Source organism: Rhodococcus sp. WB1, from assembly GCF_001700945.1.
Lineage (GTDB): Bacteria > Actinomycetota > Actinomycetes > Mycobacteriales > Mycobacteriaceae > Rhodococcus > Rhodococcus aetherivorans.
The window spans coordinates 3,496,638-3,554,308 of sequence record NZ_CP015529.1 but is presented as its reverse complement, the minus strand read 5'-3'; the positions used below and the strand labels follow the sequence as shown (position 1 = coordinate 3,554,308).

49 protein-coding genes and 1 pseudogene (2 of these 50 cut by a window edge) are annotated in these 57,671 nt (G+C 69.4%); 26 read left to right on the top strand and 24 right to left on the bottom strand.

Annotated elements, in window-relative coordinates:
• On the top strand, positions 1-1,129 hold the 3' portion of the coding sequence (locus tag A4U64_RS15635; protein WP_029542585.1) for an FAD-dependent monooxygenase. It extends 782 nt beyond the left edge of the window; only the last 1,129 of its 1,911 coding nucleotides appear in the window; the start codon falls outside the window, past its left edge; the stop codon is at positions 1,127-1,129.
• 64 nt (positions 1,130-1,193) lie between these two features.
• Here A4U64_RS15635 and A4U64_RS15630 read toward each other — a convergent pair whose 3' ends face one another.
• The 5 genes from A4U64_RS15630 to A4U64_RS15610 all read right to left on the bottom strand — a co-directional run bounded on the left by A4U64_RS15630 (position 1,194) and on the right by A4U64_RS15610 (position 5,301).
• Entirely contained in the window at positions 1,194-2,216 is a 1,023-nt protein-coding gene (locus A4U64_RS15630; protein WP_006939120.1) for an alpha/beta hydrolase, read from the bottom strand.
• Positions 2,217-2,622: 406 nt separating this feature from the next.
• On the bottom strand, positions 2,623-3,153 hold the full coding sequence (locus A4U64_RS15625; protein WP_006939119.1) for a flavodoxin domain-containing protein: 531 nt from the start codon (positions 3,151-3,153) through the stop codon (positions 2,623-2,625).
• Between the two features lie 39 nt (positions 3,154-3,192).
• Positions 3,193-4,041: an alpha/beta fold hydrolase gene (locus tag A4U64_RS15620; protein WP_006939118.1), complete on the bottom strand. Its 849-nt coding sequence runs from the start codon at positions 4,039-4,041 to the stop codon at positions 3,193-3,195.
• Positions 4,038-4,565, bottom strand: a complete 528-nt coding sequence (locus tag A4U64_RS15615; protein WP_006939117.1) for a flavodoxin domain-containing protein — start codon at positions 4,563-4,565, stop codon at positions 4,038-4,040. The genes A4U64_RS15620 and A4U64_RS15615 overlap by 4 nt, the downstream gene beginning before the upstream one ends.
• A gap of 82 nt (positions 4,566-4,647) precedes the next feature.
• Complete coding sequence (locus A4U64_RS15610; protein WP_006939115.1) at positions 4,648-5,301, bottom strand: NAD(P)-dependent oxidoreductase; 654 nt, start codon at positions 5,299-5,301, stop codon at positions 4,648-4,650.
• Between the two features lie 159 nt (positions 5,302-5,460).
• Here A4U64_RS15610 and A4U64_RS15605 point away from each other — a divergent pair, with 159 nt between their 5' ends.
• Positions 5,461-6,168: a type 1 glutamine amidotransferase gene (locus A4U64_RS15605; protein ID WP_006939113.1), complete on the top strand. Its 708-nt coding sequence runs from the start codon at positions 5,461-5,463 to the stop codon at positions 6,166-6,168.
• A gap of 4 nt (positions 6,169-6,172) precedes the next feature.
• Here the strand turns inward: A4U64_RS15605 and lhgO are convergent, their stop codons facing one another.
• The 3 genes from lhgO to A4U64_RS15590 form a co-directional block, all read right to left on the bottom strand.
• Positions 6,173-7,378: an L-2-hydroxyglutarate oxidase gene (gene lhgO, locus A4U64_RS15600; RefSeq protein ID WP_006939111.1), complete on the bottom strand. Its 1,206-nt coding sequence runs from the start codon at positions 7,376-7,378 to the stop codon at positions 6,173-6,175.
• Between the two features lie 87 nt (positions 7,379-7,465).
• On the bottom strand, positions 7,466-8,662 hold the full coding sequence (locus tag A4U64_RS15595) for an FAD-dependent monooxygenase (protein WP_065922798.1): 1,197 nt from the start codon (positions 8,660-8,662) through the stop codon (positions 7,466-7,468).
• A 39-nt stretch (positions 8,663-8,701) separates the two neighbouring features.
• Entirely contained in the window at positions 8,702-9,955 is a 1,254-nt protein-coding gene (locus A4U64_RS15590; RefSeq protein ID WP_006939104.1) for an MFS transporter, read from the bottom strand.
• Between the two features lie 47 nt (positions 9,956-10,002).
• Between A4U64_RS15590 and A4U64_RS15585 the strand changes: the two genes are divergently transcribed.
• From A4U64_RS15585 to A4U64_RS15570, 4 genes are all read left to right on the top strand, one after another.
• On the top strand, positions 10,003-10,845 hold the full coding sequence (locus tag A4U64_RS15585) for an IclR family transcriptional regulator (protein WP_006939102.1): 843 nt from the start codon (positions 10,003-10,005) through the stop codon (positions 10,843-10,845).
• Positions 10,846-10,970: 125 nt separating this feature from the next.
• Positions 10,971-12,041: a cupin domain-containing protein gene (locus A4U64_RS15580; protein ID WP_065922797.1), complete on the top strand. Its 1,071-nt coding sequence runs from the start codon at positions 10,971-10,973 to the stop codon at positions 12,039-12,041.
• Positions 12,042-12,047: 6 nt separating this feature from the next.
• On the top strand, positions 12,048-12,869 hold the full coding sequence (locus A4U64_RS15575; RefSeq protein ID WP_029542600.1) for a fumarylacetoacetate hydrolase family protein: 822 nt from the start codon (positions 12,048-12,050) through the stop codon (positions 12,867-12,869).
• 10 nt (positions 12,870-12,879) lie between these two features.
• Entirely contained in the window at positions 12,880-13,596 is a 717-nt protein-coding gene (locus A4U64_RS15570; RefSeq protein ID WP_050034912.1) for a maleylpyruvate isomerase family mycothiol-dependent enzyme, read from the top strand.
• Positions 13,597-13,663: 67 nt separating this feature from the next.
• Here A4U64_RS15570 and A4U64_RS15565 read toward each other — a convergent pair whose 3' ends face one another.
• The 4 genes from A4U64_RS15565 to A4U64_RS15550 all read right to left on the bottom strand — a co-directional run bounded on the left by A4U64_RS15565 (position 13,664) and on the right by A4U64_RS15550 (position 17,338).
• The gene (locus tag A4U64_RS15565; RefSeq protein WP_029542604.1) at positions 13,664-14,011 is read right to left on the bottom strand and encodes an excalibur calcium-binding domain-containing protein; all 348 of its coding nucleotides are present in this window, start codon (positions 14,009-14,011) and stop codon (positions 13,664-13,666) included.
• 391 nt (positions 14,012-14,402) lie between these two features.
• Positions 14,403-15,512, bottom strand: a complete 1,110-nt coding sequence (locus A4U64_RS15560) for an alcohol dehydrogenase catalytic domain-containing protein (RefSeq protein ID WP_006938963.1) — start codon at positions 15,510-15,512, stop codon at positions 14,403-14,405.
• 98 nt (positions 15,513-15,610) lie between these two features.
• Complete coding sequence (locus A4U64_RS15555) at positions 15,611-16,231, bottom strand: cysteine hydrolase family protein (RefSeq protein WP_006938964.1); 621 nt, start codon at positions 16,229-16,231, stop codon at positions 15,611-15,613.
• Between the two features lie 33 nt (positions 16,232-16,264).
• Positions 16,265-17,338, bottom strand: coding sequence for an LLM class flavin-dependent oxidoreductase (locus A4U64_RS15550; RefSeq protein WP_029542606.1), 1,074 nt, complete (start codon positions 17,336-17,338; stop codon positions 16,265-16,267).
• Positions 17,339-17,623: 285 nt separating this feature from the next.
• Here A4U64_RS15550 and A4U64_RS15545 point away from each other — a divergent pair, with 285 nt between their 5' ends.
• The 7 genes and pseudogenes from A4U64_RS15545 to A4U64_RS15520 all read left to right on the top strand — a co-directional run bounded on the left by A4U64_RS15545 (position 17,624) and on the right by A4U64_RS15520 (position 24,910).
• The gene (locus tag A4U64_RS15545) at positions 17,624-18,364 is read left to right on the top strand and encodes a GntR family transcriptional regulator (protein ID WP_006938967.1); all 741 of its coding nucleotides are present in this window, start codon (positions 17,624-17,626) and stop codon (positions 18,362-18,364) included.
• 414 nt (positions 18,365-18,778) lie between these two features.
• A complete protein-coding gene (locus A4U64_RS15540; protein ID WP_050034913.1) occupies positions 18,779-20,134 on the top strand; it encodes an MFS transporter in 1,356 nt (451 codons plus the stop codon).
• Between the two features lie 13 nt (positions 20,135-20,147).
• Positions 20,148-22,049, top strand: a complete 1,902-nt coding sequence (locus A4U64_RS15535) for an FAD-dependent monooxygenase (protein WP_442971928.1) — start codon at positions 20,148-20,150, stop codon at positions 22,047-22,049.
• Positions 22,046-22,915 carry an alpha/beta fold hydrolase gene (locus A4U64_RS15530; RefSeq protein WP_006938972.1) on the top strand — a complete coding sequence of 290 codons (870 nt, stop codon included), beginning with the start codon at positions 22,046-22,048 and terminating at the stop codon, positions 22,913-22,915. Before A4U64_RS15535 ends, A4U64_RS15530 begins: the two co-directional genes overlap by 4 nt.
• Before the next feature lie 134 nt (positions 22,916-23,049).
• Complete coding sequence (locus A4U64_RS15525) at positions 23,050-23,994, top strand: 3-carboxyethylcatechol 2,3-dioxygenase (protein WP_006938974.1); 945 nt, start codon at positions 23,050-23,052, stop codon at positions 23,992-23,994.
• A gap of 47 nt (positions 23,995-24,041) precedes the next feature.
• Positions 24,042-24,143: pseudogene (locus tag A4U64_RS27795) on the top strand (hypothetical protein); the annotation flags it as partial.
• A gap of 2 nt (positions 24,144-24,145) precedes the next feature.
• On the top strand, positions 24,146-24,910 hold the full coding sequence (locus tag A4U64_RS15520) for an SDR family oxidoreductase (protein WP_065922796.1): 765 nt from the start codon (positions 24,146-24,148) through the stop codon (positions 24,908-24,910).
• Between the two features lie 156 nt (positions 24,911-25,066).
• Here the strand turns inward: A4U64_RS15520 and A4U64_RS15515 are convergent, their stop codons facing one another.
• Genes A4U64_RS15515 through A4U64_RS15505 form a run of 3 tightly spaced genes read right to left on the bottom strand, consistent with a single transcriptional unit; the run spans position 25,067 to position 27,732 of the window.
• Positions 25,067-25,603 carry a flavin reductase family protein gene (locus A4U64_RS15515; protein WP_006938981.1) on the bottom strand — a complete coding sequence of 179 codons (537 nt, stop codon included), beginning with the start codon at positions 25,601-25,603 and terminating at the stop codon, positions 25,067-25,069.
• A 57-nt stretch (positions 25,604-25,660) separates the two neighbouring features.
• Positions 25,661-26,464, bottom strand: coding sequence for an alpha/beta fold hydrolase (locus A4U64_RS15510; protein ID WP_006938982.1), 804 nt, complete (start codon positions 26,462-26,464; stop codon positions 25,661-25,663).
• Positions 26,461-27,732, bottom strand: a complete 1,272-nt coding sequence (locus tag A4U64_RS15505; protein WP_006938984.1) for an LLM class flavin-dependent oxidoreductase — start codon at positions 27,730-27,732, stop codon at positions 26,461-26,463. The genes A4U64_RS15510 and A4U64_RS15505 overlap by 4 nt, the downstream gene beginning before the upstream one ends.
• Before the next feature lie 177 nt (positions 27,733-27,909).
• On the opposite strand from A4U64_RS15505, the gene A4U64_RS15500 reads away from it, so the two are divergent.
• The gene (locus A4U64_RS15500; RefSeq protein ID WP_080688475.1) at positions 27,910-28,866 is read left to right on the top strand and encodes a LysR family transcriptional regulator; all 957 of its coding nucleotides are present in this window, start codon (positions 27,910-27,912) and stop codon (positions 28,864-28,866) included.
• A 551-nt stretch (positions 28,867-29,417) separates the two neighbouring features.
• On the opposite strand, the gene A4U64_RS15495 is transcribed toward A4U64_RS15500, so the two are convergent.
• The gene (locus tag A4U64_RS15495) at positions 29,418-30,719 is read right to left on the bottom strand and encodes an MFS transporter (RefSeq protein ID WP_006938996.1); all 1,302 of its coding nucleotides are present in this window, start codon (positions 30,717-30,719) and stop codon (positions 29,418-29,420) included.
• Positions 30,720-31,067: 348 nt separating this feature from the next.
• On the bottom strand, positions 31,068-31,985 hold the full coding sequence (locus tag A4U64_RS15490) for a LysR family transcriptional regulator (protein WP_029542615.1): 918 nt from the start codon (positions 31,983-31,985) through the stop codon (positions 31,068-31,070).
• A gap of 228 nt (positions 31,986-32,213) precedes the next feature.
• On the opposite strand from A4U64_RS15490, the gene A4U64_RS15485 reads away from it, so the two are divergent.
• The gene (locus A4U64_RS15485; protein ID WP_006938998.1) at positions 32,214-32,990 is read left to right on the top strand and encodes an alpha/beta fold hydrolase; all 777 of its coding nucleotides are present in this window, start codon (positions 32,214-32,216) and stop codon (positions 32,988-32,990) included.
• Positions 32,991-33,071: 81 nt separating this feature from the next.
• Here the strand turns inward: A4U64_RS15485 and A4U64_RS15480 are convergent, their stop codons facing one another.
• From A4U64_RS15480 to A4U64_RS15470, 3 genes are all read right to left on the bottom strand, one after another.
• On the bottom strand, positions 33,072-35,018 hold the full coding sequence (locus tag A4U64_RS15480; RefSeq protein WP_029542617.1) for a 3-oxoacyl-ACP synthase III family protein: 1,947 nt from the start codon (positions 35,016-35,018) through the stop codon (positions 33,072-33,074).
• A 53-nt stretch (positions 35,019-35,071) separates the two neighbouring features.
• Positions 35,072-35,905: a 3-oxoacyl-ACP reductase family protein gene (locus A4U64_RS15475; protein ID WP_006946880.1), complete on the bottom strand. Its 834-nt coding sequence runs from the start codon at positions 35,903-35,905 to the stop codon at positions 35,072-35,074.
• A gap of 885 nt (positions 35,906-36,790) precedes the next feature.
• Positions 36,791-42,304 (bottom strand): ATP-binding protein, encoded by a 5,514-nt coding sequence (locus A4U64_RS15470; protein WP_029542619.1) that lies wholly within the window; start codon positions 42,302-42,304, stop codon positions 36,791-36,793.
• 844 nt (positions 42,305-43,148) lie between these two features.
• Between A4U64_RS15470 and A4U64_RS15465 the strand changes: the two genes are divergently transcribed.
• From A4U64_RS15465 to A4U64_RS15445, 5 genes are all read left to right on the top strand, one after another.
• Positions 43,149-43,601 (top strand): GyrI-like domain-containing protein, encoded by a 453-nt coding sequence (locus tag A4U64_RS15465; protein ID WP_043800051.1) that lies wholly within the window; start codon positions 43,149-43,151, stop codon positions 43,599-43,601.
• 53 nt (positions 43,602-43,654) lie between these two features.
• Positions 43,655-45,508 carry an acyl-CoA thioester hydrolase/BAAT C-terminal domain-containing protein gene (locus tag A4U64_RS15460; RefSeq protein WP_043800052.1) on the top strand — a complete coding sequence of 618 codons (1,854 nt, stop codon included), beginning with the start codon at positions 43,655-43,657 and terminating at the stop codon, positions 45,506-45,508.
• 70 nt (positions 45,509-45,578) lie between these two features.
• On the top strand, positions 45,579-46,757 hold the full coding sequence (locus A4U64_RS15455; RefSeq protein WP_043800134.1) for a hypothetical protein: 1,179 nt from the start codon (positions 45,579-45,581) through the stop codon (positions 46,755-46,757).
• 225 nt (positions 46,758-46,982) lie between these two features.
• On the top strand, positions 46,983-47,405 hold the full coding sequence (locus tag A4U64_RS15450) for a hypothetical protein (protein ID WP_051446069.1): 423 nt from the start codon (positions 46,983-46,985) through the stop codon (positions 47,403-47,405).
• 115 nt (positions 47,406-47,520) lie between these two features.
• A complete protein-coding gene (locus A4U64_RS15445; protein ID WP_043800057.1) occupies positions 47,521-48,567 on the top strand; it encodes a zinc-dependent alcohol dehydrogenase family protein in 1,047 nt (348 codons plus the stop codon).
• Positions 48,568-48,671: 104 nt separating this feature from the next.
• On the opposite strand, the gene A4U64_RS15440 is transcribed toward A4U64_RS15445, so the two are convergent.
• The gene (locus A4U64_RS15440) at positions 48,672-49,811 is read right to left on the bottom strand and encodes a patatin-like phospholipase family protein (protein ID WP_084648650.1); all 1,140 of its coding nucleotides are present in this window, start codon (positions 49,809-49,811) and stop codon (positions 48,672-48,674) included.
• A gap of 243 nt (positions 49,812-50,054) precedes the next feature.
• Here A4U64_RS15440 and A4U64_RS15435 point away from each other — a divergent pair, with 243 nt between their 5' ends.
• On the top strand, positions 50,055-50,723 hold the full coding sequence (locus A4U64_RS15435) for an HAD family hydrolase (RefSeq protein ID WP_006941379.1): 669 nt from the start codon (positions 50,055-50,057) through the stop codon (positions 50,721-50,723).
• Positions 50,724-50,767: 44 nt separating this feature from the next.
• Here A4U64_RS15435 and A4U64_RS15430 read toward each other — a convergent pair whose 3' ends face one another.
• Both A4U64_RS15430 and A4U64_RS15425 read right to left on the bottom strand, forming a co-directional pair.
• Positions 50,768-51,748, bottom strand: coding sequence for a hypothetical protein (locus tag A4U64_RS15430; RefSeq protein WP_065922795.1), 981 nt, complete (start codon positions 51,746-51,748; stop codon positions 50,768-50,770).
• Positions 51,749-51,902: 154 nt separating this feature from the next.
• On the bottom strand, positions 51,903-53,438 hold the full coding sequence (locus A4U64_RS15425) for a hypothetical protein (protein ID WP_065922794.1): 1,536 nt from the start codon (positions 53,436-53,438) through the stop codon (positions 51,903-51,905).
• A 123-nt stretch (positions 53,439-53,561) separates the two neighbouring features.
• Between A4U64_RS15425 and A4U64_RS15420 the strand changes: the two genes are divergently transcribed.
• Complete coding sequence (locus A4U64_RS15420) at positions 53,562-54,419, top strand: ParA family protein (RefSeq protein ID WP_065922793.1); 858 nt, start codon at positions 53,562-53,564, stop codon at positions 54,417-54,419.
• Positions 54,416-54,898, top strand: coding sequence for a hypothetical protein (locus A4U64_RS15415; protein ID WP_065922792.1), 483 nt, complete (start codon positions 54,416-54,418; stop codon positions 54,896-54,898). Before A4U64_RS15420 ends, A4U64_RS15415 begins: the two co-directional genes overlap by 4 nt.
• A gap of 30 nt (positions 54,899-54,928) precedes the next feature.
• Here the strand turns inward: A4U64_RS15415 and A4U64_RS28550 are convergent, their stop codons facing one another.
• Positions 54,929-55,087, bottom strand: coding sequence for a hypothetical protein (locus tag A4U64_RS28550; protein ID WP_006944786.1), 159 nt, complete (start codon positions 55,085-55,087; stop codon positions 54,929-54,931).
• Positions 55,088-55,293: 206 nt separating this feature from the next.
• Between A4U64_RS28550 and A4U64_RS15410 the strand changes: the two genes are divergently transcribed.
• The 3 genes from A4U64_RS15410 to A4U64_RS15400 form a co-directional block, all read left to right on the top strand.
• Positions 55,294-56,034, top strand: a complete 741-nt coding sequence (locus A4U64_RS15410) for a DUF429 domain-containing protein (protein WP_006944788.1) — start codon at positions 55,294-55,296, stop codon at positions 56,032-56,034.
• 64 nt (positions 56,035-56,098) lie between these two features.
• Positions 56,099-57,016: a pseudouridine-5'-phosphate glycosidase gene (locus tag A4U64_RS15405; protein ID WP_065922791.1), complete on the top strand. Its 918-nt coding sequence runs from the start codon at positions 56,099-56,101 to the stop codon at positions 57,014-57,016.
• A gap of 375 nt (positions 57,017-57,391) precedes the next feature.
• A protein-coding gene (locus A4U64_RS15400) for an aromatic ring-hydroxylating oxygenase subunit alpha (protein ID WP_006944801.1) crosses the window boundary here: on the top strand, positions 57,392-57,671 show its 5' end (the start). Its footprint extends 1,004 nt past the window's final position; only the first 280 of its 1,284 coding nucleotides appear in the window; its start codon is at positions 57,392-57,394; its stop codon lies beyond the right edge, outside the window.

Genomic DNA, 57,671 nt, shown 5'->3' with positions numbered 1-57,671 from the left:
GGAAGACGCCATCCGGGCCCGCATCGCCAAGCACCTCGACTGGCTGCAGAACGACCTGCCCTGGACGCTCGAGTGGCACGGGTTCTACAGCGCCCGCGCCCTCGCGCTGCGCGAGTTCACCCACGACCGCATCCTCTTCGCCGGCGACGCCGCGCACCTCGTGCCGATCTTCGGCGTGCGCGGCCTGAACTCCGGCATGGAGGACGCCGAGACGCTGGCCTGGCAGCTCGCCGCCGTCGTCCACGGCAACGCCGACGCCGCGCTGCTGCAGGCGTACTCGATCGAGCGGCACGACGCGTGGGAGCAGAACGTCGCGAACGCCGGCAAGTCCACGCTCATCATGTCCCCGGGAACCCACGGGTACCGCACCACCCGCGACGCGGTGCTGGCGCTCGCCGTGGGCCGCCCCGAGTTCGGTGAACTGATCAACCCGCGCCAGTCCAGCGCCACCCACGCTCGCCTGTCGCCGCTGACCTGGCCGGTCGCGGAGGGCCTGACCGGGGTGCTGCCCGGTGACCCCGTCGAGGACCGCCGCGTGCGGGTCGTCACCGCCGACGGCAGCACCGCGTCGTCGCTCAACGTGGTTCGCGGCACCGGCTTCGCCGTCGTGGGCTTCGGCCTCGACGCCGACGGCAGTGCCGCCCTCGCCGCGGCCACTTCCGACCTCGCCGCCGCTCTTGCGCCGGAGAGCGTGCGCGCTGTTGCCGTCGGCGGTACCGCCGCCGACGGGGTCACGGTGCTCGACGCGCCCGACCTGGCCGAGGCGCTCGGCGCGACCGCGGGCGAGGCCTTCGTCATCCGCCCCGACGGCCTGCTGCTGTGCCGGGTGCCGGTCGCCGAACTGTCCGGCGTCGCGGCCGCGCTCCGCGCCGGCACGGCACCCGAGGGGCCGGCCGTCCCCGCACGCCCCGCGCAGGTGCTCACCGACGACGAGCAGCGCCGCGAGAACGTGTGGCTGGGTTTGTCGGATGCGCTCGACCAGGTGGACCCGTCCGACCGGGAAGGCTTCCTGGTCCGCCTCGCCCTGCAGCTCGGCTCGCAGGCCGGCCACCGCGAGTTCGAAGAGGCCATCGCTGCGGCGACCGACACGTCGCCGGTGCGCACCGAGGAACTGGCCCCACAGGCCTGAGTCCGTCCGACGACGGCACCCCCGCCCGGCGATCCCGGACGGGGGTGCCGTCGCGCGTTGCGGGTCAGGCGCCGATGGCGGAGCCGAGCATCGGCCAGGCCCGGTGCAGGTCCTCCTGCCAGTAGCCCCAGGAATGGGTGCCCACGGGCCGGAAGTCGACGGTGGCCGGGATGCCGAGCTCGGCGAGCCGCCGGGCCAGCAGATGCGTGCATTCGTTGGTGGCGGCCTCGATGATGCCCCCGACGACGACCTGCTCGGCAAGGTTCGCCGGGTCGCCGGCGACGTTCGGATGATCGAGCCGGTCGTACGGACCGGGCAACCCGGTGCCGTTGGACAGGTAGATCTGCGTCCCGCGCAGCTTCTCGGCGTTGACGTAGGGGTCGTTGGCCACCCATGTGGGGTCGCCTTCGGGACCCCACATGTTGTCGGTGTCGCCGCCACCGCGCGCCTCGACGACGAGTTCGACGTAGGTCCGGCCGGGACGGGTGCTCGTCTGGGCACAGCCACTGAAGGCGCCGACACCGCGGTACAGGCCCGGTGCGGATTGCGCGAGACTCAGCACAGAAGTCCCCGACATCGACAGTCCCGCAATGGCATTAGCCCCGGTGGTGCCGAGAGCCGCGTTGACGATCGGCGGCAGCTCGCGGGTGAGGAAGGTCGTCCACCGGTTCCGGCCGAGGACCGGGTCGTCCTGCTTCCAGTCGGTGTAGTAGCTGAACGCGCCTTCGAGCGGCAGCACCACGTTGACGTCCTTGTCGGCGAAGAAGTCGGCCACGTCGGTGCGGTCGAGCCAGGTGAGGGTGCCGCCGTCGCCGCCGCCGGCGCCGGCGAGCAGGTACAGCACCGGGCGTGGGGTGCTCGTGTCGCGCGGCAGCAGCACAGCCACCGGAATCACGCGGCTCATCGACGCCGAGTACACGTGCAGGGTGCGCTGCCGAGGGCTGTTGTCCTCGCTGCGCTCGAGGTACGAACCGTCGGCGCTCGGGGCCGGCTGTGCCGCCGCGGGTGCGGCCACGGCGAGCGCGGCGGCCGTCAGCGTCGCCGCGACGACTGCCGTCACTCGACGGAACGGTCTCGGACGGCGCATGGGATCACCTTCAGTCGGGACGAGATCCTTCGATGCTACGACGCACAAGAGCCCGCACGGGGCATGTGCGGGCTCTTGTGCGTCGGACGGTCAGCTGAGCAGATCCAGGATAAGTTCGAGCAGGTCACCGAGCTCGATTGAACCGAGCAAATCTTGGAGGCTTGACATGAAAGCTCCTTCATTCTGTTTGTTCGGGCGGACTTTTCATGTGTAACACGAGTGTGGTTGAGTCGCAGGAAATTCGGGTACCGATTACCCTTTTTATTTGATATTCGGTATTTCTGCCGGTCAGGGCCGGGGAAATCTGCAGATATATGGGTGAGCATATTGTTCGGACCGCGGCCGGGTCGCGGGGATTCGGAATTATGTGCGATTCGCGCGGTCGGCCCGAAATGTGAATTCCCGGCTACGGCCGGTCGATATTCCGGACGATCCGGGCGGCGAAGGCGTCGATGTCGGCCCAGTCCCGGTGATCGCCGTACCGGCCGCCGGTCAGGCGGAACACCACCCGGCCCAGAGGCCCCGGCCACTGCTCCGGCTCGATCGCCCCGGCGAAGGCCCGGTACTCGCGCACGTTCGCCGTCGCCCGCAGCGCCGCCGCCACCTTCGGCTCCTTCAGCTTCGGCCGCACCCACCCGGCCAGCCGCGCGGAGATCATCGCGCTCGTCGCACCGATGGTCTGCACCGAGAACAGCCACGCGGGCTTCCCAGCGAGGAGCGCGCGGTGCAGATCCGCGAAACGAGCGGCGGGAGCGAGCCACTGCCCGTTGTGCACCGAGCTGCCGAGCACGATCGCGGCGTAGTCCGACGGATCGACCGGCTCGGCCAGATCCCGAAGGTCCGCGTCGTGCCCGGCCTCGGTGAGCCGCTGTGCGATCCGTTCGGCCACGCCGCGGGCCGCCCCGTATGCCGTCGTGTACGCCACCAGTACCTTCACGTGAGCTCCCTCCGCCGACCTGTCCCGATGACGCGACGATTATCCGGCTGTGCCGGAGGGTGCCCGCCAGTTCCCCGGAAAGTCCGGCGCGTCGGGAGTGTCGAGAAAGCTCGAAGCGTCCCTCACGCTCCGCTCACCCGTTATCACGCCCAGGTGGCCCACCCCGGGATGGACGAGCGCCCGGCCCCGCGGCACGGCCGCCGCAGCCTCCCGGAACAGCGCCGCGCCGTAGAAGCCGTCCCGGTCGCCGCCGACCACGAGCACCGGACACGACACCTCGGGGAGCCGGGCGGTCACGTCGAAGCGGTCCTCGGCCTCGGCCACGGCGAGGAAATCGTCGTACCCGTGCCGGGCACCCGACGGCTCGAGCAGCCATCCCAGCGTCCACAGCAGCCTGCGCGACCACCATCGCGCCCCCGTCGTCGCCGCGAGCTCCGCCATCGCCCGTCGCGGATGCCCCTCGCGCACGGCGGCCGCGGCCCGTCGCTGCACCTCGCGGCCCGGGCCGAGGCGGTGCGCCGACGCCACGAGCACCAACCTGCGCACCAGCGCCGGGTGGTCGAGAGCCAGCTGGAGCGCGACGCTGCCGCCGGTCGAGACACCGAGGACGTCGACCGGGCCGGGGAAGTGGTCGGGCATCGCCTCCGCGTAGTCGCGGGCGAGATCCGCCATGGTGGTCCCCGGCTGCAGGCCCGGCCGGCGGTTCACCCACCACACGCGCCGCGTCGTCGTCCAGGGCGCGATCTGTCCCAGCTGGGTGCGGCGGTCGAAGCCGCGGGGTGGCCGGTGGTGGTTCGACAGGCCGGGCATGAACAGCAGGGGCGGACCCGTACCGGCGCGCAGGTAGGGCATGCCCGAGTTCCAGGTGCCCTCCTGCGCTGCGATCACGCCGCGTCCAGCGTCCGTGCGATGCTCCTCGCCCAGTCCTCGATCTCCTGCCAGTCCCGGAAATCGCCTTCAGGCAAGAGCTTTCGTCCGGCGGGCAGCTTGCGCATCAACCGCGCTCCGACACCGAGCGTCTTCGGGTCGAGGGCGCCGAAGAACACGTGATGCTCCCGTGGCGCGACCGCGTCGGTCAGCTCCGAGAGTTCCTGCGGTACCGCGCTCTCCCGCACGTTCTGTCCCTGTTCGTCGACCTCGTCGGTGCCGAGCGGTCCGCTGGTGAACAGCCAGACCGGGCGGGCGACGAGTCCGTCGCGGTGCTCGCGGACGAACGCGCTCGCCGGCTTCTCCCAGTGCCCCAGGTAGGCGGAACTGCCGACGACGCACGCGTCGTAGTCGTCCACCGACGCCGGAGCCGGCAGTTCCAGAGTGTCCGCCACGTGCCCCTCGGTCCGGATCACCTCGGCGATCCGCTCCGCGATCCCGGCGGTGGCGCCGTGCCGGCTGGCGTATGCAACGAGAACCTTCATGGCGGATACCCCTGTCGTCGAGCTGTGCTCCTGCCGGCCCGTTCCACCATCGGCCCCGCCGGCGTCACCCGTCAAGCGCTGCTCAGCCGAGTGCGTCGAGGGCCTCCTCGATCGGGGTGTCCCCGTTGTTGAACTCGATGGTGCGCCGCACCGTCGCGGGCCGGTGCAGCACCGCCGCCGCGACCGCCGCCACGTCCGCCCGCGAGACCTGCCCCTTGCCGGCGTCCGGGCCGGTCTCGATCCGGCCCGTCGGCGGATCCAGGGTCAGCAGGCTCGGGCCCAGGATCGTCCAGTCCAGATCGGTGCCGCGCAGGTGCGCGTCCGCGGCCGCCTTCGCCTCGGCGTACGGATGGAAGCCGTTGTCCTCGGGCACGCCGTGGTCCGGGCCGGCCCCGAAGTACGACACCATGATGTAGCGGCGAACCCCCGCGCGCTCGGCCGCGGTCATCGAGGCGATCGCCGCGTCGCGGTCCACGGCGTACGTGCGCTGCGGATTGCCGCCGCCCGCGCCGGCCGACCACACCACGGCGTCGTGACCGGACAGCAGCGGCACGAGTTCGTCGACGCCGAGGTGCTCGACGTCGGCCACGACGGGGGTCGCGCCCGCGGCGCGCACGTCGTCGGCGTGGTCGGGGTTGCGGATCACCGCGGTCACCTCGTCGCCGGCGTCGGCGAGCAGCCGCTCGAGGTGCAGTGCCACCTTCCCGTGGCCGCCGATGATCACGATCCGTGCCATGTCGAATCCTTCCGTCGCCGGCCCGCCCGTCGGGCCGCCTCCCACCATCGCACCACGGCGGCGGTGGTCCGTGGGGGAGCACCGGTCGGCGACGTTCGCTCACCGAACGTTCACGCCCCGGGCACCCGAGGTGCAACGTACAGCGGGCATGCTGGGGCGATGAACCCTGTCGTCCTGGAACTCCGCCACGTCGAATGCGAGGGCCCCGCCGCGTATCTGCCGGTGCTCGAGCAGTACGCGCAGGTGCGCACCGTCCGGCTCGGGCGCGACCCGGTGCCCACGGCGCTCGACTACGCCGCCGTCGTCGTCATGGGCGGCCCGATGGGCGTCGCCGACGCCGCGACGCTGCCGTGGCTGGGGGAGGAGATCGCGTACCTGCGGTCCGCCGTCGCCGCCGGCATTCCGGTGTGGGGGGTGTGTCTCGGCGCGCAGCTGCTCGCCGCGGCCCTCGGCGCCGACGTCTACACCGGCCCCGTCCCGGAGGTCGGCGTGGGGGAGGTGGAACTCGCGCACGCCTCGGCCGCCGACCCGGTGTGGGGCGAGCTGCCGTCCACCTTCCCGGTGCTGCAGTGGCACGCCGACACCTTCGACCTGCCGCCGGGCGCCACCCTGCTCGCGTCGTCGCGGGCCTACCCGAACCAGGTGTTCCGGCACGGCAGCAGTTACGGCGTGCAGTTCCATCTCGAGGCCGACGCCGACCAGCTCGGTGGCTGGCTCGCGATCGACGAGTACCGGGCGTCGCTCGAGGCGGCCCTCGGGCCCGGGTCCGCCGACGCCGTCGCCGCCGAACTGCGCTCGGTACAGCCCGAGACCGTCGCGCACGCGGCGGCCGTGATGAAGCGGTGGCTCGAGACGTACGTCGTGTGAGCGCTCAGGCCTGCAGACCGGCCCGCTCGAGCGCCGCGCCGACGAGGTGCTCGGCGATCGCCATCGACGACGTCGCGCCGGGGGAGGGGGCGTTGCGCAGGTGGACCACGCGCCCGTGCCCGGTGATGACGAAGTCGTCGACGAGCGAGCCGTCGGCCTCCATGGCCTGCGCGCGGATCCCCCGGGGTCCGGGGAGCACGTCGGCGACGGTCAACCCGGGCACGTACTTCGCGGCCTCGGCGACGAACCGCCGGATGCTCACGGCCGTGCGCAGCTCGCGCGTCGCGGCCGGGACGTTGCGGACGGCGAAGCGGCGGAATCCGGGGAAGACGAGGGCGTCGCGCAGGTCCCGCAGCGACCCCGACCGGCGGCGGTACGCCTCGCGGCCCGGCGCCAGGAACGCGTTGGGCCCGACCATGATCGCGCCGTCGATCCGTTTGGTCAGGTGCACGCCGAGGAACGGGTACCGCGGATCGGGTACCGGATAGATCAGTCCGCGCACTCGCCCGGCCGCCTCGGGCCGCAGCAGGTGGTAGTCGCCGAGGAACGGCACGATCGCGGGTGTCGCGAGGTCCCCGGCGCCGTGGGCGAGCCGATCCGACTGCAGGCCCGCGCACGTGATCACCAGGTCGAAGCCGTCGGTGCCGGTGTCGGTGCCGACGAGCACCTCGTCACCGAGGGAGCGGATCGCCGTGACGGGCGTGGCGAGCCGGACGGTGCCGCCCGCCGCGGTGACATCGTCGGCGAGAGCGGTGGTCACCGCGACGTAGTCGACGATGGCGGTGTGCGGGGAGTGCAGGGCGGCGATGCCGCGCGCGTGCGGCTCGATGTCGGTGATCTCGTCGGGCCCGATCCGGCGGATTCCCGGCACCCCGTTGGCGACGGCGCGGTCGTGGATGGCGTCGAGACGGTCGAGTTCGCTGTCGTCGAGCGCGACGACGAGCTTGCCGCACTCCTCGTACGGCAGGCCGCGGGCGGCGGTGAACTCGGCGAGCAACTGCACCCCGCGCCGGCACAGGCGCGCCTTGAGGCTGCCGGGCGGGTAGTACAGCCCGGCGTGCACCACCCCGCTGTTGTGGCCGGTCTGGTGCGCGGCGAGCCGGGGTTCCTTCTCGAAGAGGGTGACGTCGGCCCCGTGCATCGCCAGCTTCCGCGCGGTGGCGGCGCCGATGATCCCCCCGCCCACGACGGCGGCCCGCAGCGAACCCATGCGCGCCAGCCTACGAGCCGGCGGCCGAATGTCACACGGGTTCGCTTGGATCGAACGCGTGTGACATTCGGCCACACGCCCGGTGGCTCAGCGGTTGCGGTCGGAGCTGTAGCCCCACAGCCAGTCGGTGTACTTGTAGCTCGACGTGTCGCGGATGCGGAACAGCTCGTTGCGGGCCTCGCGGCCGGCACCGTCGAGGTGCCAGAGGTCGCCCCACATGCGGCCGGTGGTGAGGATGCGGTTGCAGCGCGGTGCGCGCTCGGCGTTGACGTCGCGCAGGATCTTCGGCCAGTTGGCGTTGTCGCCCTGGTAGTCCTCGGCGGCGTAGTCGGCCAGGCACTTGGCGTCCTCGAGCGCCATGACGGCGCCGGAGGCGAGGTACTGCAGCGGCGGGTGCGCGGCGTCGCCGAGCAGGATCATGCGGCCGTCGACCCAGTTGTCGATCGGGTTGCGGTCGAACATCGGCCACCAGCGGTCGGTCCACAGGTACTTCAGCGCGGTCTGGACGCTCTCGTGGCAGTGGTCGTAGGCGTGCGCGAGTTCGTCCGGGCTGCCCCACTTCTCTTCACCGCGCAGGAATGCGGGCGACTGGAAGACGGCAACCTGGTTGAGCATCTCGCCCTGGCGCAGCGGGTACTGGATGAAGTGGCAGCGCGGGCCGATGTAGCCGACGACGTCCTCGATCTCTTCCTCGAGCGGGACCTCGTTCATCGGGAACGTGCCGCGGAAGGCGACGTATCCGGAGCCGACCGGCTTGTCGTCGGACAGCTTCGGGCGCAGCCGCGAGTGCAGGCCGTCCATGCCGAGAGCGATGTCGCCGACGTGCTCCTCACCGTTCTCGAGGATGACGCGGATCTTGTCGCCTTCGGTGACGACGTCGTTCACGGGGGCGTCGGTGCGCAGGTCGGCGCTGGCCCGGCGGGCGGCGTCGACGAGCACCGCGTGCAGATCGGAGCGGTGGACGACGAAGTACACGCCGCCGTAGTGCTGCTGGTAGTCGTGGCCGAGGTCGACCTTGGTGAGGATCTCGGCGGTGACGGCGTCGCGGAAGACGAGGTTCTTCGGCAGGACACCCTTGGAGATGACCTCGTCGTAGACGCCGAGCGCCTGGAGGATGCGGGAGCCGTGCGGGCCGATCTGCAGTCCGGCGCCCACTTCGCCGAACTCCGAAGCGCGCTCGAACAGCGTGACCTCGGCTCCCCTGAGGGCGAGGGCGAGGGCGTTGGCGACTCCGCCGATGCCGCCGCCGGCGATGAGAACCCGCGCGTCCTTCAGATCGGACATGACACTCCTTGTGGTCGGTAGATCGATATGACGAATGGATCAGTGGGCCATGATCGGGCCGCGCGGTGCGTCGTCGCTGACGGGGAAGCGCTTCCACACGACGGTCAGCAACAGCGAGGCGATCAGCGCGCTCACGGCGAAGAGGATGAAGTTCGAGTTCGCGCCCAGTCCGGCGGCGAGCAGCCAGCCGCCGATCTGCGGGGCGGCCACGGCCCCGATCCGGCCGACGCCGAGCGCCCAGCCGAGCGCGGTGCCGCGCAGATGGTCGGGGTAGTAGGAGGCCACCGCCGCGATGATGAGGCACTGCGTTCCGTGGGTGCCCACGCCGGCGAGCACGAAGATCGCGTACACCACCGCGGTGGGTGGGGAGAGCAGCAGGGCGAGCAGAGCCACGCCGGCGACGAACGCCGCGACGATGCTGGTGGGCACGGTGCCGAACCGCACGCCGCCCCACGCGGTGATGAACGAGCCGGCCACCGCGCCGAGGTTCAGCGCCAGCGCGAAGGTCAGGGCGCTGCCGAGGTCGGTGCCCGTGTTCTGCATGAGCTTCGGCAGCCACGTGCCCAGGCCGTACCAGGCGAGCAGCGTCACCACGGTGACCAGGGCGAACATGATGCTGATGGTCCGGAACCTCGAGCCGAGCAGTTCGCGGAAGCCGCCGCCGGCCGGGGCGTCCGTCTTGGAATGGGTGTTGGGCAGGTACTTCAGCGCCAACGGCACGAGGACGAACAGGGGCACGAGAGCGAACAGGAACATCGGGCGCCAGCCCCAGTTCGGGATGACCGGGATGCCGAGCAGGGCCGCGATGGATCCGCCGATCGGCACGCCGGACATCATCATCGTCGCGACGGCGGCGCGCCACCGCCGCGGAACGAGTTCGGCGGCCAGGGCGTTCGACGTCGGTACCAGGCCGCCGAGGCCGAGTCCGGCGATCAGCCGCATGGCGCCGAACATGAACGGACCGGTGGCGAAGGCGCAGAGCGTGGTGAACACCGACAGCACCACCACGCAGCCGATGACGGCCTGCTTGCGGCCGATCGCGTCGGACAGGCGCCCGGCGAGCACCGCGCCGATCATCATGCCGAGGAACGCGAGGCTGCCGAGGGTTCCGGCGGTCGCGGAGCTGATGCCCCACTCGTCCTGGAGGCTGGAGATGACGTTGCCGTAGACGATGAGGTCGTAGCCGTCGAAGACGACGAACAGCCAGCAGACGATCACGGCGAGCGCCGTGCCGCGATTCAGGACGATCGTGCGTTCGCCGGGGGCGGCGTCGGCGCCGGAAGAACTGTGCATGGCTCTACCGTGATGCGCCCCACGCTCCGGTGCAATAAAGTTCTGGTGTGCAGAAAAAGTCCGCGGCCCCGAAGAAGGCATCGAAGACCATCACCCGGCCGTCGTATGCGCTGGAATCGGTGGACAACGCCCTGCGCCTGCTGCAGATGCTCCGCGACGTCGGTGCGCTGCGGCTCAAGGACGCCGCCGAGGAACTCGGGACGGCCCCGTCGACGGCCCACCGCCTGCTGTCGATGCTGGTGTACCGGGGGTTCGCCGTGCAGGACGAGAAGCGCCGCTACCACCCCGGCCCGGCGATGGGAGTGGGACCCGCGCAGCAGGGCTGGACGCGGGAACTCACCGAACTCTGCCGGCCGCACATGGAGGCGCTGGCGATCCTGACCGGCGAGACGATCAACCTCGTCATCCGGGTGGGGTCGCAGGCCCGGTTCCTCTACTCCGCGGAGTCCGAGTCGATGCTGCGGGTCGGCGACCGCCAAGGTCAGGTGCTGGCCGCCGAGCTCACGGCCGGAGGGCGAATCCTGTTGGCGGAGTTGCCCAGGCAGACGCTCGAGCAGCTCTACCTGAGGCCGCCGGAAGAGCCGCACATCGATCCGCGCCCGATCGCGGGGTACGGGGTGGACCGCCGGCTCGCCCCCGGGGAATTCGAGGTGTTCCTCGCCGAGCTCGAGGCGGCCCGCAGGGTGGGGTTCGCCGTCAACGTGGAGCAGACCGAGGAGGGAGTCGCCGCATTCGGTGTCGCCGTCCGCAACGGGCGCGGGCGGGCGATCGCGGCGATCACGGCCGCGGTGCCGATCACGCGGTACCGCCAGCATCTGAACGGGGCCCTCGTCTCCCGGATGCGCGCGACGGTCCGCGGGATCGAGGTCGACGTCGCGCACATCGAATGACGCGGCCCGGGCCCCGCGGAGGGTGGCGCAGGGATTCCGCATAGAAGAATTGTTTGTGCTGCGGGAGGACCGGCGACCTACGTTGAGAGCAACGCCGCACGTGTCCCGCTTCACGAGGAGAGGTCATGACCGCTACCGAGAACACCGATCCGGAGCTGCAGCAGCTCTACGCAGACTTCGAGACCGAGCACCTCAATCCGCTGTGGACCCAGCTGGGCGACCTGATGCCGATGGCCCCGACGTCCAAGGCCGTGCCGTTCGTGTGGAAGTGGTCGACCCTGTACCCGCTGGCCCAGCGGGCGGGCGATCTCGTGCCCGTCGGCCGCGGCGGCGAGCGGCGTGCCATCGCGCTGGCCAACCCCGGTCTCGGCGGCGTCCCCTACGTCACCCCCACGCTGTGGGCGGCGATCCAGTACCTCGGCCCCAAGGAGACCGCGCCCGAGCACCGGCACTCGCAGAACGCCTTCCGGTTCGTCGTCGAAGGCGAGGGCGTGTGGACCGTCGTCAACGGCGATCCGGTGGCCATGTGCCGCGGCGACTTCCTGCTCACCCCCGGCTGGAACTTCCACGGCCACCACAACGAGACCGACCATCCGATGGCCTGGATCGACGGCCTCGACATCCCGTTCGTCCACTACACCGACACCGGGTTCTTCGAGTTCGGCTCCGACGGGGTGACCGACGAGTCCACCCCGGACGTCTCCCGCTCCGAGCGGCTGTGGGTGCACCCCGGCCTGCGCCCGCTCGTCGGCCTCGACGCCAAGTCCAGCTCGCCGATCGCGTGCTACCGCTGGAAGTACACCGACGCGGCGCTGAACGAGCAGCTCGCCCTCGAGGACGAGGGCTACGCCGCCACCCCGGAACCCGGCCACGCCGCCGTCCGGTACACCAACCCGACCACCGGCGGCGACGTCATGCCCACGATCCGCGCCGAGTTCCACCGGCTGCGCGCCGGCGCGCACACCCGCACCCGGCGCGACGTGGGCTCGACCGTGTTCCAGGTCTTCGAGGGCGAAGGTCGCTTCCACCTCGGCGGCCGGGACCACACGGTCACCAAGGGGGACATGATCGTCGTGCCGTCCTGGGTGGAGTGGTCGCTCGAGACCGACGGCGGCGTCGACCTGTTCGCCTTCTCCGACGCCCCGATCGTCGAACGCCTGCACTTCAACCGCACCTACATCTCCGAAGGAGCCTGACCCGACATGCGACTCGCCACCCTCCGCCTCGACGGCACGACCGCCGCCGTGCGCGTCGATTCCGACACCACCGCCACCGTGATCGACGGCTACGCCGACCTGTCCGCTCTGCTGACCGACCCGGACTGGAAGACCGTCGCCGAGCGGGCCTCCGGACGCACCGTCGACCTGACGAACGCCGACTACGCGCCGGTCGTGCCGAACCCCGGCAAGATAGTCTGCGTCGGGTTGAACTACGGGACCCACATCAAGGAGATGGGCCGCGACCTGCCCGAGTACCCGACCCTGTTCTCGAAGTTCAAGGAGGCCCTCACCGGCCCCTACGACGACGTGATCGTCCCCGAGTACGCCGCCGCGCAGCTCGACTGGGAGGCCGAGCTGGCCGTCGTCATCGGCAAGCAGGCGTACCAGGTCTCCGAGGCCGACGCCGAGCAGTACATCGCCGGCTATTCGGTGATCAACGACTACACGATGCGCGACTACCAGTACCGCACGCTGCAGTGGGACCAGGGCAAGACGTTCGAGAAGACCAGCGGCTTCGGTCCGTTCCTGAGCACCGACTACGCCCTCGGCTCGCGCATCGAGACCCGGCTCGAGGGTGAGGTCATGCAGTCGGCCACCACGGACGATCTGGTGTTCACCCCGGCCAAGCTGGTGGACTACATTTCCCACATCGTCACCCTGCAGCCCGGCGACGTCATCATCACCGGCACCACCGGTGGGGTCGGGCACGCCCGTAAGCCTGCTCGCTACATCGGCAACGGGGAGACGGTCGAGGTCAGCATCGAGGGCCTCGGTTCGGTGCGCAACAAGACCATCGTCAAGTAGGAGCTCACCCGTGGGGTTCAACGATCTCGACCTGTCCGAGCGGCTGCTGATCGCCCGGCGCGGCACCGCGTACTTCTCCCAGCGTCTCGCCGAACTCACCGACGACGAGCTGGACGCACCGACCGCGCTCGAGGGGTGGACGCGTAAGCACCTCGTCGCGCACGTCGGCTACAACGCCGCGGCCCTGTGCCGGCTCATGGACTGGGCCGCCACGGGCGTCGAGACGCCCATGTACGCCTCCACCGAGCAGCGCGGACAGGAGATCGCCGAGGGCGCCACCCTCAATGCGGCGGCGCTGCGGAACCTGTTCACCCACACCGTGGCCCGGCTCGACGAGAAGTGGCGGCACCTGCCGGAGTCGGCGTGGCAGGCGCAGGTCCGCACGGCGCAGGGCCGGCTGGTGCCGGCCGAGGAGACCGCCTGGATGCGCACCCGCGAGGTGTGGATCCACGCGGTGGATCTGGGCAACGGCGCGCGCTTCGGCGACTTCCCGCCCGTCGTCCTCGACTCGCTGCTCGACGACATCGTGGGGATGTGGCGCAAGAAGGATCTCGGCGCCGGCCTCGTGCTCGAGGTCGACGGTCGCGACCCGATCGCCGTGCAGCAGGACGCCGACCCGGTCACCAAGGTGAGCGGCCCGCTCGCCGCCGTGGTGCGCTGGGCCGCCGGACGTGGCGCCGTCGGACTCACCGCCGGCGCCGACGTGCAGCCGCCGCGCTGGCTCTGATCACCGCACACGACGACGGGGGCCTGCGACCGGACACGGTCGCAGGCCCCCGTCGCGTCGGTGGATCCTAGCGGGGGTCGACCTCGCAGGCGATGCCGTCGTCGTCGCGGTCCAGCTTCGGCGCGTAGCCGGGCTCGTCCCGGTACAGCGGCGCCACGCCGGCGTTCCACGCCTCGGTGCAGTTCTTGTATCCGACGCTCGGCGCGGGCGCGGGCGCGGGCGCGGGGGCCGGGGCCGGGGCCGCCTGGGGCGCGGGTGCCGGGGCAGGAGCCGGCGGGGCGGGCTGCGGGAACAGGAAATCCGCGGATCCGGTGGGCAGCAGGTCGGCGAGCGAGAATGCGTTCGCGGTGGCCGGAGCGGCGACGACGAGGGCAGCGCACCCGGCCGCGGTGGCGATGAGCCGACGAATCTTCATGTGTGTCTCTTTCTCTCGGGACGGCGCACGGATCGGGGGAATCCGCGCGGCCGCTCGATTATCCCTTTTGTCCATTCGCGGCACCGCATCGATCCCTTCTTCGATCATGAGAACTCGCTGATGTCGGTCTCCCCGAGGTTTCACGCGTGGGGACCACGGCTGGTGGTGCGCAACAGGGCGCACCGACGACAGGAGGACGATCATGGAGTTCGGCAGGAAGTGGATCGCAGTGGGAAATGAGCTTTGCTATCTCCAGACTCACATGATTTCGGCTATCGGCACTGAACCTGCAATGCGCGCGTAGCTACCGGCGCTGAATGCAGATGACCTTCGCATCTTCATCGCAAAGGCCATCTGCACCGAGTCTCGCTCTTATCTTTCGCGTGTCACCTCAGGGAACGCTGATGAAGTTCGAAAATCCGCCATGTCGGGCAGGCAGGTCGGCGAGTGCTTCGTTGATCTTCTCGAGCGGGAAACTGTGGTGTTCGAAGACCGAGAGGTCGAGGACCCCGGCGCCAGCGAGGTCGGCCATGTCCTGGGCTTCGGCGGTGGAGAACCACAAGCTGCCGAGCACGCTGATCTGCCGGCACATCAGCGAGAACATATCCAGCGGTGGGCGTTCCATCATGCCGCCGATATCGACCGCGACGCCACCGCGACGGAGGGTGGTAATGGCGTCGAGGAACGATTCGGCAGGGGCGCCGGGACCGAGGGCGTCGATGACGATGTCGACGCCCTCGCCGTGGTTGTGCTCGTGCACCCAGCTGCGCAGCTCACCCTCCCCGGCGGGGAGGACGTGGATGCGGTCGGGGGCGATCGCGCGGACGTCGTCGAGCAGGCCGGCGTTGCGGCCGGTGCCGAAGATGCGGGTCGCGCCGAGCGCGAGGGCGTTCAGGCAGGTGCCCAGGCCCAGAGTTCCTGAGATGCCGTCGATCAGGACCGTGGTGCCCGGGCCGGCGCCGGCCTTGCGCAGTGCCGAGTAGCCGGTGCCGAGATAGCCGAAGCGGGCGCCTTCCTCGAAGCTGACCGTGTCGGGCAGTTTGACCAGATTGCGTTGGGGTGCGGTCAGATACTCGCTGAGGCCGCCATAGGGGTAGGCGTCGAACATTTTCTGGCCGTCGGCGCCGAAGGAGAAGTAGCCCATGAAGGTATAGCGGTCACAGTTCTGATCGTTGCCCTGCCGGCAGGCGCGGCAGCCGCCGCAGGAGATGCCGGGGTTGACGTAGACCCGGTCACCGACGGCGACGTCGGTGACATGGCTGCCGACGGCGGCGACGACACCGGCAGAGTCGAGACCGAAGACGGCGGGGAGCTTGGGCAGCGGCAGATAGGGGAACCATTCGCTGTAGGTGGCCAGGACGTTGCTCAGGTTCGGCACGACGTTGCATGCCTTGACCTGTACCAGCACATCGGTCGGCCGTGGCTCGGGAACAGGGAGGTCCTCGATCTGCATCGGCTGATTGATCTCGTGGAGGCGGGCCACACGCATGGTGGACTTCATGTACGAAAACTCCTGATATTTAGTGTGTTTGGTCGCGGTCTATAGGTGGGGATGTACGGCGCGGTCATGTGCCCGCATCGAAGCGAGCTTCGGTGTGATCAGGCGCGGGTGCCGGTGACCGTCGCGGTCAGGGCGGTGCGGACCTCGTCGACGGTGCTGATCTCGGCCAGCAGTCCGAGTGAGTCGATGCTCGCGTGGTGCGCTGCGGGGGTGGCTGCGGAGCATGCATCTTCGACGATCACCACCCGGTAGCCGAGATCGCTGGCCACCCGGGCAGTGCCCTCGACGGAGGCGTTCGTGGCCACTCCGGCGAAGACGAGAGTGGTGATGCCCTTCTCGCGCAGGACGGTGTCGAGGTCGGTACGAGCGAACGCGCCGATGCGCTGATGGGTGAGCACGATGTCATCTCCGTGCGGTGCGAGCGGTTCAACGATCTCGGCGAGTTCGCTGCCCTCTTTGAGGCAGCCGGATTGAGCGACGATGCCCAGCAGGGGTGAATTGACCTCGAGATCGGAGAAGTCGGGCTTCCACGCGACCCGGGTGTAGACGACGGTTGCGGCGGCCGTGCGGGCGGCGGCGATGAGCGCGGCAATCTGGTCGATGACGTGGCGTACGGTGACCTGCTGGTGGAAGAAGTCGGCGAAGGCGCCGGTGGGGCCGACGATGTCGCCTTGGCAGTGCACTGCCACGACGGCGGTGGTGCGCGGGTCGAGTTCCATCAAGAGCTCCTGGCTGGGAAAGGGTGGGGGCGGTCAGGCGTGGGCGAGGATCGAGTGCCCGATGTTGTCGATGTCGCGGGCAGCGGTGAACGGGTTGGACAGGAAGACCTGGAGTATGTCGACGCCGGCCTCGCGCATCAGGGCCGCCTTCTCGCGCAGGTCGGCGGGGGATCCGTACAGGCACCAGTAGTCGACGAGTTCTTTGGTGATGATCGGACGGTGTCGGGGATCGAGTCCGCGCAGGTATTTCGCCCAGACATCGAGGTAGTGCGGCTGGTCCGGGGTCTTCGGGTCAGCGAGGTACTGCTGGGCGGCGGTGAGGGACGCGTCGACAATCGGATCGCCGAGCTCTTCGCGGTGCTGGTCCATCAGCCCGGCGTTGGTGATGCATGAGCTGATCGGGCCGGAACCGAAGCCGTTGGTGACGCCGTCTTCCCAGGTTTCCCCGTTGCCGAGTTGGTAGAACCACGACAGAGAGACGAGCTTGACCGAACCCGGTGCCCGGCCGGCATCGGCGACCGCCTTGTCGAGTTCGCGGCGGATCAGGCCGATCATGTCGGTGTCGGGCCCGAGGCAGTAGACGACGGCGTCTGCGTACTTCGCCGCCTCGGCGAGCCCGCGGGGTCCGCCGGCCGCGACCCAGATTGGTATGTGGTCGGTGACGTTGTAGAAGCCACTGTCCTTGTCGAGGAACTCCACTTCCCGGGACTGCCCGAGCCAATGGTGGGTGACCCGGTGGCCGGCCATCAGCTCTCGTGAGACTTCGATGGCGTGGGTGAGTTCGGAGATCTTCGCGGTGCGGTTGCCCATCGAGCGCAGGGCGTTGTTGGCGGTGCCGATGCCGAGGAAGGTCCGGCCGGGGGCCAGGGCGTTGAGGGTGGCCATCGAATTGGCGGTGACCGGGGCGATCCGGGTCAGCGGATTGGTGACCATGGTGCCCAGGTTGATGGTGCTGGTGTGCTGGGTGGCAAGGGCGAGGAACTGGTAAGGGTCGGAGAACAGCAAGGGGCCTTCGCCGACGCCGAAGTGTGTGATGCCCAGGTCCTCGGCCCGTTTCACCACTGCGACCTGATCGATCTTGGCGCAGGTACCGATACAGAATTCCATGTTCTTCTCCTTGCATGTGGCCCGCGTTGCCGAGGGCACTGCTCGGCCTGTCGCCCGCAGAGGGCGCATGTCCGGGTGCCGGGATATGGCGCGTACGGCGTGCCCTCCGGCGTTAACCCCGAGGTTGGCCACGATGCCCCGTCCATCAGGTCTGGAATGCTAGCGTTCCAGACGAAGGTAACCCACAGTGACTCACACCACAAGTACTAGAATGCAAGCTGTTGCGGTGAGCGCCGCGGCATAAGGGGGAGCCATGTCCGGGACGCCGACGGAAAGCCTGACTCGATGACCACCACCGACACCGGCCCCAAGCCGGGCAGTGAGGCCGCCGCCCTGCTCGCCAATGTCCGCACCTCGGGGGCGCGGCTGTCCTCCGCGTTGTACGACATTCTGAAGAACCGGCTGCTCGAAGGGCGCTATGCGGCAGGCGAGAAGATCGTCGTCGAGTCGATCCGGCAAGAGTTCGGGGTGAGCAAGCAGCCCGTCATGGACGCTCTGCGCCGCCTGTCCAGCGACAAGCTGGTCCACATCGTTCCCCAGGTCGGTTGCGAGGTCGTCTCCTACGCCCCGCGCGAAGTGGAAGACTTCTACACCCTGTTCGGCGGTTTCGAAGGGACCATCGCCGCGGTAGCGGCCTCCCGGCGGACCGAGGCCCAGTTGCTGGAGCTGGACCTGATCTCGGCGCGGGTCGACGCCCTGATCACCTCCCACGACCCGGTGGTCCGCGCCCGCGGGTACCGCGTGCACAACCGGGAGTTCCATGCGGCCATCCACGCGATGGCGCACTCGCGGATCATGGAGGAGACCAGCCAGCGAATGTGGGATCTGTCGGACTTCCTGATCAACACCACCGGCATCACCAACCCGCTCTCGAGCGCACTGCCCGACCGGCAGCATGACCACCACGAAATCACCGAGGCCATCCGCAACCGTGACGCAGCTGCCGCCCGCGAGGCCATGGAACGCCACATCGTCGGCACCATCGCAGTAATCCGCGACGAATCCAACGCCCAGCTGCCGAGCTAGACCCCGATACCCGGGCCATCGACCGGCTCCGCTATCGCGCCACCTACGCCGAGGGGGGACTCTCGGCCGTAGCGCTGCAGACGATCCACCGGCACCCTCCGCGCTGACCCCTGTCTCGCCCCAGAGGGCCGGCGCGCCGTCGATCACCTTTACCCTCATCCAGAGACTTGCGTCACCCTCTATGCCCGAGTAGCGTCTGAACTAGACGTCTAGCATTCTAGTCGAGTGCTCCCTCTCGAAGATTCTCCAGAGAACCCCTCTCGAACATCCCCAGAAGAAAGGAGCGGCCATGACGACCGCTTCGCACGCATCGTCCTTCGGGGCACGAGCCCACTTCCGCCCACAGATCGGGGAAGCCCGACCGTGAGCACCACACCTACCTCCCCGACGAAGACCTCACCGCTGCGGGTAGCGATGGCCAGCTTCATCGGTACCACCGTCGAGTACTACGACTTCTTCATCTACGGCACCGCGGCCGCGCTGGTATTCCCTGAGTTGTTCTTCCCGGATGTCTCGTCCGCGATCGGAATCCTGTTGTCGTTCGCGACCTTCGGCGTTGGGTTCCTCGCCCGCCCGCTGGGTGGCATAGTGTTCGGGCACTTCGGTGACCGGGTCGGCCGCAAGCAGATGCTGGTGATCTCCCTGGTCGGAATGGGCTCGGCCACCGTACTGATGGGATTGTTGCCCGGTTACGCCCAAATCGGGATCGCCGCCCCCATCCTGCTGACCCTGCTGCGCCTGGTGCAGGGCTTTGCCGTCGGCGGCGAGTGGGGTGGAGCCACCCTGATGGCCGTCGAGCACGCCCCCACCGCGAAGAAGGGCTTTTTCGGATCCTTCTCCCAGATGGGGGCACCCGCCGGGACCAGCGTCGCAACCCTGGCGTTCTTCGCGGTCTCCCAATTGCCCGACGAGCAGTTCCTGAGTTGGGGCTGGCGACTGCCGTTCCTGTTCAGCGCGGTGCTGATCGTGATCGGGCTGTTCATTCGCCTGTCCCTGGCCGAAAGCCCCGACTTCGCCGAGGTGAAGGCACAGAGCGCCGTGGTGCGAATGCCGATCGCCGAAGCGTTCCGCAAGCACTGGAAGGAAATTCTCCTCATCGCGGGCACCTACCTGTCCCAAGGAGTGTTCGCCTATATCTGCATGGCCTACCTCGTCTCCTACGGCACCACCGTCGCGGGGATCAGCCGCACCTTCGCCCTGGCCGGAGTATTCGTCGCCGGCATCGTCGCCGTCCTCCTCTACCCCGTGTTCGGCGCTCTGTCCGACACTTTCGGCCGCAAGACCATGTACCTGCTCGGCGCCGCCGCGATGGGTGTGGTGATCGCCCCCGCCTTCGCACTGATCAACACCGGCAACCCGTGGCTGTTCATGGCCGCGCAGGTGCTGGTCTTCGGAATTGCAATGGCCCCCGCCGCCGGCGTGACAGGCTCCCTGTTCACGATGGTCTTCGACGCGGACGTGCGCTACAGCGGTGTCTCTATCGGCTACACCATCTCCCAGGTCGCCGGCTCCGCGTTCGCCCCGACGATCGCGACCGCCTTGTACGCCTCCACCAACACCAGCAACTCGATCGTGACCTACCTGCTGATCGTCTCGGCCATCTCGATCGTCTCGGTGATCCTGCTGCCCGGCGGCTGGGGGCGCAAGGGCGCTGCGAGCCAGCTCACTCGCGACCAGGCCACCTCCACACCGAAAATGCCTGACAACGAAACATTTTCGACTCGGACAGTTCCGGACACCGCAGCATCCCTGCGCGTCCTCGACAAGTGAAGTGATGACAGACATGAGTGACCACGACCGCACCTCCTACGACACCGACGTCGTGATCGTCGGCCTCGGCCCCGCCGGTGGCACAGCGGCGCTTGCCCTGGCCAGCTACGGCATCCGCGTTCACGCCGTCTCGATGTTCCCCTGGGTGGCGAACTCGCCGCGCGCGCACATCACCAACCAGCGCGCCGTCGAAGTGCTGCGTGACCTGGGCGTCGAAGACGAGGCGCGCAACTACGCCACCCCGTGGGACCAGATGGGCGACACGCTGTTCACCACGAGCCTGGCCGGCGAGGAGATCGTCCGGATGCAGACCTGGGGTACGGGCGATATCCGCTACGGGGACTACCTGTCCGGAAGCCCCTGCACGATGCTCGACATTCCGCAGCCCCTGATGGAGCCGGTGCTGATCAAGAACGCCGCCGAACGTGGTGCGGTCATCAGCTTCAACACCGAATACCTCGACCACGCCCAGGACGAGGACGGGGTGACCGTCCGGTTCCGCGACGTCCGCTCGGGCACCGTGTTCACCCAGCGAGCCCGCTTCCTGCTCGGTTTCGACGGCGCACGATCGAAGATCGCCGAACAGATCGGGCTTCCGTTCGAAGGTGAACTCGCCCGCGCCGGTACCGCGTACATCCTGTTCAACGCGGACCTGAGCAAATATGTCGCTCATCGGCCGAGCATCTTGCACTGGATCGTCAACTCGAAGGCCGGTTTCGGTGAGATCGGCATGGGTCTGCTGCGCGCGATCCGACCGTGGGACCAGTGGATCGCCGGCTGGGGCTTCGACATGGCGAACGGCGAGCCGGATGTCTCCGACGACGTTGTCCTCGAACAGATCCGGACCCTCGTCGGCGACCCGCACCTGGACGTCGAGATCGTGTCGAGGTCCTTCTGGTACGTCAACCAGCAGTGGGCTGAGCACTACCAGTCCGGTCGAGTGTTCTGCGGCGGCGACGCGGTGCACCGGCATCCGCCGAGCAGCGGGCTGGGCTCGAACACGTCCATGCAGGACGCGTTCAACCTGGCATGGAAGATCGCGTTCGTCGTGAAGGGGTATGCAGGACCGGGTCTGCTCGAGTCCTACTCTCCTGAGCGTGTTCCGGTCGGCAAACAGATCGTCGCTCGCGCCAACCAGTCCCGCAAGGACTACGCCGGGCTGCGCGAATGGTTCGATCACGAGAGCGACGACCCGGTCGCCGCCGGCCTGGCAAAGTTGAAGGAACCCTCGTCCGAAGGTGTTGCTCTGCGTGAGCGGCTGTACGAGGCGCTGGAGGTGAAGAACGCCGAATTCAACGCCCAGGGCGTCGAACTCAACCAGCGCTACACCTCGTCCGCGGTCGTTCCCGACCCCGAGGCGGGCGAGGAAGTGTGGGTGCGCGATCGTGAGCTGTACATGCAGGCCACCACCCGGCCGGGCGCGAAGCTGCCGCATGCGTGGCTGGTCGGCGCCGACGGAACCCGCATCTCCACCCTCGACGTCACCGGCAAGGGAATGATGACCCTGCTGACCGGACTCGGCGGCCAGGCATGGAAGCGTGCCGCCGCCAAACTCAACCTGCCGTTCCTGCGGACCGTCGTTGTCGGCGAACCCGGCACCATCGACCCTTACGGATACTGGCGGCGGGTCCGCGACATCGACGAGGCCGGCGCCCTGCTCGTGCGGCCCGACGGCTACGTCGCGTGGCGACACAGTGCTCCGGTCTGGGACGACACCGAAGCGCTCACCAGCCTCGAGAACGCTCTCACCGCGGTCCTCGACCACTCGGCCAGCGACAACGGGAACCCGAGCGGCACAAACGAGCCGCAGTACAGCACCCGGGCCGTGCCGATCGTCGTTCCGCACGTTACCGCCGAGGATGCAGCACCAGCTTCCGCCACCCGCACCACCACAGTCGAGGGAGAGAACCGATGACCCGTCCTTACACCAGCGTCTGGGACGACCTGAACCAGGTCGAGTTCAGCCAGGGATTCATCCAGGCCGGCCCCTACCGGACCCGATACCTGCACGCCGGCGACTCGTCCAAGCCCACGCTGATCCTGCTGCACGGCATCACCGGCCACGCCGAGGCGTACGTGCGCAATCTGCGCTCGCATTCCGAGCACTTCAACGTCTGGGCAATCGACTTCATCGGCCACGGCTACTCGACCAAGCCCGACCACCCGCTCGAGATCAAGCACTACATCGACCACGTGCTGCAGTTCCTGGACGCCATCGGCGTCGAGAAGGCCTCGTTTTCCGGGGAGTCTCTCGGCGGCTGGGTCACCGCCCAGTTCGCGCACGACCATCCCGAGAAGGTCGACCGGATCGTGCTCAACACCATGGGCGGCACCATGGCCAACCCTCAGGTGATGGAACGTCTCTATACCCTGTCGATGGAAGCGGCGAAGGACCCGAGCTGGGAACGCGTCAAAGCACGCCTCGAATGGCTCATGGCCGACCCGACCATGGTCACCGACGACCTGATCCGCACCCGCCAGGCCATCTTCCAGCAGCCGGATTGGCTCAAGGCCTGCGAGATGAACATGGCACTGCAGGACCTCGAAACCCGCAAGCGGAACATGATCACCGACGCCACTCTCAACGGCATCACGGTGCCCGCGATGGTGCTGTGGACCACCAAGGACCCCTCCGGTCCGGTCGACGAAGCCAAGCGCATCGCCTCCCACATCCCGGGCGCCAAGCTGGCCATCATGGAGAACTGTGGCCACTGGCCCCAGTACGAGGACCCCGAGACCTTCAACAAGCTGCATCTGGACTTCCTCCTCGGTCGCAGCTGACACAGACCCCGGCCGGTGCCGCCAACCCCTGCAACCCGGGCGGCACCGGCCGGATCCCACTTACCCGACCTATTGCGCTCTCGTCCGGACCCCCGGAGAGAAAGCGCCGAAGCAGCAGCAAGGAGACCGCCGCGATGCCTGTAGCGCTGTGCGCGATGTCGCACTCCCCCCTGATGGGACGCAACGACCCCGAACAGGAAGTCATCGACGCCGTCGACGCCGCATTCGACCACGCGCGCCGGTTCGTCGCCGACTTCGCCCCCGATCTCATCGTCATCTTCGCCCCCGACCACTACAACGGCGTCTTCTACGACCTGCTGCCGCCGTTCTGTATCGGTGCCGCCGCGCAGTCCGTCGGCGACTACGGCACCGAAGCCGGCCCTCTCGACGTCGACCGTGACGCCGCCTACGCAGTCGCCCGCGAAGTCCTCGACAGCGGCATCGACGTCGCATTCTCCGAACGCATGCACGTCGACCACGGATTCGCCCAAGCACTCCAATTGCTGGTCGGATCGATCACCGCCGTGCCGACCGTGCCGATCTTCATCAATTCGGTCGCCGAACCGCTCGGCCCGGTCAGCCGGGTACGGCTGCTCGGCGAGACGGTCGGGCGGGCCGCTGCCAAGCTGGACAAGCGTGTGCTGTTCGTCGGATCCGGCGGCCTGTCCCACGACCCGCCGGTCCCGCAGTTCGCCACCGCGCCAGAGGAAGTGCGCGAGCGGTTGATCGACGGTCGCAATCCCAGTGCCGCCGAACGTGATGCCCGCGAACAGCGCGTCATCACCGCCGGGCGGGACTTCGCCGCCGGCACCGCCGCCATCCAGCCACTGAACCCCGAATGGGACCGGCACCTGCTCGACGTCCTCGCCTCCGGCGACCTCGAGCAGATCGACGCGTGGACCAACGACTGGTTCGTCGAACAGGCCGGACACTCCTCCCACGAAGTGCGCACCTGGATCGCCGCGTACGCGGCAATGAGCGCCGCCGGGAAGTACCGCGTCACCTCGACCTTCTACCGCGAAATCCACGAGTGGATAGCAGGATTCGGAATTACTACCGCCGTCGCCGTCGACGAATAGACCCCGCCGCTCCCGCCCCGCAGTCCCAACGAAAGGTGGCCCCGGATGACCTCCGTCCGCCCGTGCTCGCCGTCGGTGAACGCGGGCTGGTCGGTGGGCAGGAAGACCTCATCGCCGACATCGCCCTCGACCTCGCAGCTCGTCAGTAGGAATGCACACGGGCCGAGGAGTCGCGCTGGTCACCGGGGCCAGCCGCGGCATCGGGGCGGCCATCGCAGATGCGGTGGCCGCCTCCGGTGCCGCCGTAATCGTCCACTACGGATCCGATCGGACGGCCGCCGCTGCGGTGGTCGACGGCATCACGGCTGCCGGGGGCCTCGCGGCTGCGGTCCAGGCCGACCTGTCCCGACCCGAGGGGCCTGAAGAGCTGATGCGGGAGTTCGACTCCGCGCTCGACGGTCTCGGGCTCGACCGAGGGCTCGACATCCTCGTCAACAACGCCGGAATCAGTCGGCGCGGAGCGCTCGAGCGCGTCACTGTCGAGGATTTCGACCGTCTGGTCGCACTCAACCAGCGCGCCCCGTTCTTCGTGACTCGGCATGCCCTGCCCCGGATGCACGACGGCGGTCGCATCGTCAACATTTCCTCCGGATCCGCCCGCTACGCCAGACCCGACGTCATCAGCTACGCCATGACCAAGGGGGCGATCGAGGTGTTCACCCGCGCCCTCGCCGTAGACGTCGGCGAACGAGGCATCACCGCCAACGCCGTGGCGCCGGCCGCGCTCGATACCGACATGAACGCGCACTGGCTTCGCGGTGACGACCATGCCCGCACCACTGCCGCGTCCACCACTGCACTGCGAAAACTCGCCACCGCGGAGGACATCGCCGCGATCGTGGCCTTCCTCGTCAGCGCCGCCGCCGGTGCGATCACCGGGCAGGTCATCGACGCCACCAACGGCAACCGGCTCTAACCAGAACTTGCCCGGTCCCGGGTCTACTCTCACCGCTTGGAGAGATCGGGCACGAGAGGCTTGCGGTGCATCGTATGCGGCCGCCTCGAATCCAAGCGGACGAAGAATCCAGACTTGCCGGTCACGCCCCGACAGGCATGGAGCCGGCCGGACCGATCATTCCCAGGAGCCGGAGCTGTGAAGCTGGGATGTCTGCCCGCGGTAGTACACCAACGGCCGGTTGTCGCTGAAGTCGACGTCGGTGACGCGGCCGATCATGCCGAGGTGGTCCCCGGCTTCGAAAACATGGTCCTGCTCGCACAGCACCGTGGTGACGGCGTTCTTGATGGTGGGGATTCCGTGGTGATATTCCCACTCACCGAGGTCGAACTTCGCTCCGTCGAGTCGAGCGAAGCCGTGGCAGATCTCGGCTTGATCCTCGGCGAGGACGTTGATGCAGAATGTGCGACAGCGCCGAAGCTGGGCGAACGTCGATGATCCGGAGAAGGCGAAGAACGCCACCAACGGTGGATCGAGCGATACCGAGGTCAGCGAGCCGATGGTCATGCCGACCGGTTCCCCGTCGCACAGGGCGGTGACGACGGCGACCGAGGTGGGCACGCGGCCCATGGCCCGCCGGATCGTCGTCGCATCGACCTCGTGCTCGTCGGCCGGTCGGGTATCGCGTGCGGGGGGTTGCAGCGTTGTGGTCATGGTCGGTTTCCTGGGAGGTCGGGGACCCGGTCGGGAGGACACCGGTGCCTGCTCGGGTCAGAGGAGGAATTTGTCGACGGCTTCGACTGTGTCGTCGAGTTTTTCCACCTGGGGGATGTGGCCGCAGTCGTCGACGATGGTGACGGTGCTGTCGGCGATGAGCTTGTGGAACTGATCGGCGTAGTCCACCGAGATGAGCCTGTCGTTGCGGCCCCACACGATCAGCGTGGGTGCGGTGATGCGGTGCAGGCGGTGCCGCAGGCCGCGGTCGGGGATGGGCCAGGCGAACTTGCCGGTGCAGCCGAACGCCCACACCATCGCCGCGGCCGCGGCCTGCTGCTGGGCGAGGTCGTCGGAGGGTGCGAGCATCGCCTGGGCGGCCGGGCGCGCCGGGTCGTGGAACAGCAGGGCCGGTAGCTGGTCGGGGGGTGTGGCGATCCAGTTGGCGACCGGGGCGGTCTCGGTCCACAGCCCGATCGGGTCGAGCAGGACCAGCTTGTCGGGCAGGGTGGGGAAGGTGGCGGCGAGTTCGGCGGCGAGCATGCCGCCGAAGGACTGCCCGATCACCACGGGATGGTCGAGCCCGAGGGTGCGGACCAGCTCCTCGTAGGCCAGCACCATGTCGCTGAGGGTGTCGATGGTGTGGATGGCGTACGGGTTGCCCTCGCTGGTGCCGGGGAATTCGGGGGCGTAGACGGTGTACCGGGACGCCAAATGGGACAGGAACGGATCCCACGCCAGACCGGCGGCCGGGTGCAGATACAGCAGCGGTGCGCCGGCGCCGGCGACCTTGACGGTGATGGCGAGCCGGCCGCCCCAGACGTCGACGGTCTGTTCGGTGATGGTGGGTGTGGTGCTCATCGGGCGTTCGCTCCTGCCTTCGTGGTGGCGGTGATGTCGTAGGCGATGGGGGTGCCGCCGAGTCGGCTCGGCCACCAGTGGTGTTCGTGGTCGGTGTCGGTCCACAGCGTGCGCAGCCGCGGCAGGACCTCCTCGGCGAACAGGTGGATGTTCTTCATCACCAGGTGCCGGGGCAGCGAGCCGAAGCCGAGCATGGCGTGCAGATTGCCGATGCCGTATTCGCGGCAGAAGGCGAGCAGCTGTTCGGCGACGGTGTCGGGGCTGCCGACCACCACGACACCGGCCTCGACCAGATCGCGGAAGGTGGCGGTGCGCATGCGGTGGTACAGGCCGAAGTCGCCGGGGTCCTTGATCAGGGCCTTGACGCCGTTGATGTCGATGGCGCCGGGCAGGCCGAGCTTCTCGATCGGGATCGAGCCCAGGCCCTTGCGGAAGGCGTACTCGGCGTGCGGACCGTACTCGGTCTCGGCGCGTTCGTCGGTCTCGGCGACGGCGATGGTCTGCAGGAACCCGATGCGGTAGGGATTGCGGGCGACGCCGGCCTCGTCGGCCTGTTCCCACATGCGGTCGAAGATGCGCTTGCCGGTCAGCTTGGCGCCGAACCAGCTCAGGTAGTTGAACCCGAAGCCGCGGTCGAAGCACATCCGCATGGTGCGTGGGTTGCCGATGCCGGTGATCCACACCGGCACGTTCTCCTGCAGCGGCCGCGGCCACATGTTCACCATCGGATATTGGGTGTAGCGGCCGTTCCAGGCGAACGGTTCCTGCTCGCGCCAGGCCCGCAGGACCAGTTCGAGGTTCTCGTCGAACCGGGGGCGGACCTCGATCGGCGGGATGCCGTTGTTGAGGTTGGCGTCGTAGCTCAGGCCCACGGTCAGGCCGGCGACCAGGCGGCCGCCGCTCATCACGTCGATCATCGCGTATTCCTCGGCGGCCCGGAGCGGCTCGCGGGCTTTGCCCAAAGAGCGGCCCATCGGGTAGACGGCGACGTCGAGTCCCTCGGTCTCGGTCATGTAGGCCAGCGCGCTCGAGATCAGATCGGGGTTGGGGACCATGTCGTAGCTGCTCTGGCCGTGTTCGGTGACCGCGACGCCGTCGTAGCCGCTGCGGGCCCCGAGCATGAGCTCGTCCATGAAGTCCCGGATCGAGGAGTACATCCCGTCCCGGGTGACGAGCGAGTACGGGATGCTGCACACCGACTCGTATTTGGTCTCGAAGTCGTCGGGCAGGTACCGGTACGGCGCCTGCAGGAACAGGTTGACCTTCACGTGTTCTCCTCCACAAGTGCGACGAGGTGAGAAACGCCCAGCCCGCGGTCCCACCGGAACGAGAGGCCCGTCACTGTCCGGGGTCGGTGTGATCCAGCTCTCGAAGATGAGGCTAGGAGGCAGAAACCTAGATGTCTAACACCTGTTTGTTCAGCTATTGAGATATCTTCCATCTGAATGTCAGACTGGGGTATGGAGCTGCGCCATATGAAGTACTTCGTCACCGTTGTCGACGAGGGCAGCTTCACCCGGGCGGCCGAGCGGCTGTCCATCGCCCAGTCCCCGGTCTCCCATCAGATCCGCAAGCTCGAACGCGAACTCGGCGTGCGACTGCTCGCGCGCACCACCCGCTCGATCGCCCTGACCGAAGCCGGCCGGGTGTTCTACGACCGCTGCGTCGCCCTGCTCGCCGCCAGCGAGGACGCCGTGGATTCGGCGCGCAAAGCCGACCGCGGAGAAATGGGAGCATTGTCGTTGGGGTTCACCGGCTCGGCCACCTACGACCTGATGCCCAACCTGGTCCGTGCCTACCGCGAACGCAACCCGCTGGTGGAGCTCACCCTGCGCAGCGAGATGCTCACCCCGGCCCAGGTTCAGGCCCTGCTCGATGGCACCCTGTCCGTCGGATTGCTCCGACCCCCGGTGAACGCGCCCGGCATCGTCGTCGAACTGCTGCGCAACGAACCCCTGCTGGTGGTCATGCCCGTACAGCACCCCATGGCCAGCGCCACCACGATCGACCTCCACGATCTCGCCGACGAGGCATTCATCGGCTACTGCTCCCCGTCGACCATGCACGACACCCTGATCACCGCGTGCAGGCAGGCGGGCTTCGTTCCCACCGTCCGGCAACAGGTGGCCGAGACCTCCACCCTGGTCGCCCTCGTCGCCGCCGGCCTCGGGGTCGCCCTCGCGCCCGAGTCGGTACGGCACCTGCGCATGAACGGTGTCACCTACCGACCGCTGAGATCTCCGACAGTGTCCGTGCCCCTGGCCTTGGCCTACCGCGAGGACACCATCGGCCCACTCATCCGTCGCTACCTCGACACCGCCCGAACCGTCCTGCGCAGCAAGAAACTGCTCGACACCACGTCCGATCTCGACGAGTTGGGCCAGTACATCGACACGATCTGAAGCACATCTGTCTCGTGCTCCTGGCGTTCGAGGCGGCACAATATCGGTTATCGGCTGTATGTTTGGCAATCTTTAGGCCAATAACGGGGCTATCAGCGGCCCGGGCACCTGCACCGCCGCCACCGGCGTATGGGACGCACCCGTCGGGGACCGAGGCATCCCGATGAGGAGAGGGTGCCGATGGCCGCGGCGCCGGCCCCGCGGCGGTCGGCGGCGTCTGTCTCGCACTTTCCGCCATGGTGATGCCCGCGCTGGCCCGGTGATCCGCCGAGGACGCGGCCGCGACCATGGTCGCGATCAACGACGGGCCGTGCAGCCGGCCGTGGTCAGGCCGATCTTGTCGGCGGTGCCCAACAGGTCGGCTCACCCTTCTTCATGTCCGACACTCGGTTTCGATCTACTCACCGCGAAGCGGCAGGCTGGGGCCGTGGGTCTCGATGATGCGGCTGCGCGTGTCATCTCTCGAGGTCGATCGCGATGAAGAAACAGCTCGGCCCCCGCCTGCAATCCAGGCTGGGGCCGAGCCGATCGTCAGAGTTGGTTCAGGGGACTCAACGGCCTACCGGGACGGCGGTGCTCTCGTCCTCGCTGGAGACCTTCTCTTCGCCGGGCAGCGGGATGCGGTCCATTTCGAGACCGGCTGTTTCGGGGATGAACCTGACGGCTACCAGGGTGACCAGAGCCAGCACCACGATGTAGGCCGAGAAGATCCACCCGACATCCATGGAGTTGAGCCAGGCGTAGAGATAGGGCGCCGTGCCGCCGGAGAGTGCGGCACCCACGGAGGTCCAGATGCCTACGCTCGTCGCGCGGGCTTCCGTGGGCGACTGCTCGGACATGACTGTGGAGTGGATCGACGACTGGATGCCCCATACGAGCAGGGCAATTCCCTGCGACACGAACAGGGTCCACGGCGCCGACGTCAGGACCCAGTTGATGGGGAACACCACCACAATGACCGCGACAGCCCACAACACCAGTTGCTTGCGGCGCCCGATCCGGTCCGAGAGCCGCCCCCAGAACGGCAGTGCGATGAAGGCAAGAATCTGTGCGCAGAACGTTGCGATGTAAGCCCCGTTGGGATCCATGCCCTTGCCGGAAATGGCGAACGACGAGGAGAAGTTCACCCACGTGTAGTAAAGGACGTTGGTCAGGAGGCTCAGCATCAGAATGCGGACGGCGATGATCACCAGCTGCCGGCGCGTGATCACTCGGACCGACGCGGTGCCGGCGGCCGCCTTGGCTTCCTCGAAGAATCCGGATTCTTCGGCCTGACGGCGGAGGAACAGCGCGAAGATGGCCAGCACTGCTCCGATGGCAAAGCCGATGCGCCACCCGAACTCCGACATGTCGTCCTCGGAGATGATCGACGTCAGAAGGATGCTCATCGCGGTTGCCGCCATGACGCCGAGCAGCATGGTCATCATGATGCTGCTACCCCACAGGCCCCGCTTGTTCGCCGGGGCGATCTCGGCCAGGTATGTGTAGGCGTTTCCGCTTTCGCCGCCGTGGGCGATGCCCTGGATGAGCCGAGCCGTCAGAAGGAGAACCGAGGCCCAGATGCCGATGGAGTCGTAGGTCGGGATCACCGCGATCAGGAGACTGCCTGCGCCCATCATGAGCATGCAGATGACCAGGGATGTCTTGCGTCCCAGCCTGTCTCCCAGTCGGCCGAAGATCAGCCCGCCGAGGGGGCGGGCGAGGAAGCCGCCGGCGAACACCGCCAGCGTGGAGAGCAGCGCCGACTGGGGATCGTTCTTGTCGAAGAAGTTGGCGGCCAAGTATGTGGTCAGGAGCGCATACATGGTCCAGTCGAACCATTCGAGGAAGTTTCCCGAGACGACGGCGATCATGGACTTCCGCTGATTTCTCGGAAAGTGCCCTGTGCCGTCTGGTATTCCGGCGCCGTCGCCGGCAGTGGCTGTTGTTGACATGGAGAACCTAACGAAGGGAGAAGTTGAGGGAGGGGAACGGCTCCTATGAGGCGCGCCCCCCGGGGCGGGAGTTGTGACCCACCGCGCAGAGCTTCTCATATCCACAGTAGTGCAATCCAATTCTGATTGATCTGAATTCACTATGAGTTTGATAGCGGGGATTAACCAATCCGAAGGTACGTCGACGGGAACGACAAGAACCCCAGCGGAACCGGGGCTTCGGTGAGTCCGGCGGGGCTGATCCGGCCCTTTCGGGGCAACGTCGGGTTACCGGATGAGGAGTACCGGCTCGGGCTCGGGTGTGGGCAGGAGCTCCCGGGCAATGGCCACGACAGCGTGCAGGGCAGGATCCGTGTTCTTCTTGTGCCATGCCAGCACAGCGGCCATTTTCGGTACCGGTGTGGAAAACGCCCGATAGCAAAGTCCGGGCATTTGGATGTGCTGTACGGAGGAGACTGTCACTGTGATCCCGACACCGGCGGCGACGAGACTGAGGATCGTGTAGGAATCGGGCGCCTCCTGGACGATGCGCGGGGAGAAGCCCGCCTGCAGGGCGATCAGCGCCGTGGCGTCCCTGACCGTAGAGCCTTGCGTGCCAGGGAAAGTCACGAACGGCTCACCGGCCAGGTCGGCGACTTCCAGCTCCGGTTTCGCCGCCAGTGGGTGGTCTTCGGGCAGCGCAGCCACCAGCGTCTCGAAGTCGATGATGTGCCAGTCGATCGACGGGTCGCGGACAGGCAGACGAGCCAAGCCCATGTCGAGGCTTCCGGAGAGGATCTGATTCACCACCGCTCCGCCGTACGTCTGCCCTTGGAGAGCAAGGTCGATGCCCGGTTCGCTGCCCTTGACGGCCCTGGTGATCAGAGGCAGGACGCGGCGGCTGCTGGCGCTGGCAAAACCCAAGGAAACTCTGCCGGTGATTCCCGAGCTGCCGAACATCGCCGCGCGTTTTGCCAGGTCCAAGTCGTTCAGAACCTTCTGCGCCGGGCCCTGCAACGCCTGGCCCGCCTTCGTGAGTGAGACGGACCGTGTGTTGCGCTCGAACAGCTGGACGCCGAGCTCCTTCTCCAACTGCTGGATCTGCTGGCTGACGGGAGGCTGCGCCATATGAAGCCGCGCGGCCGCCCGGCCGAAGTGAAGTTCCTCCGCTACCGCAAGGAACGTGCGCAGGTGACGGATCTCCACTACTGCCCCCATTGATCTATCTCGACTATCAGACCGTGCCGCTATTGATATTAGGCGAGCATCAATTTCAGCAGAGCCTCCCGGTGGGAACTCGACGCTCCGGCCGAGAAGGCGGACGACGAAGGCGAATATTCGTCAGAACCCAACGGATCGCATTCTTTCGGCAGTAGCCACGCAAGCGTCGGACAGGGCCGCGCCCCTGGTCGGCGGCACTGGAAGGATGTCGCCATGAGCGATATACACACCGTCGCGTTCGGCGACGTGGAGATCGAGGTGCTCGTCGACGGATCCGGCCCGGCCGTGGTGTTGCTGCCGTCCCTCGGCCGCGACTCCTACGAGTTCGACCCGATCGCAACCGACCTCGCCGCCGAGGGCTTCCGTGCGATCCGGCCCCAGCCGCGTGGCGTGGGCACGAGCCGCGGTCCGCTCGAGGACCTCGACCTGCACGACCTCGCCCGCGACGTCGCCGAGGTGATCGAGCGGCTCGACGCGGGCCCGGCCGTCCTCGCCGGGCACGCCTTCGGCCACTACGTCGCGCGGGTCCTCGCTGCGGATCGGCCCGACCTGGTGCGGGGGGTGGCGATTCTCGCCGCGGGCGCCCGCCGGTTCCCGGAGTCGCTCACCGAACGCGTCGCCAAGTGCTCCGACCTGTCGCTGCCGGGTGCCGAGCGGCTCGAGCATCTGCGGGCGGTGTTCTTCGCCGAGGGGCACGACCCGGCGGTGTGGCTCGACGGCTGGTGGCCCGCCGCGATCGTCGCGCAGCGCCGGGCGATGGCCGCCACGGACAAGGAATCATGGTGGACGGTCGCGCCGTCGCCGCTGCTGGACCTGCAGGCAGGCGACGACGTGTTCCGTCCGGCGCCGACCCGCGGCGAACTCACCGGGCAGTTCGGCGCCGACCGGGTCACGGTCGTGCTGATCCCCGGGGCCGGGCATGCCCTGATCCCCGAGGTTCCGCACGAGGTCGCCCGGGCCCTGATCGACTGGATCCGCGTCCTGCCCTGAGAATCGGTACCCAAAGCCGTTGCCCGCGTGCGCTGGTGCGCACGCGGGCAACGATTCCCCACGCGGGGAACGACGGTTCGATCAGCCGAAGGCGAGTGTCACGTCGTCCGAGGTGGACGCTGCGCGCAGCGGGTCGATGGCCACGGCCCCACCGTCGACCGGGCGGAAGGGTGCCACCACCGCCGGATCGATCCGCAGCACCGTGAAGCCGGCGACGGCGCCGGCGCCGAAGCCCGGAGCGAAGATCCGCACGGGTTCGGTGATCACCCCGTCCCGGACCGCGTCGTGGATGGCGAGCGGGATGCTCGCCGACGAGGCGTTGCCCACCTTCTCGATGTTGAAGTACAGGCGGTCCGACGAAAGGCCGGCGTCCGCCGCGAGCTCGGTGATCATCGTCTTGTTCGCCTGGTGCGGGACGATCAGGTCGATGTTGTCGAGAAGCGTTCCCATGCCGCCCTCCGGGGCGGGCAGGGCCTTCACGTCGTCGAGCATCTGGACCAGATAGCGGCCGGCGAGCGCCTTGACCTCGGGTCCGTAGACGGTGATGTAGTTGTCGAAGTCCGGGTTGGGCCAGATGATCGAGTTGACCTGGCTGTTCGGGCCGCTGGCGTAGGTCTGCATGTACTCGATGTCCGGTGCGGAGCCTTCGGGCGCCACGCCGACCACGAGCGCAGCCGCGCCGTCGCCGAAGATCATCCGGGAGGGGCGCACATTGCCGATCTTGTCGGAGAACTTCTCCACGCACACCACCAGCACCGGCCGTTGCACCTGCTGCAGGATCCGGGTGGCCTCCGCCAGCCCGTACGGCAGGCCGGCGCACGCGGCGACCAGGTCGAACGAGGCGTGGGTCTGGGCGATGCCCAGCTCGCCGGAGATCCACGTGGCCAGCGACGGGATCAGCCGGGCGCTGGTGCAGGTGCACACGATCACGGCCCCGATGTCCTCGGGTCCCACCTGCGCGTGCTCGAGCGCCGACTTCGCCGCCGACAGCGCGAGGTCCTCGAAGCTGCCCGAGGTGTAGCGGCGCTGCTCGATCCCGGTCTTGGCGGTGATCTCGTCCGCGGTCATCGGCGACCAGTTGTAGGCCGAGTTGCGGATCAGATCCTCGTTGGTGCACACCTGATCACCGTGCGCGACGGCGAGGGCCTCGATGCGCGGCTGCACCGCGAAGTCGCGGCGTACGTCGATCGTCGGGTACGGCCGCGAGGGCTGCACCGGCTCGACCTTCGCGGGGACGGCGGCGCGGGCGGTCCGACCCGAGGTGACCCGGGAGATGAACCGCTGCACGTGCCGGTCGCGCGGGTAGTAGAGCACGACGTAGTCGTCGTCGCGAAGCTGCCCCACCTCGGTGAGCTCGACCTGGGTTCGCTCCCACGGCTGCTGGTTGTGCAGCACCATCGACCAGCGCCGCAGCGCCTCGAGCTCGGCGACGTCCTCGTGGCAGTCGAGGATCTCGTCGTAGCCGAACCGGGGGAAGTCCGGGTTGTACGCACCGAGGCGCATCGTCCGGTTCGACGGATCGGAGATCAGCTCTGCGACGGTGGGCTTGACCGTCGGCAACCCGGAGGCGATGTGCTTGCGGGCGCCGAAGACGTCGAAGAGGGTCTCGAAGATCCGGTCCTCGGCGGGGTCGTCCCAGCCCGCGGGCAGGGCGCGGTAGGCGTCCGCGACCTGGGCGGTCTTCGTCTCACTGTCCGGCCACGGCGTCAGGACGGGCATGTAGACGTCGTCGCGGTTGCGCGGCACGTCCGACCACCGGGTGGGGCGCTTGTCGAACATCGTGATCGCGAAGCGGTTGGCCCAGAACAGGTTCAGCGCCATGTCGCGCATGAGATCGACCTTGGTGCGGTAGACGCCCTGCGCGTGGCGGGAGAGGATCTCCGAGACCGTGGGGGCTTTGGTCTCGAAATCGCGACGGATGACGGCATCGAGCTGCTCGACGCTCGTCATCGTCGAGAAATCGAGATCGGGAAAGAAGTTGGACGGGAAGACGATCCGCCCGTGTCGGTTGAGCTCGAAAGGCTGCATGTGCCGAAGTACCGTTCAGTGAGAAGTGCGGAGGTGTGTCTGGGTGCAGCGGGTCACATGTCGAGTCCGCCGTTGACGCCCCACACCTGACCGGTGATGTAGGACGAGGCGTCGGCGGCCAGGAAGTGGACGACGCGGGCGATCTCTTCGGGATCGGCCAGGCGGTTCACCGGGATCGTGCTCTTGATGCGATCGAGGACCTTGTCCGGGATGGTCTCGACCATCTCGGTGGCGACGAAGCCGGGGGTGATGGTGTTGACGGTGACGCCGATGCTGTCCGGGGTGAGCTTGCCGGAGCGGGCCAGCGTGAACGCCGCCTCCTTCGCGAGCGTCTTGGTCAGGCCGAACATGCCGGCCTTCGAGGCCGCGTAGTTCGCCTGGCCGATGTTGCCGGTCTCGCCGATGACGGACGAGACGTTGACGATGCGACCGGTGCCGCGCTCGAGCATGTGCTTCAGGGCGGCCTGGGCCAGGAAGAAGGCGCCGGAGAGGTTGACGGAGATGACGTTGTTCCAGTCGTCGTCCTCCATCTTCAGCACGGTGCGGTCGATGGTGATGCCGGCGTTGTTGACGAGGATGTCCAGGCGCCCGTGCCGCTCGATGACCTCGTTGATGGTGCGACGGCAGTCGTCCGCGTTCGCGACGTCGCCCTTGTGCACGCTGTACTCGACGCCGTTCTGGCCGTTCGCCTGGATGTCCGCGAGGAACTGGTCGGCCTGGGCGGTGTTGCGCCCGTACCCGGCGGCCACCGTCGCGCCCTGGGCGGCGAGGCTGCGGCTGATGGCCGCGCCGATGCCGCGCGTTCCACCGGTCACGAATGCGACGCGGCCGCGCAGCTTGGTGCCGGCGACGGTGGTACGGGACGACGGTTCGATGGTGCTGGTCATGTCGGTTCTCCTCGAATGCGGCGAACTCGACGGATGCCGTCGAGTACAGATGTGTCGGGCCGGCGATGCCGGTGCCCCGAGCGGCGGTGCCCGGAGTCCGATCGGCGTGGGTGCTACCGCGAGCAGCTGATGTGAGCGTCCCTGCACGCTTCGCGATATTCGCCCCTGCCAACCGAATTCACGTAGTGCTCCCGCTCGTTCTCCCCTGTCGAGTTCAATGATGCAGCATCGCGCGTCATGTGTCATGTCTTTCGCCGAAAATGATTGGCAGAGCAATGACTTACGCTAATGATACTGAATAGTCTTGAATAACAACGGATTACGGTCATTGTTGGGGTGATGTTCACCTACAGGCCGACTGCATGTCCGTTCCGGGACCTTGGTCACAACACGCAACGCGCAGCGGGCCGATCGGAATGGCGCGCGGTACTACTGCACGGTCAGGAGTGCGGCATACATGCAGCTGGTCTGTTCGCGTATTCGTGATCTGCCTGCGAAATGTACTCCAGTACAACATAATTCACTGCTCGATCCGTGGCTGTTCCGCTCGCATGGGGGGTGCCGGCTCGAAAGCACTGCGTGCCAACAGCGTGCATGTAGCGACCTGCGCGGGGGGTGTGGGGGGCGAAAATCGGTACCCGGCTCCACGCCGCCGCAAACCTGTGAGCTTGCTCACGATCGCATATTTCCCGGGATTGGGACACTCCGGATCGGGGGTTGTGTGCGCGGATCGGTCGCCTCGCCCAGCGACTGCAGGGCGACGTACGGCCGTCCCGGCGGGAGAAAGTACCCGGGACGCCGGCCGAGACGGTGACGGACCCGTGAGGGCACAAGAAAGGGCCCCGCACCGGCGAACCGGTGCGGGGCCCTTCGGGGATCGTGCGGTTACTGCGCGAGCACCTTCGCCATGCCTCGCTCGACGGCGGCGACGATCTCCGGCCGCAGGTCCGCGGCAGGGATGATCGAGTGCACGGAGCCGACCTGCTGGGCGCGCTGGATGTTGTGGATGGCCTCGAACTCCGCAGCCACCTCACCGAGCTTCTCCGACCGCACCGCCGTGCGCTGCGTTGCCAGCTCGACCCGCAGGCGGGCCTTCTCGCCGTCCTCGGCCGCGGCGAGCTGCGCCTCGAGTTCGGTGATCCGCGGATCCGCCGCGGTGCGCGCATTGACGTCGCGGGTGAACACCACCGCCGCGGCGGGTGCGCCGCCGAGCACGGAGGCGAACGAGCCCTCGACCGCGAGCACCTCCATGTTCTCGTTCAACGCGCCGGAGAACACCACGAAGGCGCCACCGTGGTAGCGGGAGACCACGACGAAGACGATCGGGCCGTCGAAATTGACGATCGCCCGGCCGATCTCGGCGCCGTTCTCGAGCTGCAGGTTACGCAGCGACTCGGGGGAGCCGTCGAACCCGGACAGGTTCGCCAGCACCACCACGGGGCGGTTGCCGCTCGCCGCGTTGATCGCCCGCGCGGTCTTCTTCGACGACTTCGGGAACAGCGTGCCCGAGGTCCACTGGTCCGGCCCGTCGGTGGGGAACCAGCCCTTGCGGGCGATGGCGCGGGACTCGATGCCGATCACCGTGACCGCGTTGCCGCCGAGATGGGCGTCGAACACCACCGACGTGTCGGCGTCGGCCATGTCTGCCCACCGCTCGAGCACCGGGTGGTCCTGGTCGACCACCGCGCGCATGACCGTGCGGATGTCGAACGGCTTCTTGCGGTCCGGGTTGGTCTCCGCGGAGAAGATGTCGCCCACCGTGGTGAAGTCGCTCGACGGGTGCACGTGCGGGTACACCCGGACGTCGCGCTCGATCGGGTCGACGGTCTCGGCCTTGCGGGGGAACCGCTCGCCCGGGGCGAGGTAGGCGTGCTCGTAGTGCCCGAAGAGCACCTCGACCGCGGCCGACAGGTTCGGCGCCCAGTACTGCGCCTGACCGTTGGGGCCCATGACGCGGTCGTAGCCGCCGATACCGAAGTTGTCCTCGGCCGACACGCCACCGGAGTAGTCCAGGGACTGCTTGCCGGTCAGCACCATCGCACTGTCCGGGGTCATCACCAGGATGCCCTTGGTGTGCATGAGCATCGTCGCCTCGGCGTTCCAGTACGGCTGGGCGCCGACGTTGATGCCGGTGACCACGACGTTGATCTCGCCGCCGGCCTGCGTGAAGGTGATGATGCGGCGCAGGGCCCGCGAGACCCAGTCCATGTTCTCGGTGCCGGACTCCATCGAGATGGTGGCGCCGGAGGACAGCGCGAACCACTCGACCGGGACGCCGAGCTGCTCGGCCAGGTCGATCGCGGCGACGACGCGGGCGCACTCGGCCTCCGCGACGGTGCCGAGCGCCTTCGTCGGATCGCCGAACAGTGCGACGCGGGTCATGCCCTCCGGGTACCGCGGCGTCGGGGTGGTGACCAGTCCGACCACCAGACCGGCCTTGTTCCGTCCGTACGGACGCTGCACCGGCACCACGGCACCGGTGACACCCCCCGTCGCTGCGCTCGCCCCGGAGTCGTCGAGGTCGTACTCGACGAAGCTGCCCTTGCTGCCGGTGAGCAGCGGGATCAGCTCGTACGGGTACACGGTGCCGCGGGCGCGGGAGCGCTGGACCTTCTGGGTGTACTCGTCGAGCGGCTGCAGCGGCTCCTTCGGCGGATCGGTCACCCGCACGACCACGCCGGCGCCGGAGCGGTACGAGAATCGCAGCGCCACCTCGCGGGGCTCGGCCTCCGCGGTCTCACGCCACCAGCCGATGACGGTGATCTCCTCGAGGCCGGCGCCGACGGTGAGCGGGGCCGCCCCACGGCTGACCCGCTTCAGGTCGTCGATGCTCAGATCCACCTCGGGCCACACGAACAGCACCACGCGGTTCGCGTCGAGGCGGCGCTTGCCGCGGGCGGCCTGCGACCGGCGGATCGCGTCGAGGCAGCTCGACAGGGCCCGCTCGAACGCGGGCAGGCCCACGATCGTGCCGGTCTCGTCGCGCTGCGGGGTCAGGTCCCGCACCTCGGCGAGGGCGATGAGCCGCTCGTCGGACGGATTCTCGTTCGCCGCAATGTGATACAGGTACGAGTCCGGGTTCGCCGGCAGGCGGGTGCCGACGAAGTTCTTCAGCCGCCACAGATCCAGGCGCTGACCGGTGAGCGGGTGCATGTCGCGGATGTTGGTTTCCTCCGCGTACCCGGTCTCGAACGGGCGGAAGGTGAAGACGTGCTCCTCGGCGCGGTCGGTGTGGCACACCGTCACCGTGACCCGGCGGGCGGCGGCGGCGACCTCACGGCCGGCCAGCACCGCGCGCAGCGCCTCGGCCTGCGCGTCGGCGTCGGCGGGGGCGTCGTCCCACGCGAGGTACAGGTCGACCACCAGGTTGTCGGTGCCGGGCAGGGTGCGCGCCGACTCCTCGACGGTGTCCAGGGCCGCCTCGAGCTCGGCGTGCCGGGCCTCGGTGGAGATCAGGTACAGGCGGGTGCCGCGCAGATCGAAGTTGCCGGTGACGAACTGCCGGCCGCCGCGCACCTCGGACTGCACCTGCTCGAGCGTGCGGATCTTGTAGGCGCGGCGGGTGATGACCTCGAGCAGCGGGCCCGGAACGGTTTCCGGTCGGGCGATCTGCTGGGCGAGCAGGTCGATCAGCGGCTCGGGGGTGGCCACCAGGGCCTCGACGCGCTGCGCGTAGTCCGCGGCGCCGGGGTGGTCGGCGAGGTGGGCGAGGCTGCCGCGCACCCCGTCGTACACCTGCTCGCGGACCTTGCGGATCACCGGCTCCTCGAAGAGGCGGTAGCGCAGGTTGCGAGCCGCGTCGCCGATCACCGGGTAGCGCACCTGGGTGGCGACGATGAGCCGGTCGAGGACCTCGTTCAGCTCCTGCGAGATGCCGGCCGGTCCCTCGGTCTCCTCGAGCCACCGCTCGAGCAGTGCCGAGACCACCGGAACCTGCGTCTCGATGCGCTGCTGCGCGAGGAACAGCCGGTAGACGGCCTCCTCGAGCTCGGGGGTGCGATCCAGCTCGGTGACGTCGTAGTGCCGCAGCGCCTGCGACAGTCGCGCACGGAAGCTCTCGGGCAGGCCGCCGACCTCGACGTCGAGGGACTGCAGGTAGCCGTGGAAGTGCTCGCGGGGGCTGTGCACGCGCTCGTCGCTGGACTCCTCGGCCTGCGTCGGGCGGTTGCGCGAGAGCTCGCACACGTCGGCGAACGTGGTGAGCAGCGCCAGCTCGGCGCGCACCAGGTCGCAGTTCCCGGCGGCCTCGCCGCGCAGGCGGTCGTACTCGGCGAGCAGCGTCGCGGTCCGCTTGCCGGAGACGTCGTAACCGGTGACGAGCGCCTCGAGGGCGTCGAGCCGGGCCAGCGCGTCGGCCGCGGCGTCGCCGGTCACGACGGCGGCGGGTGCGGGGAACTGCACGCGCTCGACCGTCTCGGTGACGGTCTCCTCGGCGATCCGATCGACACGCAGCAGCGGTGCACCGGCGTCGACCTGCGAGTTGACCACGGCGAGGACCTCGCGGACGCGGCCGGCGAAGGGCGCGCGCACCGCGGTCTCCATCTTCATGGACTCGAGCACCACGAGCGTCTGGCCGGCCTCGACGTCGTCGCCGGGGGCGACGGGCACCGCGACGACGACGGCGGGCGCGGGGGTGCGCACGACGCCGGCCTCGTCCTGGCTGATCTGGTGGCTGATGCCGTCGACCTCGACGAGGAAGCCGGTGGCGCCGGCGATCGAGACGATGTGGTGGCGGCGCCCGGCGAGGACGAGCCGGGACTCGAACTGCCCGAGCCGGTCGACGTCCACCTCGAGTTCGCCGCTGCCGGCGTCGACGCGGTAGCGGTGCGGCCCGACCTGTCCGACGAGCAGCTCGTAGGCCTGGCCCTGGTAGCTCAGCTCGACCTTGCGGCCCACCGAGTGCCCGGCGCGGGGGCGGCCGCCGCGGGCGGAGGTGAGGAACGCGGCGCGCTCGTGGCTCTCCTCGGCGTCGTAGACGTCGACGGCCGTGGCGATCAGCGCGATGTCGGCCACCCGGGACGGACCGGTGGCGGTGCCGGCTCCGGTGCGGTCGAGCCAGCCGGTGTCGGCCGACGCGGAGATGACCTCCTCGCGGTCGAGCAGGTCGAGCAGGAACGACTTGGTGGTGGTGCCGCCGTCGAGGACGACGGTGGTCTCGCGCAGCGCGGTGCGCAGGCGGGCCAGGGCCTCGTCGCGGTCGCGGCCCCACGCGATGATCTTGGCAACCATCGAGTCGTAGTCCGGCGGGATGACGTCGCCCTGGGCGATGCCGGTGTCGACGCGCAGGCCGGACCCGAGCGGGAACTTGAGCAGCTGCACGGAGCCGGGGGCGGGGGCGAAACCGTTGTCGGCGTCCTCGGCGTTGAGCCGGGCCTCGACGGCGTGACCGAACTCGGGCGGGCAGTCGCCGGGCAGCTTCTCCCCGGAGGCCACCAGGATCTGCAGCTTGACCAGGTCGATGCCGGTGGTGGCCTCGGTGATGGGGTGCTCGACCTGCAGGCGGGTGTTGACCTCGAGGAAGGTGAAGATCTTCAGGTCCGGCTGGTACAGGTACTCGACGGTGCCGGCGCCGCAGTACCCGGCGGCGCGCACGAGGTCCGCGGAGACCGCGCGCAGGTGGTCGGCCTGCTCCTTGGTCAGCAGCGGCGAGGCCGACTCCTCGATGACCTTCTGGTTCTTGCGCTGGATGGAGCAGTCGCGCACGCCCGGCGCCCAGACGTTGCCGTGACCGTCGGCGATGACCTGGACCTCGACGTGGCGGGCGTCGGTGACGAGACGCTCGATGAACACCACGGGATCGCCGAACGAGCGCTCGGCCTCGCCCTGGGTGCGCTCGAGGGCGAGCTCGAGCTCGTCCTCGGAGTACACCTTGCGGATGCCGCGGCCGCCGCCGCCGGAACGGGCCTTGATGATCAGCGGGTAGCCGATGGCCTGGGCGTGCCGGCGCGCGTCGGCGCGGGTCTCGACCGGTCCGCCCGACCACGGGGCGACGGGCACGCCGACCTTCTCGGCGAGCAGCTTGGCCTCGACCTTGTCGCCGAGCAGGCGCATGGCCTCGGCCGACGGGCCGATGAAGGTGATGTTCAGGCGGGCGCAGACCTCGGCGAACGCGGGATCCTCGGCCACGAAGCCCCAGCCGACCCACACGGCGTCGGCCTTCGCTTCGAGGAGGGCGCGCTCGAGTTCGGCGTGATCGAGGTAGGGGGTGGCGGCCGTGGTGGACGGCCGCAGGGTGACGCCCTCGTCGGCCTGGCGGACGAACATGGCCCGCCGCTCGGCCTCGGTGTGCAGGGCGATCGTCTTGATGTCGTAGCCGTGCTCGGAGTTGAGCTCCCGGACTGCTCTGATGAGGCGTACTGCCGCCTCACCTCGGTTGACCACCGCGATCCGTTTGAACATACTCGTTGCCACCGTTCTCCAGGTTTGTGCGCGCTCGTGCGACGCTCGTCGAAGCTTCTCGCCAGTGAGTGAAAAAAGTTAACCGATGTCGAGGCCCGCGTCACGGGTTGATAACGCGAGCAAGAACATGTATCGGTCGGCTCCTCGTGTCGGCGTATGCGTGCGGACGTGTGCACCGACTGGCCCGGCGGATGCCTGGGTGTCGGCGGACAGGCGGTCGGCCTCGTCCCGCGGACCGTCGTCGTCGACGGCCGAGTGCCCCCCGGTGGGGACGATCCTTCCGCTAACAGCATGAAGGAAACATGAGGGTTTGTCACGTTTTGTGGTCGGCAGGGCGGGGTTTGCCGCTCCCTCTCCGCCTCGCGCGCGGGAACCGCTGGCGGACAGTCGATTACGATCGAAATGGGGGACGATTCCGGGGCCCGGCCTCGGCGGGCCCGGGAATACCGCCGGGTAACACCGGGCAGTAACATTCGGGCCGTTGGTCTTTCGCGCGGCACGATGTCGGGTCCGCGAGCGCCGTCGGCTACGTGAATTGTCCAGCATCGGACCGGCATCGACGCCGCGAACGGGTCGAAGCGGACACGGGCCGCCGGCTGCGGGACCCGTCGCGCCGCCGCGACGAGGGTCGCTGCGGTCCGGCCGGTGCTGTGACGATTGTCACGGTAGTCGGAGCGCTCGTGTGTGCGGGCCGAATGTCACATCGATTCGATTGCATCGACCGGATGTGACATTCGGCCGCCGGCAACCCCCGCACAGCCCGGGCGCTCGATGTCTCCGGAAGTTCACGAATCGGCAGTGTGAATCGCCTATCGTGGCCCCAGGCTTCGACAGGGGAGGACGCATGCCCGAGATCGTGCACGCACCGGCCAGGCATCTGGCCGCCGTGGAGTTCAGCACCGACGTGGCGCACATCGGTGAGCACCTCGGCGAGGCGTACGGCGCCGTCGAGCAGTACCTGGCCGGCGCGGGCACGTCGCCGGCCGGCCCGGCCGTCGCGTACTACCGCAACTTCACCAGGGAGGGCTTCGACGGCGCCGCCGGCTTCGAGGTCACCACCCGGATCGACGGCGACGGCCACGTGGTCCCGATCGACCTGCCCGCCGGCCAGGTCGCGACCGAGACCCACCTCGGTCCCTACGACACGCTCGAGCACACCTACGAGGCCCTCGCCGCCTGGGCCGCCCGCGAGGGGCACGACCTCGACCTGAGCACCGCGTGGGAGGAGTACTGGAGCCCGCCGGGCACCCCCGCCGAGGAAGTGCGAACCGTGATCTTCGTTCCCGTGAACTCCTGAGGCGTATCGCGGAAGCACCTCCACGGCGGCGGGAGGCGGGAGACAATCCGCGAATGTCCCTCGTCGTCGGATTCGCGCCGTGGATCGTGTACTGGATCCTCGTCGGCAACACCGGGTTCGTCACCGCCGTGGCCGCCGCCCTCGCGCTCGCCGCCGCCGGCCCCCTCGTACAGCGGGTGCGCGGAAAGCCGTGGCGCTCCCTCGACGTCGGCACCGTCGTCGTCTTCGCGCTGCTGCTGATCGCCGCGCTCACGCTCGACGACGCCGTCCTCGAACGCTGGCTGCAGCCGGTCGGCAATCTCGGACTGCTGCTCGTCGTCCTCGGCGGCATCCTCGCCGGACGACCGTTCGTGCGCGAATACGCCGTCGAGACAGTCGATCCCGCGACCGCGGCATCCGGCGGCTTCCGGTACATCACCACCGCGATGACGTGGATGTGGGCCGCCGCGTTCGCCGTGATGACCGTGTCCTCGCTGATCCCGCCGATCGTCGACGGTTCCGCCACCGTCCGCGACGAGACCGACGCGCTCTCCGTCGTCGGCTACTGGGTCGTCCCCTTCGTCGTCCTGGGTGCCGCCGGACTGGTTTCGGCCCTGTTTCCCAAGTGGTTCGACACGAAGTCCGCGCTCGCCGCCACCGCCAACCCGAGCCCCGAACCCGCGTCCCCGACGGCACCACCCCCGGACCTCGACTCGCCCCGGGTGCACCTCGTCGTACCGCGCCAGTCGCGGCACGACGAGCCGTTCCGCCTCACCCTCGCCGGGTCGCGGCCCGACGCGACGATCACCGTCACCGCCGAGGGCGCCGACATGTCCGGCGCCCGCTGGCGGTCGCACCGCAGCTACGACGGCAGCGTCGACGTCGTCGACGAACCGTTGTGGGACATGCGGTTCGACGAGCCCGACCGCGTACCCGACCTGTTCGTCCCCCCGCCCGGCCGGTGGCCGGTCACGCTCACCGTCACCGACGGCCCGCACACCACGCGACGCACGGTGATCCGCACCGACGCCGCGCCCGGCGTGACCGTCGCAGACCTCGACGTCGCCGGACGGCCGGGTCTGCTCGCCCGCCCGGACGGCCCGGCTCCGCTGCGCGGATGGCCGGCGGTGCTGTGCGTCGGCGGATCCGAGGGCGGCGTCGATTCCCAGCGCGCCACCATCGCCGCCCTCGCCTCCCACGGCCACGTCGCCCTCGCCTACTCGTGGCTCGACGAGAACACCGAGGTCGCGTCCGTACCGCTCGAGCGCTTCACCGGCGCGCTGCGCCACCTCGCCGCCCTGCCCGAGATCGACACCGACAACGTTGCCGCCGTGGGCATTTCCCGGGGCGCCGAAGGCCTGCTCGCCGCCGTCGCGGCCGACGGCACGTCGCTGCGGGCGCTGGTGCTCGTCAGCCCCAGCTCCGTCTCGTGGCAGGGACTCGGGCCGGACGGGGAGATCCCGGACACTCCGTCGTGGACCCTGGGCGGCGCGCCACAGCCCTGGGCACCGCTGCCCAGCTCCGCGCTGATGCCGCAGATGATCCGCAACGCCTGGCGCGCCGGCCGCGACGTCGCCCGGCACCGGCCGTCGCTGCTGCGGCTGTCCGACGCCTACCGCGCGGGACTGCGCGACGCGCCCGACCCCGCCCACCTGCGGTCCGAGAAGATCGACGCCCCGATCCTGTGCATCACCGGCACCGACGACCAGCTGTGGCCGGCCACGGACATGGCGGGCGCCCTGCTCGCCCGGCGCGGCGACGGTCGCGACCGGCACCTGTCCGTCGACGGCGCCGGCCACCTGATCCGCCTCGGCATGTTCCCCGGCGACGCCCAGTGGAGCGGTGGCATCGCCTTCGGCGGCACCCCGGCCGGGCAGGGCAGGGCCCAGCGCGCCGCGGTCGACTCGGTCACCGAGTTCCTCGCCTGACCGGCGCTCCCGTCGCGGTCCCGGGTTTTCTGGAACAGTGGAGGGGTCCGGACGCCACGAGGAGGTCCCGATGTCCGACGACCCGCAGTTCCCGGTCGGGTTCGAACCGGCCGAGCAGCGCCGCGAGCGGATGGCCGCGCAGGTGCGCCGCTGGTGCGAGCAGCACCGGCTCGACGGCCGGCACGCCCCGCTGTCGGACGCCGCCGCTCTCTGCCTGGCCGCCGGCCACCTCGACGACGAGACCCGCGACATCCTGGCCCGGCGCCGCCGGATCGGCCGCGGCCTGCCCACGCTCGGCGGGTTCGGCGCGTTGCGCCATCTCACGGACGAGCACGCCCGCCTCACGGTGCGAGCCGCCGACCTGCGCCCCGGCGCCGCCCGGCTGGTGTTCGAGTACCGGGCGGGGGAGCTGGCCAAGCGGCTGCGCAACGCCCACTACACGCTCACCGTGTCCGGCCGGCACTACGCGCAGGGCGTGCGGGCCGTGCGGCGGGAACGGCGCGACGGCGTGCACCTCGACCCGCACCAGCGTGACGCCCTGTTCGCGGCGCTGCAGCGCACGCCCGCGCCGATCCCCGAGAGAACGACCGATCAGGTGCGCGGCGCCGTGCTCGGCGTGGCCGTGGACCGGGTGACGCGCTGGTCCGACGGCACCGCGGCGGCCGCGGTGGGACGTCGCGCCGCCGACGCCCTCGGCCGGCAGGTGCCCGACGGCGACGATCACTTCGTCGACCGGTACGACACCCTGCTGTTCCTCGCCGGCACCCTGTTCGATCGGATCGAAGGCTCCACGGCCTGGCGGTCGGACCACCTCGCGGTGCAGCGGTCCCAGCTCGATCTCGCCGACGAGCTGACGCAGATCGCCGTGGACGCCGTGACGTTGCGGGGCCTGCTCGCCGAACTCGCCGACGCCCGGCGCGCGGCGCCGTCCGCTCGCGCGGCCGTCGACGCGCGTATCGCCGCGCTCGCACCGGTGTGGGATCAGCTTCTCGACCGGGTGGCGGCACTGGCCCGCATCGGCGAACTGCTCACCGTCGCCGAGGTCCAGCTGCGCACGGCCGAGGTCGAGGCCCGCACCGCGAGCCTCGACGAGCGGATCGACTCCCTCATCGGCCGATCGGGAGCGCGGGAGTTGTCCGCCGACAACACCTACTTCGTCGGCGACCAGTTCGGGATCGCGGCAGAGCTGATGGGTTCGCTCCGGTCGGAGCTGAGGGGCGACATCGCGGAGCTCACCGCGCGGGAGTGAGGCCGCCCGCGCGTCGATTGTCAGCTGTCACAGCCCAGCTCCTCGGTGATTCCGACGTCGCCCGACGGCACTGCTTCTCGTGCGGGCGGTGCTGTAACTTTCACGCGTTCTCGAGCGAAATCGACTGGGGGTGAACGGATGCTGCGCAGTGTGTCGAGATGCACGGCGCCGAGATGCACGGTGCCGAGACCCACGGTGCCGGCGTGCACGGCCCGGAGGTCGGGGATGCTCCTGGCGGCGACGGTGTTCGCCGTCGCCGGCTGCGGCGGGTCCGGCGGCACGGTCCGGGTGCAGGACGCCCCGATCCTCGAGGCGGAGTTCGACACGGTCCTGCTGACGGGCGAACCCCGCACCCTCGCCTCCGTGGCCGAGGACGCCGGTCTGTCGCCGGGGTCGTGGGACCGCATGTACCGATTCTCGCTGCCCCTGCTGATGAGCTCGATCAACCGGGATCTCGGCCTGACGGGCACCGTGTGGGAGAACCTCCCCGACACCGCGGGGCAGGGCCTGATCGTCTTCATGTCCGACGGCGCCGTCGTCCGTGCCACCGTCGACCGGGCACCCGTCGTCGAGGTCGACGGGTACGGCACCCCCGAGGCGCTGGTCGAGGCGGCCCCGGACCGGCTCACGATCGTCTCCGGCCACTGACCGACCCGGTGTGACATCCCCCCGTCCGATTCGAGGTCCAAGGACCCGTTCCGAACGGGCGCGAACGATGGGACGCTGAGACCGGCAGACACCCATCGGCGAAAGGGCCGAAGCAATGAAGGCACTGGTGTTCCACGGTCCGGGCAAGCGCGTCTGGGAGGACGTTCCCGACCCCCGAATCCAGGACCCCACCGACGCGATCGTCCGCGTCGACGCGGTCACCATCTGCGGCACCGACCTGCACATCCTCGGCGGCGACGTCCCCGAGGTGACCGACGGGCGCACCCTCGGGCACGAGGCCGTCGGCACCGTCGTCGAGGTCGGGCCGGGCGTGCAGAACCTCGCGCCCGGCGACCGGGTCCTCGTCTCGTGCATCACCTCGTGCGGGCGCTGCCGCTTCTGCCGCGAGGGCCGCTACGGCCAGTGCCTCGGGGGCGGGGGCTGGATCCTCGGCCACCTCATCGACGGCACCCAGGCCGAACTCGTGCGAGTCCCGTTCGCCGACAACTCGACCCACCGTGTACCCGAGGGCGTGAGCGACGAGCAGATGCTCATGCTCGCCGACATCCTGCCCACCTCCTACGAGGTCGGCGTGCTCAACGGATGCGTGCGGCCCGCCGACGTCGTCGTCATCGTCGGCGCCGGACCGATCGGTCTCGCCGCGATCCTCGCCACCCGGCTGCTGAGCCCGAGCCACGTCGTCGCGGTCGATCTCGCCGACAGCCGACTCGAGGCCGCCAAGGCGTTCGGCGCCGACGTCGTGGTCAACGGCGGGCGCGACGACGTCGCCGCGGTGGTGCGCGACCTCACCGGCGGCCTCGGCGCCGACGTCACCATGGAGGCCGTCGGAGTGCCGGCGACGTTCGAACAGGCCGTCGAGCTGGTCCGGCCGGGCGGCCATGTCGCCAACATCGGCGTCCACGGCGCGCCCGCCACCCTGCACCTGGAGAGCATCTGGATCAAGGACCTCACCATCACCACCGGCCTGGTCGACACCTACTCGACGCCGACCCTGATCGGCCTGGTCCGCAGCGGCAAACTCGACACCTCGCCGATGATCACCCACCGGTTCGCACTCGACGAGTTCGAGGAGGCCTACGACGTCTTCGGCCGCGCGGGTGAGACCGGTGCGCTCAAGGTGCTGCTGACGGGCAGCCGGTAACCTGGCGCGGCTGCGCTCGCTGCTTCACCCGCGCCGCCACAGGCGAGCGAATGTATCGTTCCGTCGGACTACCGAGGTGAGCGATACATTCGCTCGGGCCGCGCTCATTCGTGAGTTGCCGCAATTCCGAGTTCGGCTGCGGCGGAAGTAAAGTCCGGGTCGAAGAGCAGGAAGCTCAGCAGGTCGCCGTGGTCCTCGCGTGTTCCCCCGGCGAGGCGACCCAGGACCGACAGCCACGGATGGCGCAGACCGCCGACGCCCGCGGCCTTCCTGCTGTACACGTCGTACGCGAGCCGGCCGAGGTCGTACGCCTGATCGAGCGACGGGCCCGCGAACCGCACCCGGATCTCCCGATCCGATGTCACGTCCGCGCTGTCCACTCCGGCTGCACGGATGCGCATCAGCCGGTCGTTACGGACCTCGAGTTGGTGGAGGTCTTCGATCATGCGGTCCGAGAGGAGGGCGCGCAGGATCAGCGCGGCGGCACCGAATACGTCGGGCGGTTCCTCGTCGCCGGGCACGAGGTCGGCGGCAGGCCGTTCGATCCAGTGCCGCGGCTGGGTCGCGACGACTCCGAGGGTGTCCGCGCCGAAGGCGAGGGCCGGTTTCAGCGGGGTGTTGAGCTGCAGACCGCCGTCGACGTACCAGCCCGCCCACGCCGCCGGTTCGGTGACCCGGACGGGCCGGAACAGCACCGGCACCGCCGCCGACGCCAGCACGTGCTCGACGGTCAGTTCCGTTTCGACGTAGGTGATGTTGCGATGTTCGTCGTAGGGAGGTAGCGGCACGGACGAGCGCTTCTCGACGAAGACCACGGTGCCGCGGGTGGCGACCGACGTTGCGGTCACCGCGACCGCCCCGATGGCGCCGCTGCGGATGTTGGCGTGCAGGTCCTCCCAGCAGATGAGAGAGTCCAGCAGGTCGTGCATGCGCTCGGTGTCGAGAAGGCTCGGTAGCGTGACGTCCAGACCGGCGGCCTGACCGAGGTAGCGCAGGCCCGTGCCGACCAGCGTCCCCACGGGGCCGAAGACGTCGTCCAGTCCCACCGTCGACCACAGGCTCACGATCCTGTGGGTTGCGGCCTTGTACCCGTCCCCGGCGAAGGCGGCCAACGCGACGACGTTCAGTGCGCCGGCGCTGGTTCCCACCAGAATCGGGGGGTGCTCCGACCTCGGCAGGTGCGGCAGCAGCGATGCGATAGCTCCGGCCTCGTACGCGCCCCGGGCGCCCGCGCCGGATACCACCAGACCTACGGTTTCGCTCACGGTCGTCCCCCTCACGACGAGCACGTGCGTACATCGGAGAACGATACGCGCCGGTGCGGCGCCGAATGCGTGATCCGCAGGAGGCGGACGAGGGGCGCGACGAGCACATCCTCGCCCCGTCGGCAGCGCTCACGGGCATCCGGCCGGGGGCGCCGGATCCGTCCGCCGATCGGTTGCGTGTCGGTGTCGTGCCTGCGGACGAGTGTGGCCGAGACTGGGCCTGTGTCCGATATCGGCGGTGTGGAAGCGGTGGTGTTCGACCTGGACGGTGTGCTGGTCGACTCCGAACCGCTGTGGGAGCAGGTGCGCCGGCAGGTCGTGGCCGAGCACGGGGGTCGGTGGACTGCCGACGCGCAGAGCCGATTGATGGGCATGAGTACCCCGGAGTGGTCGAGGTATCTCAGCGACGGTCTCGGTGTCGACCTGCCACCCGACGACGTGGCAGCGCTGGTCATCGATCGCATGGGCGCTCGCTACGCCGACCGGCTGCCGCTGATTCCGGGTGCGGTCGAGGCGGTGCGCGCGATGGCGGCGCGGTGGCCGCTCGGGCTGGCCAGCTCGTCCCCGCAGGCTCTGATCGACGGCGTGCTCGACGCCGCAGCGCTGGGAGACGTGTTCACCGTGGCGCTGTCCACCGAAGGTGTGGCGCGTGGGAAGCCGGCACCCGACATCTACCTGACGGTGGCCGAGCGACTCGGGATGGACCCGGCTCGGTGTGCGGCGGTGGAGGATTCCAGCAACGGGCTGCGGTCGGCGGCGTCGGCCGGCATGCGGGTGATCGCGATTCCCCATCCCCGGTACCCACCCGACCCGGATGCGCTCGCCCTCGCAGGACTGGTGCTGCCCGGCTTGGACAGTCTCACCCCGGCCGCGGTGGCAGCGATGAGGTGAGAGGTGGATGCCGGGGCCCTGCCCCGGTGCAGCCGGTCTCGCCCCTATGCCGGCGGACTCGGCGCAACGCCGACCGGCTGACCCGAAACACGTTTGGGAAGAACGGGAGTGGGAGCCGGGACCGCGCAGGGTGCGAATTGCGCGGCCCGGAACAGGTTGTCGGCGACGCACTCGCCGTCGACACCGGCGGGGACGGAACCGGCGACGAGACCGCGGACCTCCCGGTACAGCGCGGTGGTGTGTTCGACGGCGAGCTGCACCGCGAGCTGGTGATACGTCGTGCCGGGATATCCGGGGACCGGCTCACGACCGCGGAGCGTGCCCGGATCGTCCTTGTTCAGGGTCAGGTGACACTCCTCGAACGGGGCGGGCGGGGCGGGCGGGCCCTCGGCCGGTGGGACGGACGACCCGGCCGGGGGAGCGGGTGGACCGCTCGGGCAGCCGTCGAGGCCGTTCGCCGGGGTCAGCTCGAAGTATCCGGTGTGGAGTCCGGCCGGAAGAGCGGTGGGATCGCACGTCGGGAAGAGCGGGGCGAGCCCCGGTGCCCGATCCGTGCCGACGGCCAGCTCGACCCAGTTCGAATGGGAGTAGAAGTCGGCGAGTGCGTGGGTCAGGCCGCCGAAGGCGCTGCGGGCCGCGAAGCCGTTCGCGGAGGTGCGGAACTCCGGCGGGCCGGTGGGTTGCGCACCGGCGATCACGGCGGGCACGAAGAAGTTCCACGCGTCCCGGGCACGGTCGCAGACGTCCGCCGGTCGCGCGGCGTTGTCGAAGTGCCGGAAGGCGTCGCCCTGGAACAGGTCGCTGCCTTCGTTGCCGGTGCCGGTGAGGAGGCTTCCGGTGATCTCGGCGAGCGCCGGGTCGTCGACACCCCCGTCGAGGGTGGCCGGGGGCAGCGCTGCACGCAGGATCGCGCCGTGGATGTCGGGCGCGAAGGCCAGCGCGTTCGGCGGCATCGACACGGACAGTAGTGCAGCGGCGGCAACCGTCACGATCGTCGACAGACCGGGGCGGGGAAGCAGTGTCATAGGTACTCCGCAGTCGTTGGGTCGTGGCAGTCGTTGGTGGTGGCAGTCGTGGGTCGTGAGCACCGCGCTGCTTCCGGCGATGCCGCGTTCGTTACCGGTGGTGGCCACCTCCGAATATCCCCCTCGGCGGCGATCGTCGCCGGGGAATTCGGGATCATCGCAGAGCCGGCCCGGCCGGCACCCCGAACGGCCGCACGAGTACGGCACCCCAGTCCCGCCACGGCGGGCACGGTGGGGGCGGCCGCCCGTTCAGGAAGCGGATCGCCGCGTCCTCGAATGCCGCCGATCTGGGCAGGTACGGGTGGGCGACGCGGGCCGGGCACCCGTTTCGCTCGACGTCGAGCTGCCAGTCGTCCGGCATCAGGGGCAGATCGGTGGCCGCGGGGAGGCTCGTTGCTCGTACCGTTGCGGGAAGTGGCTGAGCGAGGATGGATTCCGCGGCTCCCGCCGTGCCGAGCAGTTCCCGCGCGGCGGGGGTGTCCGGGTCGAAGTGGAACCGGACCAGGTCGGTGGCCGGAGCGGCGGCACGCAGCAGGTCGCCGAAGACGCGGCCGGGCGCGTTCACGTGCGGTGGGGGATAGCCGGTCGGGGTGCTCGGGAACGGGCCGACCAGCAGTAGCGCATCGACGTCGACCCGTCCGGTGGCGACGGCCTCCCACACCACCCACACGGCGTGCGAATGCGCGGCCACCACCAGCGGACGAGGCAGCGCGGACGCCTGCTCGACGAACAGATCGACCTGCTCGTCGAACGGACGCTGGGTGTCGCTCGGCTCGTAGGGGGCACCCGTGCGGATCGGGCAGGTCGCGTCCCGCTGCGGCTGCCCGTCGCCCGGTCCGGCATACGAGAAGTAGTACACCTGCTCGCAGCGGTAACCGAGGCGGTGCACGTCCGTCGCGTGGATCGCGCCCCGCCCCGACGCCGAGTTGATCCCCGACAGGATCAACAGCGAACCCGGCTGCGGCGGTCCGGGTTCCGGCTCGTCGTACCCGCGGGTCGCGACGAACACGAGCGACGCGGCGGCGAGCACCGCGACGAGCGCGGTCAGGACCGCCCCCGGCCGGCGCAGCGCCGGGCGGCCCATCGCCCGGATCGCCAGGCCGGTCGCGACGGCCGAGACCGGGACGAGCGGCACCGTCAGGACCGGGACCCGTTCGGCCACGGCACCCAGCGCCAGGATCACCGCGCAGTACGGCAGCATCACCTCGACCCGCAGCCCCCGCCGCCAGGTCAGCGCGACGGCCGCGCGCAACCGGGATCCGCCCTGCCACGGCACCGGGCCGAGCGTGAGCACCAGCACCCCGATCAGGGCGACGGCGGGCCAGAACAGCCGGGAGTACAGGACCGCGTAGGCGGTGGCGTCGGCGAACGCCGCCAGCAGCACCGGCCCGAACGCGACCGTGTAGAACAGGGCCGCGAAGCGCAGCCGGCGGGCGTCGAGGCCGCCCAGGAGCCACGCCATGAGCGCCACCCGGGCTGCGGCCACCCCGGCGAGCAACACCAGGAACGCCGGCCACGACGACGCCCGCGACAGCAGGATCCGCAGGTCGGTGAATTGATCCAGCGGCGGCAGCGCCACCAGGTGGATGAGCCCCGGCCAGGTCGGGACCGCGTTCGTCGCGGCGAGCAGCACGACGAGCGCCGCGGTGGCCGCGAGCGGCCACCAGCGCCTCCACCGTCCCTCTCGCACTCGCGGGCTCCCGTCGCCGACTGCCTCGAATCTAGGGGGTGCGCCGGTGCCCGGCGCCGGATTCGTCCGGGTCCCGGTGTACTTTGCTGAGCGAACGAGTAGCGAGTGTGCTGGGGGTGTGGTGTGGCGCGGGTGATCGCGACGATCAATCTGAAGGGCGGCGTCGGCAAGACCACGACGACGGCCGCCCTCGCGGAGTTCATGGCCGCCGAATTCGGGCAGCGGGTGCTGCTGATCGACCTGGACCCGCAGACCAACCTCACCACGATGATGATCGGGGAGGAGCGCTGGCAGGAGCTCAACCAGCTCGACCGCACCCTCGCCACGCTGTTCCGCGGTGCCGTCGATCCCGACGCCCCCGCCTTCGACATCGAGAAGGCCCTCCAGCGCGACGTCTCACCCGTGCGCGCCGTCGAGAACGTCGACCTGCTCGCCTCGTCGCTGGATCTGATGGACATCCAGGAGGGACTGAGCCACCAGCAGTACGCCGACCCGAAGTCCACCCGGCCCCTCGAGGTGCTGCTGCACGCGATCACCCCGATCGCCGACCGGTACGACTACATCCTCGTCGACTGCCCGCCCAACCTCGGCATGCTCACCCAGAACGGCCTGCGGCTGGCGAACGGCTACCTCATTCCGACCATCCCCGACATCCTCTCGACCTACGGGATCCCGCAGCTGCAGACCCGGGTGCGGGCGTTCGCCGAGCGGACGGGGCATCCCATCCGCGAGATCGGCCTCGTCATCACCAAGTACCGGAGTGCGTCGAACCTGCACCGCAGCATCATCGAACAGCTGCAGCGCGACGAGCGGATCGCGAACGTCGTACCGGCGTGGATCCCCGAGGCCAACCAGATCGCGCAGTCCGCGGAGTTCGTCCCGTACGGCACCCTCAAGCGCAAGTACGGCAACTCCGGGCAGTTCGACGCCCTGCGCATGCTGACCGAGGACGTCCTGATGAACGCGCAGGTGCTGCTGTGACCGGCGCCGTCGACCGCGACGAGGCCCGCCTCCGAGTGCAGATCGGGGAGGCGAGCGCCGCGCTGCTGCGGCTGCAGGGATCGAGCCCCGCCGCCGCGACCGCCCTGGTGCGGCTGGTGCACGTGATCGCCGACGAGGCCGCCCGCACCCCGCGGTTCGCGCACGCCCTCGCCTCGGCACTCACCGCGCCGGGGGAGGCGCCGTCGCCCGCCCCGGCACCGCGGAAGGCCCCCGCCGCTCGGCGCGGCACACGCGCCCCGGGGCCGTTCGACCCGTTCGCCGCGTTCCGCGACGGCGGCGAGGCCGGCCTGCGCGCGAAGCTGGCGCCGCTGGACGTCGAGCAGCTCAAGGACATCGTCGCCGAGCACGCGATGGACTACGACCGCCTCGCCATGCGCTGGCGCACGCCGAAGAAGTTGCAGGACAGGATCGTCGAGCGGGTCAAGGCGCTCACGACGAAGGGCGACGCCTTCCGCTGACGGCGCAACCGGATCGCGGAGCGGCGCCGGTCAGGGTGTCCGTGTCCGTCGATCCACTTCCTTCTCGACGGCGACGGCGAGGTCGTGGACGACCCTGGAGTGCCATTGCTTGTGAGCCGCGAGGTCCGCGGCGAGCGCATGGCAGTCCGGGCATTCCTGTGCGGCGCTGTTCTGCTGGGTGTGCTCCATGGTGTTGCACCTCCTGGAAGAGATATCCGCCTCCACCGTGGCACGGATGCGGAACGTAGTCCACGATTGCGTGCCCGCCGATCGTGTGCGTGCCGGCGGCTTGCTCCCTCCAGCGCGTGCCTGCCCCCGTTGTGGCGGGACCGGGGGTGCACGGTGCACAGTACGAGTGCAGGCTCCGGGGCCGGGCAGCGGATACCGTGACGTCCGTGAAGACGGTAGGGGTCGACCTCGCGGCGGAGCCGGCGAAGACGGCGGTCGCCACCGTCGCCTGGGAGCACGGCACCGCGACGGTGCAGGAGTTACGGCTCGGCGCGACCGACCCGGACGTCGTCAACGCGGTGGCCGCCGCGGACCGGACCGGCATCGACGCGCCGTTCGGGTGGCCCGACGCGTTCGTGGACTTCGTCGGCGCGCACCATCGCCTCGAGTACTCGCGCGAACGCGCCCTGAGCAGCCGAGCCGGACGGCTCCCGCTGGTGCGGCGGTTGACCGACCGCGTGGTGCATGCCGGGACGGGAATCGTCCCGTTGAGCGTATCCGCGGATCTCATCGCCCATGTGGCGCTGCGGTGTGCGGGTCTGCTCGCGGAACTCGATGCCGTCGGGGTGGATGTCGACCGCGTCGACGGAACGGTGGTCGAGGTGTATCCCGCTGCTGCGCTGCAGGGCTGGGGCCTGCCGTTCAAGGGATACAAGAGCGCGAAGAACCGCGAGGCGCGGGCCGCATCGGTGGCCGCACTGGAACGCGCCCTTCCGGGACTGAGGCTCGGCGGCTTCCGGGACCTCTGTGTGGCCTCCGACGACGCGTTCGATGCGGTGGTCGCCGGCCTCGTCGCCCGAGCGGCAGCGCTCGGAAGAACCGTCCGGCCCGATGCGGCGCAGCGCGCCGTCGCGGTCCGGGAGGGGTGGATCCATCTGCCGCTGTGCGGAATCCGTGAGCTGCTCTGAGTTTCGGAGATGATCGGCGACGCTCGCCCTCCGCCGCTACCCTGCACGCAACGAGAGGAGCCGCATGGACCCGGTGATCCGGATATCGGACGAGGTGCGCGACGCCGTCGCAGCCCGCCGGCCGGTGGTGGCCCTGGAATCGACGATCTTCACCCACGGCCTGCCGCGCCCCCGCAACCTCGAGGTGGCGCTCGAGGCGGAGGCGCGGTTGCGGGAGGCGGACGTCGTCCCCGCCACCGTCGGCGTGCTTCGCGGCGTCCCCACCGTGGGGCTGTCCACCGACGAGATCGCCGACCTCGCGACGGCGGAGACGGTGACGAAGCTGAGTGTGCGCGACCTGCCGATCGCCGTGGCGCGACGACTGTCCGGCGGCACCACCGTTGCCGCCACGGCGCTGCTCGCACACCGCGGCGGGGTCGAGGTCTTCGCGACGGGCGGGCTGGGCGGCGTGCACCGCGGCGCGCAGAGCACCTTCGACGAGTCCGCCGACCTGGTCGCCCTGTCCACCGTGCCGATCCTCGTCGTCAGCGCCGGCGTCAAGTCGATCCTCGACATCCCGGCCACGCTGGAGCGGCTCGAGACCCTGAGCATTCCGGTCGTCGGCTACCGCACGACCAGCTTCCCCGGCTTCTACATCCGCGACAGCGGCTGCCCGCTCGAACATTCCGTCGGGTCGCCGGCCGAGGTCGCCGCCCTTGTCCGTGCCCGGGACGCACTCGGCCTGAAAGCCGGCGTCCTGCTTGCGAATCCGGTATCGGAAGACGACCAGCTCGACCCCGCGCTGCATGCGCGGGTGCTGCACGAGGCCGAGGAGCGGGCCGCGGCGGCCGGAGTGGTCGGCAAGGACACCACGCCGTTCCTGCTCGACCACTTCCACCGCGCGACCGGCGGCCGCAGCCTCGATGTCAATGTCGAGGTCTATCGGGGCAATGTCGCGCTCGGCGGTGCCGTCGCCACGGCGCTCGCCGCCGAACCGCGATAGCCGCCGGTCGGGGGTTCCCGCCCGCCGCCTCGAGGGCGGCCGTGCCCGGTGCGCCACCGCGCGTTGACAGCGACTGTGACCTGGGGCACAATCATGCCCACGTCCGGCGGGTGTCGTAACCCCGCCGTAATCGGCCGTCGTGCCGCGACCCGTCATGGGTCCGTTCTGTAAATCTCTTGTTACACACGGGATTTCTGGTGTCGTTCGACGCTTGCGGGCCGGTGAATACCCCTCCTGGGAGGGATACCGAGCCCCGTGCGGCCCGGCCAGGATTAACCCGACGCGAACGCAATCCGACGCGATCGGAAACCGCCCGAACCTCGGGCGACGACGAACGATCCCGCCACGTGACGCCTCGGCGAAAGGGCAAGAGCCATGACCGTGAGTTCCACCCACTCGTACGACGAGCTGGTGCAGCACGACCGGGTGCACCGCACGCTGTACACCGACCCGTCGATCTTCGACGACGAGATGCGCCGCGTCTTCGGCCGCACCTGGGTGTACCTCGCGCACGAGAGTCAGGTCCCCACTCCCAACAGCTACCGCACCGGCTACCTGGGTCTGCGCCCCATCATCGTCACCCGAGACCGGGCCGGCGAGCTGCACGCCCTGTTCAACCGCTGCACCCACCGGGCCGCCACCGTCTGCCGCGACG

Bases quoted from the DNA above. Each gene is read 5' to 3' on its own strand.
- A4U64_RS15605 (WP_006939113.1), top strand. From the start codon at position 5,461: ATGAACCCTGTCGTCCTGGAACTCCGCCACGTCGAATGCGAGGGCCCC.
- A4U64_RS15430 (WP_065922795.1), bottom strand. From the start codon at position 51,748: ATGACACTGCTTCCCCGCCCCGGTCTGTCGACGATCGTGACGGTTGCC.
- A4U64_RS15455 (WP_043800134.1), top strand. From the start codon at position 45,579: ATGTCCGACGACCCGCAGTTCCCGGTCGGGTTCGAACCGGCCGAGCAG.
- A4U64_RS15500 (WP_080688475.1), top strand. From the start codon at position 27,910: ATGTCAGACTGGGGTATGGAGCTGCGCCATATGAAGTACTTCGTCACC.
- A4U64_RS15495 (WP_006938996.1), bottom strand. From the start codon at position 30,719: ATGATCGCCGTCGTCTCGGGAAACTTCCTCGAATGGTTCGACTGGACC.
- A4U64_RS15480 (WP_029542617.1), bottom strand. From the start codon at position 35,018: ATGCAGCCTTTCGAGCTCAACCGACACGGGCGGATCGTCTTCCCGTCC.
- A4U64_RS15540 (WP_050034913.1), top strand. From the start codon at position 18,779: ATGGCCAGCTTCATCGGTACCACCGTCGAGTACTACGACTTCTTCATC.
- A4U64_RS15580 (WP_065922797.1), top strand. From the start codon at position 10,971: ATGACCGCTACCGAGAACACCGATCCGGAGCTGCAGCAGCTCTACGCA.
- A4U64_RS15515 (WP_006938981.1), bottom strand. From the start codon at position 25,603: ATGACCACAACGCTGCAACCCCCCGCACGCGATACCCGACCGGCCGAC.
- A4U64_RS15475 (WP_006946880.1), bottom strand. From the start codon at position 35,905: ATGACCAGCACCATCGAACCGTCGTCCCGTACCACCGTCGCCGGCACC.
- A4U64_RS15465 (WP_043800051.1), top strand. From the start codon at position 43,149: ATGCCCGAGATCGTGCACGCACCGGCCAGGCATCTGGCCGCCGTGGAG.
- A4U64_RS15550 (WP_029542606.1), bottom strand. From the start codon at position 17,338: ATGGAATTCTGTATCGGTACCTGCGCCAAGATCGATCAGGTCGCAGTG.
- A4U64_RS15530 (WP_006938972.1), top strand. From the start codon at position 22,046: ATGACCCGTCCTTACACCAGCGTCTGGGACGACCTGAACCAGGTCGAG.
- A4U64_RS15565 (WP_029542604.1), bottom strand. From the start codon at position 14,011: ATGAAGATTCGTCGGCTCATCGCCACCGCGGCCGGGTGCGCTGCCCTC.
- A4U64_RS15525 (WP_006938974.1), top strand. From the start codon at position 23,050: ATGCCTGTAGCGCTGTGCGCGATGTCGCACTCCCCCCTGATGGGACGC.
- A4U64_RS15555 (WP_006938964.1), bottom strand. From the start codon at position 16,231: ATGGAACTCGACCCGCGCACCACCGCCGTCGTGGCAGTGCACTGCCAA.
- A4U64_RS15485 (WP_006938998.1), top strand. From the start codon at position 32,214: ATGAGCGATATACACACCGTCGCGTTCGGCGACGTGGAGATCGAGGTG.
- A4U64_RS15405 (WP_065922791.1), top strand. From the start codon at position 56,099: ATGGACCCGGTGATCCGGATATCGGACGAGGTGCGCGACGCCGTCGCA.
- A4U64_RS15575 (WP_029542600.1), top strand. From the start codon at position 12,048: ATGCGACTCGCCACCCTCCGCCTCGACGGCACGACCGCCGCCGTGCGC.
- A4U64_RS15460 (WP_043800052.1), top strand. From the start codon at position 43,655: ATGTCCCTCGTCGTCGGATTCGCGCCGTGGATCGTGTACTGGATCCTC.
- A4U64_RS15590 (WP_006939104.1), bottom strand. From the start codon at position 9,955: ATGCACAGTTCTTCCGGCGCCGACGCCGCCCCCGGCGAACGCACGATC.
- A4U64_RS15535 (WP_442971928.1), top strand. From the start codon at position 20,148: ATGAGTGACCACGACCGCACCTCCTACGACACCGACGTCGTGATCGTC.
- A4U64_RS15560 (WP_006938963.1), bottom strand. From the start codon at position 15,512: ATGAAGTCCACCATGCGTGTGGCCCGCCTCCACGAGATCAATCAGCCG.
- A4U64_RS15545 (WP_006938967.1), top strand. From the start codon at position 17,624: ATGACCACCACCGACACCGGCCCCAAGCCGGGCAGTGAGGCCGCCGCC.
- A4U64_RS15520 (WP_065922796.1), top strand. From the start codon at position 24,146: ATGCACACGGGCCGAGGAGTCGCGCTGGTCACCGGGGCCAGCCGCGGC.
- lhgO (WP_006939111.1), bottom strand. From the start codon at position 7,378: ATGGGTTCGCTGCGGGCCGCCGTCGTGGGCGGGGGGATCATCGGCGCC.
- A4U64_RS15615 (WP_006939117.1), bottom strand. From the start codon at position 4,565: ATGAAGGTTCTCGTTGCATACGCCAGCCGGCACGGCGCCACCGCCGGG.
- A4U64_RS15450 (WP_051446069.1), top strand. From the start codon at position 46,983: ATGCTCCTGGCGGCGACGGTGTTCGCCGTCGCCGGCTGCGGCGGGTCC.
- A4U64_RS15595 (WP_065922798.1), bottom strand. From the start codon at position 8,662: ATGTCCGATCTGAAGGACGCGCGGGTTCTCATCGCCGGCGGCGGCATC.
- A4U64_RS15510 (WP_006938982.1), bottom strand. From the start codon at position 26,464: ATGAGCACCACACCCACCATCACCGAACAGACCGTCGACGTCTGGGGC.
- A4U64_RS28550 (WP_006944786.1), bottom strand. From the start codon at position 55,087: ATGGAGCACACCCAGCAGAACAGCGCCGCACAGGAATGCCCGGACTGC.
- A4U64_RS15630 (WP_006939120.1), bottom strand. From the start codon at position 2,216: ATGCGCCGTCCGAGACCGTTCCGTCGAGTGACGGCAGTCGTCGCGGCG.
- A4U64_RS15445 (WP_043800057.1), top strand. From the start codon at position 47,521: ATGAAGGCACTGGTGTTCCACGGTCCGGGCAAGCGCGTCTGGGAGGAC.
- A4U64_RS15610 (WP_006939115.1), bottom strand. From the start codon at position 5,301: ATGGCACGGATCGTGATCATCGGCGGCCACGGGAAGGTGGCACTGCAC.
- A4U64_RS15470 (WP_029542619.1), bottom strand. From the start codon at position 42,304: ATGTTCAAACGGATCGCGGTGGTCAACCGAGGTGAGGCGGCAGTACGC.